Annotated in this window: 54 protein-coding genes, 2 pseudogenes and 1 riboswitch (1 of these 57 only partly in view); of the genes and pseudogenes, 15 read left to right on the top strand and 41 right to left on the bottom strand. The window is 55.7% G+C overall.

The genetic code is table 11. From position 1 onward, the window contains the following. The 4 genes from AC0IXH_RS23995 to AC0IXH_RS23980 form a co-directional block, all read right to left on the bottom strand. Positions 1 to 149: the 5' portion of a hypothetical protein gene (locus AC0IXH_RS23995; protein ID WP_471721218.1), read on the bottom strand. 235 nt of this gene lie to the left of the window's left edge; 149 of the gene's 384 nt are visible here — the first part of the coding sequence; it begins with the start codon at positions 147 to 149; its stop codon lies off the left edge, out of view. A 102-nt stretch (positions 150 to 251) separates the two neighbouring features. Further along, complete coding sequence (locus tag AC0IXH_RS23990) at positions 252 to 488, bottom strand: XRE family transcriptional regulator (RefSeq protein WP_471721217.1); 237 nt, start codon at positions 486 to 488, stop codon at positions 252 to 254. 91 nt (positions 489 to 579) lie between these two features. Next, complete coding sequence (locus tag AC0IXH_RS23985) at positions 580 to 780, bottom strand: hypothetical protein (protein WP_471721216.1); 201 nt, start codon at positions 778 to 780, stop codon at positions 580 to 582. Positions 781 to 1002: 222 nt separating this feature from the next. Continuing rightward, positions 1003 to 1218 (bottom strand): hypothetical protein, encoded by a 216-nt coding sequence (locus tag AC0IXH_RS23980; protein WP_471721215.1) that lies wholly within the window; start codon positions 1216 to 1218, stop codon positions 1003 to 1005. 448 nt (positions 1219 to 1666) lie between these two features. On the opposite strand from AC0IXH_RS23980, the gene AC0IXH_RS23975 reads away from it, so the two are divergent. From AC0IXH_RS23975 to AC0IXH_RS23965, 3 genes are all read left to right on the top strand, one after another. Beyond that, positions 1667 to 2203, top strand: coding sequence for a LuxR C-terminal-related transcriptional regulator (locus tag AC0IXH_RS23975; RefSeq protein WP_471721214.1), 537 nt, complete (start codon positions 1667 to 1669; stop codon positions 2201 to 2203). A 231-nt stretch (positions 2204 to 2434) separates the two neighbouring features. Beyond that, entirely contained in the window at positions 2435 to 5176 is a 2742-nt protein-coding gene (locus AC0IXH_RS23970) for an autotransporter outer membrane beta-barrel domain-containing protein (protein WP_471721213.1), read from the top strand. An 821-nt stretch (positions 5177 to 5997) separates the two neighbouring features. Continuing rightward, a complete protein-coding gene (locus tag AC0IXH_RS23965) occupies positions 5998 to 8937 on the top strand; it encodes an autotransporter outer membrane beta-barrel domain-containing protein (RefSeq protein ID WP_471721212.1) in 2940 nt (979 codons plus the stop codon). Positions 8938 to 9364: 427 nt separating this feature from the next. Here AC0IXH_RS23965 and AC0IXH_RS23960 read toward each other — a convergent pair whose 3' ends face one another. Further along, on the bottom strand, positions 9365 to 9613 hold the full coding sequence (locus tag AC0IXH_RS23960; RefSeq protein WP_471721211.1) for a hypothetical protein: 249 nt from the start codon (positions 9611 to 9613) through the stop codon (positions 9365 to 9367). A 354-nt stretch (positions 9614 to 9967) separates the two neighbouring features. Between AC0IXH_RS23960 and AC0IXH_RS23955 the strand changes: the two genes are divergently transcribed. From AC0IXH_RS23955 to AC0IXH_RS23930, 6 genes and pseudogenes are all read left to right on the top strand, one after another. Beyond that, a complete protein-coding gene (locus tag AC0IXH_RS23955) occupies positions 9968 to 10222 on the top strand; it encodes a helix-turn-helix domain-containing protein (protein WP_471721210.1) in 255 nt (84 codons plus the stop codon). A gap of 181 nt (positions 10223 to 10403) precedes the next feature. Further along, entirely contained in the window at positions 10404 to 10853 is a 450-nt protein-coding gene (gene umuD, locus AC0IXH_RS23950; RefSeq protein ID WP_471721209.1) for a translesion error-prone DNA polymerase V autoproteolytic subunit, read from the top strand. A gap of 8 nt (positions 10854 to 10861) precedes the next feature. Then, positions 10862 to 11089, top strand: a pseudogene (locus AC0IXH_RS23945) (Y-family DNA polymerase); the annotation flags it as partial. Positions 11090 to 11162: 73 nt separating this feature from the next. After that, positions 11163 to 12146, top strand: coding sequence for a tyrosine-type recombinase/integrase (locus AC0IXH_RS23940; protein WP_010260799.1), 984 nt, complete (start codon positions 11163 to 11165; stop codon positions 12144 to 12146). Between the two features lies 1 nt (position 12147). Beyond that, positions 12148 to 14265, top strand: a complete 2118-nt coding sequence (locus AC0IXH_RS23935; RefSeq protein ID WP_013199813.1) for a tyrosine-type recombinase/integrase — start codon at positions 12148 to 12150, stop codon at positions 14263 to 14265. 125 nt (positions 14266 to 14390) lie between these two features. Next, on the top strand, positions 14391 to 14792 hold the full coding sequence (locus AC0IXH_RS23930) for a VOC family protein (RefSeq protein WP_010260801.1): 402 nt from the start codon (positions 14391 to 14393) through the stop codon (positions 14790 to 14792). A 133-nt stretch (positions 14793 to 14925) separates the two neighbouring features. On the opposite strand, the gene crcB is transcribed toward AC0IXH_RS23930, so the two are convergent. From crcB to AC0IXH_RS23890, 8 genes are all read right to left on the bottom strand, one after another. Then, entirely contained in the window at positions 14926 to 15300 is a 375-nt protein-coding gene (crcB, locus tag AC0IXH_RS23925; protein ID WP_010260804.1) for a fluoride efflux transporter CrcB, read from the bottom strand. Positions 15301 to 15311: 11 nt separating this feature from the next. After that, positions 15312 to 16013, bottom strand: a complete 702-nt coding sequence (locus tag AC0IXH_RS23920) for a 2,3-bisphosphoglycerate-dependent phosphoglycerate mutase (RefSeq protein ID WP_013199814.1) — start codon at positions 16011 to 16013, stop codon at positions 15312 to 15314. A 43-nt stretch (positions 16014 to 16056) separates the two neighbouring features. Next, positions 16057 to 17346 carry a phosphopyruvate hydratase gene (gene eno / locus AC0IXH_RS23915; protein WP_010260810.1) on the bottom strand — a complete coding sequence of 430 codons (1290 nt, stop codon included), beginning with the start codon at positions 17344 to 17346 and terminating at the stop codon, positions 16057 to 16059. Positions 17347 to 17361: 15 nt separating this feature from the next. Further along, positions 17362 to 17787: a universal stress protein gene (locus AC0IXH_RS23910; protein WP_010260813.1), complete on the bottom strand. Its 426-nt coding sequence runs from the start codon at positions 17785 to 17787 to the stop codon at positions 17362 to 17364. Continuing rightward, positions 17784 to 18692: a DHHA2 domain-containing protein gene (locus AC0IXH_RS23905; RefSeq protein ID WP_010260815.1), complete on the bottom strand. Its 909-nt coding sequence runs from the start codon at positions 18690 to 18692 to the stop codon at positions 17784 to 17786. Before AC0IXH_RS23905 ends, AC0IXH_RS23910 begins: the two co-directional genes overlap by 4 nt. A 78-nt stretch (positions 18693 to 18770) precedes the next feature. Further along, a riboswitch (Fluoride riboswitch) is annotated at positions 18771 to 18840 on the bottom strand. Positions 18841 to 18889: 49 nt separating this feature from the next. Further along, positions 18890 to 19489, bottom strand: coding sequence for a uracil-DNA glycosylase (locus tag AC0IXH_RS23900; protein WP_010260817.1), 600 nt, complete (start codon positions 19487 to 19489; stop codon positions 18890 to 18892). Beyond that, the gene (locus AC0IXH_RS23895; RefSeq protein WP_010260819.1) at positions 19486 to 20646 is read right to left on the bottom strand and encodes a TDT family transporter; all 1161 of its coding nucleotides are present in this window, start codon (positions 20644 to 20646) and stop codon (positions 19486 to 19488) included. Before AC0IXH_RS23895 ends, AC0IXH_RS23900 begins: the two co-directional genes overlap by 4 nt. 150 nt (positions 20647 to 20796) lie before the next feature. Further along, entirely contained in the window at positions 20797 to 21795 is a 999-nt protein-coding gene (locus AC0IXH_RS23890) for a YncE family protein (RefSeq protein WP_013199815.1), read from the bottom strand. A gap of 243 nt (positions 21796 to 22038) precedes the next feature. On the opposite strand from AC0IXH_RS23890, the pseudogene umuC reads away from it, so the two are divergent. From umuC to AC0IXH_RS23875, 3 genes and pseudogenes are all read left to right on the top strand, one after another. Then, a pseudogene (gene umuC, locus AC0IXH_RS23885) lies at positions 22039 to 23082 on the top strand (translesion error-prone DNA polymerase V subunit UmuC); the annotation flags it as partial. Between the two features lie 167 nt (positions 23083 to 23249). After that, positions 23250 to 23876 (top strand): ParA family plasmid-partitioning AAA ATPase, encoded by a 627-nt coding sequence (locus AC0IXH_RS23880; RefSeq protein ID WP_151038884.1) that lies wholly within the window; start codon positions 23250 to 23252, stop codon positions 23874 to 23876. After that, positions 23873 to 24169 (top strand): hypothetical protein, encoded by a 297-nt coding sequence (locus AC0IXH_RS23875; protein WP_151038885.1) that lies wholly within the window; start codon positions 23873 to 23875, stop codon positions 24167 to 24169. Before AC0IXH_RS23880 ends, AC0IXH_RS23875 begins: the two co-directional genes overlap by 4 nt. A gap of 142 nt (positions 24170 to 24311) precedes the next feature. Here AC0IXH_RS23875 and AC0IXH_RS23870 read toward each other — a convergent pair whose 3' ends face one another. The 4 genes from AC0IXH_RS23870 to AC0IXH_RS23855 all read right to left on the bottom strand — a co-directional run bounded on the left by AC0IXH_RS23870 (position 24312) and on the right by AC0IXH_RS23855 (position 26857). After that, positions 24312 to 25091, bottom strand: a complete 780-nt coding sequence (locus tag AC0IXH_RS23870; RefSeq protein ID WP_471721208.1) for a site-specific integrase — start codon at positions 25089 to 25091, stop codon at positions 24312 to 24314. Then, positions 25088 to 25855, bottom strand: a complete 768-nt coding sequence (locus AC0IXH_RS23865) for a hypothetical protein (RefSeq protein WP_471721207.1) — start codon at positions 25853 to 25855, stop codon at positions 25088 to 25090. The genes AC0IXH_RS23870 and AC0IXH_RS23865 overlap by 4 nt, the downstream gene beginning before the upstream one ends. 81 nt (positions 25856 to 25936) lie before the next feature. Continuing rightward, complete coding sequence (locus tag AC0IXH_RS23860; protein WP_471721206.1) at positions 25937 to 26248, bottom strand: hypothetical protein; 312 nt, start codon at positions 26246 to 26248, stop codon at positions 25937 to 25939. A 297-nt stretch (positions 26249 to 26545) separates the two neighbouring features. Next, positions 26546 to 26857 (bottom strand): hypothetical protein, encoded by a 312-nt coding sequence (locus AC0IXH_RS23855; RefSeq protein ID WP_471721205.1) that lies wholly within the window; start codon positions 26855 to 26857, stop codon positions 26546 to 26548. Positions 26858 to 27473: 616 nt separating this feature from the next. Between AC0IXH_RS23855 and AC0IXH_RS23850 the strand changes: the two genes are divergently transcribed. Continuing rightward, positions 27474 to 31601: an esterase/lipase family protein gene (locus tag AC0IXH_RS23850; RefSeq protein WP_471721204.1), complete on the top strand. Its 4128-nt coding sequence runs from the start codon at positions 27474 to 27476 to the stop codon at positions 31599 to 31601. Positions 31602 to 31899: 298 nt separating this feature from the next. On the opposite strand, the gene AC0IXH_RS23845 is transcribed toward AC0IXH_RS23850, so the two are convergent. After that, on the bottom strand, positions 31900 to 32640 hold the full coding sequence (locus tag AC0IXH_RS23845) for a hypothetical protein (protein WP_471721203.1): 741 nt from the start codon (positions 32638 to 32640) through the stop codon (positions 31900 to 31902). Positions 32641 to 32874: 234 nt separating this feature from the next. Continuing rightward, positions 32875 to 33120 carry a DNA polymerase III subunit theta gene (locus AC0IXH_RS23840; RefSeq protein ID WP_471721202.1) on the bottom strand — a complete coding sequence of 82 codons (246 nt, stop codon included), beginning with the start codon at positions 33118 to 33120 and terminating at the stop codon, positions 32875 to 32877. A gap of 54 nt (positions 33121 to 33174) precedes the next feature. Here AC0IXH_RS23840 and AC0IXH_RS23835 point away from each other — a divergent pair, with 54 nt between their 5' ends. After that, a complete protein-coding gene (locus AC0IXH_RS23835) occupies positions 33175 to 33855 on the top strand; it encodes an SOS response-associated peptidase family protein (protein ID WP_471721201.1) in 681 nt (226 codons plus the stop codon). A 169-nt stretch (positions 33856 to 34024) separates the two neighbouring features. Beyond that, positions 34025 to 34645: a hypothetical protein gene (locus AC0IXH_RS23830; RefSeq protein WP_471721200.1), complete on the top strand. Its 621-nt coding sequence runs from the start codon at positions 34025 to 34027 to the stop codon at positions 34643 to 34645. A 1176-nt stretch (positions 34646 to 35821) separates the two neighbouring features. Here the strand turns inward: AC0IXH_RS23830 and AC0IXH_RS23825 are convergent. The 22 genes from AC0IXH_RS23825 to AC0IXH_RS23720 all read right to left on the bottom strand — a co-directional run. After that, a complete protein-coding gene (locus AC0IXH_RS23825) occupies positions 35822 to 36889 on the bottom strand; it encodes a Replication protein (protein WP_471721199.1) in 1068 nt (355 codons plus the stop codon). A gap of 275 nt (positions 36890 to 37164) precedes the next feature. Further along, on the bottom strand, positions 37165 to 37419 hold the full coding sequence (locus AC0IXH_RS23820; protein WP_471721198.1) for a replication regulatory protein RepA: 255 nt from the start codon (positions 37417 to 37419) through the stop codon (positions 37165 to 37167). Positions 37420 to 37559: 140 nt separating this feature from the next. Further along, positions 37560 to 38093 carry a phospholipase D family nuclease gene (locus AC0IXH_RS23815; protein ID WP_471721197.1) on the bottom strand — a complete coding sequence of 178 codons (534 nt, stop codon included), beginning with the start codon at positions 38091 to 38093 and terminating at the stop codon, positions 37560 to 37562. 226 nt (positions 38094 to 38319) lie between these two features. Next, complete coding sequence (gene trbC / locus AC0IXH_RS23810) at positions 38320 to 40512, bottom strand: F-type conjugative transfer protein TrbC (RefSeq protein WP_471721196.1); 2193 nt, start codon at positions 40510 to 40512, stop codon at positions 38320 to 38322. Then, entirely contained in the window at positions 40499 to 41554 is a 1056-nt protein-coding gene (locus tag AC0IXH_RS23805) for a thioredoxin fold domain-containing protein (protein WP_471721195.1), read from the bottom strand. The genes trbC and AC0IXH_RS23805 overlap by 14 nt, the downstream gene beginning before the upstream one ends. Positions 41555 to 41565: 11 nt before the next feature. Then, a complete protein-coding gene (locus AC0IXH_RS23800) occupies positions 41566 to 42783 on the bottom strand; it encodes a secretion/conjugation apparatus DotM-related subunit (protein ID WP_471721194.1) in 1218 nt (405 codons plus the stop codon). Between the two features lie 111 nt (positions 42784 to 42894). Then, the gene (excA, locus tag AC0IXH_RS23795; RefSeq protein WP_471721193.1) at positions 42895 to 43560 is read right to left on the bottom strand and encodes a plasmid IncI1-type surface exclusion protein ExcA; all 666 of its coding nucleotides are present in this window, start codon (positions 43558 to 43560) and stop codon (positions 42895 to 42897) included. Positions 43561 to 43625: 65 nt separating this feature from the next. Next, positions 43626 to 45761: a DotA/TraY family protein gene (locus AC0IXH_RS23790; protein ID WP_471721192.1), complete on the bottom strand. Its 2136-nt coding sequence runs from the start codon at positions 45759 to 45761 to the stop codon at positions 43626 to 43628. Positions 45762 to 45833: 72 nt separating this feature from the next. After that, the gene (locus AC0IXH_RS23785) at positions 45834 to 46127 is read right to left on the bottom strand and encodes a hypothetical protein (protein ID WP_471721191.1); all 294 of its coding nucleotides are present in this window, start codon (positions 46125 to 46127) and stop codon (positions 45834 to 45836) included. A 142-nt stretch (positions 46128 to 46269) separates the two neighbouring features. Next, positions 46270 to 46473, bottom strand: a complete 204-nt coding sequence (locus AC0IXH_RS23780; protein ID WP_471721190.1) for an Hha/YmoA family nucleoid-associated regulatory protein — start codon at positions 46471 to 46473, stop codon at positions 46270 to 46272. Positions 46474 to 46551: 78 nt separating this feature from the next. Beyond that, positions 46552 to 46836 (bottom strand): hypothetical protein, encoded by a 285-nt coding sequence (locus tag AC0IXH_RS23775; protein WP_471721189.1) that lies wholly within the window; start codon positions 46834 to 46836, stop codon positions 46552 to 46554. A 179-nt stretch (positions 46837 to 47015) separates the two neighbouring features. After that, the gene (locus AC0IXH_RS23770; protein WP_471721188.1) at positions 47016 to 47420 is read right to left on the bottom strand and encodes a hypothetical protein; all 405 of its coding nucleotides are present in this window, start codon (positions 47418 to 47420) and stop codon (positions 47016 to 47018) included. 14 nt (positions 47421 to 47434) lie between these two features. Next, positions 47435 to 48007 carry a conjugal transfer protein TraX gene (traX, locus tag AC0IXH_RS23765; RefSeq protein WP_471721187.1) on the bottom strand — a complete coding sequence of 191 codons (573 nt, stop codon included), beginning with the start codon at positions 48005 to 48007 and terminating at the stop codon, positions 47435 to 47437. Further along, complete coding sequence (locus AC0IXH_RS23760) at positions 48004 to 48759, bottom strand: prepilin peptidase-dependent protein (RefSeq protein ID WP_471721186.1); 756 nt, start codon at positions 48757 to 48759, stop codon at positions 48004 to 48006. Before AC0IXH_RS23760 ends, traX begins: the two co-directional genes overlap by 4 nt. A 23-nt stretch (positions 48760 to 48782) precedes the next feature. Then, positions 48783 to 50006: a conjugal transfer protein TraW gene (gene traW, locus AC0IXH_RS23755; RefSeq protein WP_471721185.1), complete on the bottom strand. Its 1224-nt coding sequence runs from the start codon at positions 50004 to 50006 to the stop codon at positions 48783 to 48785. Positions 50007 to 50023: 17 nt separating this feature from the next. Next, positions 50024 to 53077 carry an ATP-binding protein gene (locus tag AC0IXH_RS23750; RefSeq protein WP_471721184.1) on the bottom strand — a complete coding sequence of 1018 codons (3054 nt, stop codon included), beginning with the start codon at positions 53075 to 53077 and terminating at the stop codon, positions 50024 to 50026. After that, positions 53049 to 53672: a conjugal transfer protein gene (locus tag AC0IXH_RS23745; protein ID WP_471721183.1), complete on the bottom strand. Its 624-nt coding sequence runs from the start codon at positions 53670 to 53672 to the stop codon at positions 53049 to 53051. The genes AC0IXH_RS23750 and AC0IXH_RS23745 overlap by 29 nt, the downstream gene beginning before the upstream one ends. Positions 53673 to 53804: 132 nt before the next feature. Next, a complete protein-coding gene (locus AC0IXH_RS23740) occupies positions 53805 to 54191 on the bottom strand; it encodes a DUF6750 family protein (RefSeq protein ID WP_471721182.1) in 387 nt (128 codons plus the stop codon). A gap of 76 nt (positions 54192 to 54267) precedes the next feature. Beyond that, positions 54268 to 54807: a conjugal transfer protein TraQ gene (gene traQ / locus AC0IXH_RS23735; protein WP_471721181.1), complete on the bottom strand. Its 540-nt coding sequence runs from the start codon at positions 54805 to 54807 to the stop codon at positions 54268 to 54270. 9 nt (positions 54808 to 54816) lie between these two features. After that, on the bottom strand, positions 54817 to 55620 hold the full coding sequence (gene traP / locus AC0IXH_RS23730; protein WP_471721180.1) for a conjugal transfer protein TraP: 804 nt from the start codon (positions 55618 to 55620) through the stop codon (positions 54817 to 54819). Continuing rightward, positions 55607 to 56920 carry a conjugal transfer protein TraO gene (traO, locus tag AC0IXH_RS23725; RefSeq protein ID WP_471721179.1) on the bottom strand — a complete coding sequence of 438 codons (1314 nt, stop codon included), beginning with the start codon at positions 56918 to 56920 and terminating at the stop codon, positions 55607 to 55609. Before traO ends, traP begins: the two co-directional genes overlap by 14 nt. Positions 56921 to 56922: 2 nt before the next feature. Then, positions 56923 to 57435: DotH/IcmK family type IV secretion protein (locus tag AC0IXH_RS23720; protein ID WP_471721178.1), on the bottom strand; the 513-nt coding region annotated here is incomplete at its 5' end.

The following is a 57435-nucleotide window of genomic DNA, read 5'->3' as shown; positions in this document are numbered from 1 at the left end:
GTGGCCTTTTTCCTGCATAACAAGGCAACGATCAGGCTGAACGCATAGCCGGCCCAGAATTGAAGAGTGCTGATTGATCCACTGGGCATCAGCGAACAAATCGCCACGTACAATCCGCTCAGTACGGTAGCCAAAACCCAAAGGCGCATATTTTCTCCGCTGAAAATGGATAACTTTACTGGGTAAATTTATTACCAAAAATCAGAAAGTTAAGTATGTAAATGCTGGCATATACTTTTGTATATTCAACGCTATAACTTTCCAGGTATGAGCATTTCGGCCTTCACATCGGCGCCAATTTTGCGCATTTCTTCCAGCACGCGGGCATATTCATCCTGTGATAGCGCAAGCTGCGCGGCCAGGTAGAACGCGGCGGGAATTGACATGGTGCGTGCAGGATTGATGCCAGTGTATTTGCGCCACTGATTTCCGTCTTTAACGCCGGAGAGCGCAGCCATCTGGCCATTCGTGCAGCCGAGCTGCTTCATCAGCAGCTCAAGCGAACCGGCAGAAGGGGGCGTGAAACTGGTTATTTTGTGCATGATTGAAGCGGGAGAGGTTTACCTCTCCCGTCAGTAATTAAGAGATGTATTTGATGATCAGGGCGGTCGCCGTTGCCACGGCACCCACCAGTCCGCTCGCCACCGCCAGCGGATACCACAGCGTTTCACGGTTAAACTTGTTCGCCTCAGCGTTCAGTTTCTGCGTTTCCGCCATGAGTTTTGCGATTTCAGCATTCGTTTTCAGTGCGTTAAGTTCATTCATATCAGTTGCAGACATCGGTCTCTTCCTTTACGGGGCCGGGACTCAGCCATTCTGAATCCCACGCAGTTATTATACTCCTGCACCGCCTGTTAAACCAGGTCCGTAGTTTATTATTTAATCGCTGGCAGCCAAAAACTGCTATCTGTCGGTTTTCATCTTTTGCGTATTCTAAGGCCAAAACTATCGACCCGGATCAACGGCCGGATGTTTCAGAGAGGCTTCCCTGCCCCTCTCTAATCAGCTATCGAGTGCTTTTCTGACCTGTGCGAGAGCCGCTGTTTCTGTCGGATACAGCCGGGCAGCCGCCCCCTCTCCGCCCTCGGTATCAGCCAGTCGCAAAAACTCGGCCGCTAGCCGGAGCGCTTTAGCCAGCGCGGCGGCCGGGACCGACGCGAGACGGGCCTGTTCCTGCTCAGCCCGCAGGTTTTCAGCCATTGCCTGAATGGTGGACATACCCACGCCGTAATAAAGAACATCATCGAGATGGGGGCCGCCTGGAAAACGGAAAATATCCAACGTAAAGCTTGTTTTTTAAGCAGTCATGTCAGGCAACTTTGAGCGATCAGCAGACGTTCGTAACTGAGTCACCAGCGATGTTGCTAACAATGCCGTGTGACAATTAACTGGGAACAGTTCATTCCCTATAACTCAGGACGTCTCCAGAAACCGATATGCAGCATGCCGTACCATGGGCTGGCAACCCAAGAAAAGTCTTAATGATGTTAAATTAATGTTTATTTTTCCTAAGTGGTAACTTTACACTGTAATTTTATATTTACATCACATGAATCAAATCACTGAATTTATTGACCTTTAAACCCCATCACTCAAAAATATTTACAAAGTGGACAGTAACGTAACGTTACCATGATAATGCACACCAACTGTAAGGGATTAAATCATGCTTAAAGTTCATTCATCATGTGTGTTCACTCAGAAAGCTATAAGTGAAATTTTTAAGGATTATATCGGGAAACTGAAAGCAAAATTTATCGTTCTCGACTCTGCCGCGTTCAATTCTGTAGGAGAGATGTTCCATCTCGCAAATTTTTATTCAATGTATAACAGGGACTGTAAAGTTGCAGTTATTCTGAATGACCGGTTTATCACTGCAGACCGCCACAAGTTGCACTGTGGCGTTCATGTAACCGATCCGCTGACAAGATGGTCATATGTTATAAAGAATATTTTAAACAATGAAGGTAGTCTTGATACCACCCTTAAATGCCTTGCGAAATACTCCGGTGAGGTTCAGCTTTCACGTCGTATTGAATCCGTGATGGACCTTATATCCCGGGGGCACTCTGTGGATAACATCGCCCAGATACTGAATGTATCCCCAAAGACAGTATATTCCTGCATTTCTAAGTTGAAAGAAATTTTCCATCAGCCAAATATTAATTATCTTTATTGTTTCTTAAATCGCTGTTTGCTCTAGTTATTAACTTTAGTAACCCCCGGATATGTGCCGCTCTGATTTAACAAAACAACCGGGAACTACAAGTTAATTCCCACACCAGGTTATCAACCAACTACAATACGAAAAATCATGAAAATAAAAAAATTTAAATTAAGCCTCCTTGTTATTTCTTTACTGGCAGCGCGTGGTGCCATCTCTTCCGCGACGTTCGCCGGAGACACAAACCAGTCCAGCACCAGCGATCCTGTCATGACTATTACGGGTGACATGTTTGTTGGCAACACCGTTGCCGGTGATATTCATAGTCCCAGTGGTACGTTGCTCCTGAACGGAGGGACCAAAGTCAACGTCAGTATCGGTGCTACCATCGGGCGACTGCCGGGTACCGCCGGGCGTATTGACATCACCGGGGCGGGCACAGAACTGAATGTCAGCCGTGCTCTGTATGTGGGTAATCAGGGGTCAGGCACGCTTAATATCACTGATGGTGCAAAGGTTATCAGTCATTCCTGGGGGGGGAACTCCGGCTACATTGGCACCCGTGCGGGCACCCTGGGCATGGCAAACGTATCAGGAGCCGGGAGTAGCTGGATAACAGACGGTACGCTCGATGTTGGTACGGAAGGCGAAGGCTTGCTGACGATTTCAGACGGGGCAGTTGTGGATGTCGGACAGTCCTTATGGCTTGGCCGCAACGCGGGCAGCAAAGGTACCCTGTTGGTCACCGACGGCGGTATTCTGAATATTGGTGCAAACTTTCTTGTTGGAATAAACGGCGACGGCTCGGCAGAGATCAGCAACGGCGGTAAGGTTAACGCCAGGGTGGCGAATATCGGAGAATCGCAGGAAGGCAGCGAGCTGCTTGTTACGGGAACTGGATCCGAGCTTAATACAGGAGAATACCTGAACGTTGGCCAGCAGAACGGAACCGCCGGTATGGTTGTTGCCGGCGGCGCCAGGGTAACCACCTCGCTTGACGGCACGACGCCCGGGTCAACAAACGGGCTTGATATCGGGTTTAAGGTGGGCGACTCGGGTACCGTGCTCGTCACGGGTAAGAACTCCGTTATCAACACGTTCGGCAGAACGGGACTGAGTGATCCTAACAGCACCAATTCATCATCAATTGGGAAAGACGGTTCAGGCGCGCTTACGCTTCAGAACGGAGGAACACTTGATACCTACAACGTGTGGCTTGCGGGTAGTGCCGGTTCCTCCGGGATATTGAATATTGGCGCAGCAAGGGGCGATGCCTCCGCCGCCGCCGGCAATCTGATCACGGATGATAACGGTGCGGTTATCGTCGGGCTGGGTACGGCTGAAATTAACTTTAATCATACTGACGCGGATTACATTTTCAATTCTGCTATCACCGGAGGAAGCTCGTTATTGACCGTGAACGTCGATTCCGGCACAACGATCCTCACCGGCAAAAACTCCTACACGGGCACTACCAGCATCAGCGGCGGGGAATTGCGTGCCGGTGCGGAAAACACCTTCAGCAGCCGCTCGGATTTCAGCGTAAAAAAAGACGCTATCATGGCGCTCAGTGACTATAACCAGACGGTACAGAGTCTGGCCAACGCAGGGGTTGTGTCACTCGGCAACACATCTTCCGGAGCAGTGCTGACCGTAAGTGAAAATTACTCAGGTGAGAATGGCGTGATGGTCTTTAACTCCGTGCTGGGTGGGGATGATTCCGCTACCGACCGCCTGGTTGTACAAGGCGATACCAGTGGTACCACGCGCGTTGCGGTTAATAATCTGGGCGGCAGTGGCAGCAAGACCGTAAACGGGATTGAGTTGATCACTGTCGGGGGAAATTCTGCCGGTGACTTTACACAAGACGGGCGAATTGTTGCCGGTGCCTATGACTATCATCTGACACGGGGCGAAGGTGAAAATGCCGGAAACTGGTATCTGAATAATCAGGAAATTGACCCTGGTCCTGGTCCTGGTCCTGGTCCTGGTCCTGGTCCTGGTCCTGGTCCTGGTCCTGGTCCTGGTCCTGAGCCGATGGTGCTGCGTCCTGAAGCGGGCGCATATGCCGCGAACTTTGCCGCAGCGGCAAACTTATTCGAAACGACGCTTGATGACCGCATGGGTGAAACGGCGTATACGGATGCCGTTACCGGTGAGCGCCGCCTGACAAGCCTGTGGATGAAGAATACCGGTGGTCATACACGCTCACGCGACGTCAGCGGTCAGCTGAAAACGCAGGCCAACCGCGTTTCCGTGATGCTCGGTGGCGACCTTGCGGCAGGCGGCTCATCACGTGGCGATACCTGGCGCCTTGGCGCGCTGGCCGGTTATGGCAACAGCCACGGTAAAACCCGGTCGGGTATTACTGGTGCAAATGCAAAAGGCGACGTTAACGGCTACACGGCAGGCCTCTACGGCACCTGGTTTGCAGACGGCAGCAGCGAGCGCGGGCTGTATGTGGATACCGTTGTGCAGTACAGCTGGTTTGACAATACGGTCAAAGGAGACGACCTGCAGGGAGAGAAGTACCGATCGGATGGCATCAGCACCGCGCTTGAAACCGGCTACGTGTTACCGGTGGGCGGCGAAATTAACAGCCGGTGGTTTATTGAGCCCAAAGCCAGCCTTGGGTGGTCCGGCGTGAAGGCTGGTGAGCACCGGGAAGCCAATGGCACCCGCGTGAAGGGGACGGGTGATAACAATCTTTCCTCGAGCGTCGGGGTGAAAACCTTTATGAAAGGTTACAGTAAGCAGGATGCCGGAAAAGGCCGGTTCTTCAAACCCTTCGCTGAAGTTAACTGGATCCACAATACGGAAAGCTATGGAGTGGATATGGATGGCGTGAACGTCAGTCAGGCCGGAACACGTAATGCCGGTGAAGTGAAGCTGGGGGTTGAAGGCCGACTGACGCCGCAGCTGAACCTGACCGGCTATGTTGGACGCCGGTTTGGCAGCAATGATTATGCCGACACCAGCGCCGTACTGGGCGTTAAGTACACCTTCCGTTAATCCCCCGTCCGGGCGGGCCTGCTGCATCAGCAACGCCCGGCCGGACTTTATACGTGATCGCGCTCACTTCGCCAGCCTTAAAACAACGCGATAACTCACTGCTGCCGGCCAGATTTTGTTCCGGGTTGTCATCCCCCCTTGTCCGGTCTGTAATCACTCTCATGCTGCCTGGGTTCCTGCATTTATGTGAGTGGCATCACATTTCACTATTATGATCCGGTATTATTAAATCAAGTTTTGTTTTTTTTATTTCCTGTATTGAAGTCAATAAAACTCAATTGAGCAGTATTTAAGTGCCGTTTAGTAAAATCGATGATGGCAGCATCCTGTTTCTGCAAGAAGTGCAACTGCCTTCTGAACAGGGTCAGTTATCATCGCGATGCTTCGGCGTGAAGGGAGGTTGTCATGATTCAAGCGTGCCCCCGCTCTGCTTCTTATCTTAAGATGACGGAGTTTATGATGTGACTTCCTTCAGGATCCTCTTTAGCTCATGGTTAGCGGCCCTCATTTATCTGATGTAAAGGGCTCGACATATTCAGCTTTCCGGGTCGGGCCACAGGAACGTGAAAAGTGACTAACCGAAAATGGACTTTATAGCCGAAGATATTCCGTTTATTTTTTTGTCTTTTAATGAAAAAAAAACCTAAAAACCTAAAAACATCTAAACTAGAAAAAACACCGTACTTTCTGGGGCCCGCCCTGAAATTTCAGATACAAAAAAAATATCGACCTTACTATAGCTTTCATTTAGTCAGTGTTTTTTTATTTTTAACCTGATTTTTATTATTTTATCCATCCTTTAACTCCAGGTACGACTGCCAATGAAAAACACATTAAGAGTCAGCCGGATCCACCTGCTTGTTCTGACCGCCCTCAGCTCTGCTGCCTATGGAAACGCAACGTTTGATGGTGATGTTAACCAGGTGAGCAGCAATTCCCCTTCGCCGGCTTATACTGGCAACATTATTGTCGGGAATACCGTGAGCGGTGGGTCCCCCCTGAATCCGGCAGGAACATTAGTGGTTGACGGTGCTTCTCAGGTTTCCGGCAATCAGGGTCTTTATATTGGTAACCTTCAGAACAGTAGCGGCCGCGCCACTGTAACCGGGGCAGGCTCATCATTGAACATGGCCCGTAATATCATTCTCGGCAGTGGCGCCGGCGCTTATGGTGAACTTGATATTCTGGACGGTGGTCTGGTTGGCGCAGCCTCGTTCAGTTCTGCCGCCGCGAGGATAGGCGCGGCGACGGGATCGGTCGGCATTGTTAACGTGTCGGGAACGGGTTCCGTCTGGAACAGTCAGGGCACCACGGTAATCGGCAGCAGTGGCGAAGGAACGGTTAATATCGGCCCGGGAGGGGCCGTTAACGCACTGACCCTGAGGATCGGTGACGGAACGGGCTCCGATGGCGTCGTCAATGTCAATGGCGGAACTCTTAATGTGAACGGCTCCCGCTCCATCGGCTATGCCCTTGTAGGTAACAACGGAACCGGTACGGTCAACGTAACCAACGGGGGCATTCTGACCAACAGCTATACCATCATCGGAGGGGCGGCGGGTGACGGTACCCTTTTCATTTCGGGTGCCGGCTCACTTTTCAGCAGCAATCAGAACATCCAGGCCGGGATCGGGGCAGCAGGAACCGGCCGGATTATCGTGGAAGACGGTGGCACGCTGAATACCGCGCTGAGCGGCACGCCTTCGAACGGTGAATCTCTGGTATTGGGTAACGTCTCCGGCGGAACGGGTACTGCGCTTGTAACAGGGAATAACTCCCTCATCAACGCTACTCGGGGGACAACCGTTATTGGTCGGGCAGGCGCAGGGAGTCTGACGCTGCAGGATGGTGGGGTGCTCAACACGGATGCCCTATCCATTGCCTCACAGACGACGTCCAGCGGGGTGCTTAACATTGGCGCCGCGGCCGGTACGCCCGCAACTGCTGCAGGCACTCTGTCGCAGGGGGCTGTGGTGACCTTTGGTGATGGAAACGGCACTGTTAACTTCAACCATACGGATACCGGGTATGTCTTCGCCAACCTCATTCAGGGAACCGGAGACGTTGAGGTCAGCAACGGAACGACCATTCTGACGGCCGCGAATACCTGGGAAGGAAATACCGAGGTAAATGGCGGAGCCCTTGTGGCAGGAGGCGAAAATACGCTCAGCCCGAATGCTGACTACACCATTTCTGATGACGCAGCACTTGAACTGACCGGCTTCAGCCAGACAACCGGCAGCGTGACAAATGGCGGGGTGATTAACCTCAGGGGCAGTTCCCCGGGAACCGTGCTGACGATTAACGGCGATTATACCGGCAACAGCGGGCTTCTTGAGCTGAATACGGTTCTGGGTGATGACGCCTCGCCCACCGACCGCCTTGTCGTCACCGGAAATACCGCCGGTAACACGAACGTAACCTTTGACAATCTCGGTGGCTCGGGCGCACAGACGCTTAATGGCATCGAAATCGTCAGCGTGGGGGGCATCTCTGACGGCATCTTCAGCCAGTCAGGACGTCTTGTTGCCGGTGCTTATGACTACCGCCTCGTTCGGGGTGCGGGAGGTAACAGCGGCAACTGGTATCTGAGCAGCTCGGTGGAAGATACGGGCGGTGGCGGTGGCGGCGATAGTGGTGGTGGTGGCGGTGGCGGTGGCGGCGATAGTGGTGGCGGTGGCGGTGGTGGCGGTGGCGGCGATAGTGGCGGTGGCGGTGGCGGTGGCGGTGGCGGCGATAGTGGCGGTGGCGGCGGTGAAGTCGTCAATCCGGGTATAACTCCTGCCGTGCCGGTTATCCGTGCTGAGGCCGGTGCATACGGCGCAAACTTCGCTTCGGCCAGCACCATGTTTAATTCGACGTTGTCCGACAGGCTGGGCGAAACGGAGTACACGGATGCCATCACCGGGGAGCAGAAGCTGACAAGTCTCTGGATGAAAAATACCGGTGGCCACACCCGCAGTGACGATGATTCTGGCCAACTGCATACCCAGACTAACCGGTACGTGCTGATGCTGGGTGGTGACCTGGCGACGGGTGAATCCAGTGGAGGCAGCGCATGGCGGCTGGGTGCCCTCGGAGGTTATGGGCACAGCAGGAGTAATACCCACTCCAACGAGACCGGTTACCGGGCAACGGGTGAAGTTGACGGATACACTGCTGGACTTTACGGCACGTGGTATGCAGAAGGCACGGATGAGAAAGGTCTTTATCTGGACAGCGTTCTTCAGTACAGCTGGTTTGATAACAATGTGACCGGTGAAGGGCTTCCCGAAGAGTCATATCGTTCAAACGGACTGTCTGCGGCCGTTGAGAGCGGTTATGTCTGGCAGGTACTCCAGCGTGAACGCCTGGGATGGTACGTTCAGCCTAAACTTCGCGTGGGTTGGTCAGGTATCAAAAACGATGAGCACCGGGAGGATAACGGCACCCTCATCAGCTCCTCAGGCAATGACAACGTCAGTACTTCACTTGGGGTGAAGACATTCCTGAAGGGTCACAGCGCAATTGATGAAGGTAAGGAGCGGGACTTCAAGCCATTCATTGAGGCCAACTGGATCCACAACACTGAAAAATACGGTGTGAACATGAACGACGTATCCATTGCCCAGACCGGCACCCGTAACATTGGCGAATTGAAGACTGGTGTTGAGGGCCGTATCACCCCACAGCTGAACGTAACGGGTGCCATTGGCCAGCAGATTGGGGGCGATGGCTACTCCGACACACAGGCTATGCTTGGCGTTAAGTACAGTTTCTGAAAACACACCGGGTATTACGGCTCAGTACCCGGTTTCACTTCATAAGCTTGCTGTCTGATTTCCACTCTAAGTTGCCTGTTATATACATATAAATCAGGATTCATCCAGAATATTTTCCTCTGTCCAAGCTGGTCTGTAATTAAAGCGCGTTTTTATATCATTCCAGCCTGCCAGGAAGGACATACCAGCACAGTAAATGGGGTCAGTTTGGATATCGAAAATTATTGTACGTTAAGGTGGGTTTTTTGTACCTCTGAGCGGTGGTAGAGCTTGACCACTTTGACAGGCAGCTTTGAGCGAGGAGCGAATGCCGCAGAACCATAATATAGCTGTCGACTAAATCTCTGACCGAACCGAAAAGACTGCATTCAAAACCAGGCCATCATCAATGGCTGAGGCTGCTTCATAAATTGCTTGGGTTGCTGACTCAATTGAATCCTCTCTCCCGGCGCAAGCGAGAGCTGATACTCAAATGCAAAGCTTGAGGATTTAATTCCTTCTCTTCGTTCTGACTATCATGCAGGTTAAAATATTCTTCATCTAACTGTGCGGCCAGCCATTCCAGTTTTGAAACCTGCTCGATCGATAGCTTATATCCTGATAGTAGTTGCCTGAGTGATTCGTCCACTACAGGCAGGTCTACCGGACAGATTTGAAAAGCGAGTTCACACGCCATTCTGATTGCACTTCTTCGTTTTTCTTAACTCACTACCTTCATTTTTTGTGCCAGGTGTTTCTCTGATATTTCTAAACGCTTCATTCTTTCCCTCTGGTATCGGCTTTCATACGTAATGCCAGGCATGTGACCTGCTCTCCATAAATGAATATATCGTAATGTAAGCAACGTCCGCTCCTGGCACAAAGCGGCCCGTCATACCTGCTTAAGACGCAGGCCTAGCGTAGGATAGTTTCCGTTTTCCAAGCGGCCCCCAGAGAGTGAAATATGGAAAATTAATTAATCGTGAAAAAGTGCAATTTCTGCACTTTTATTGAGATAATGGAATAAAGTTGATGGGTAAGGAGAAAGTATATGGCAGGTTGGCAACTGAGGCTCTGGCGCCGGGGCCTGCTCTGGAGCCGCGACAGGGCTGCCGAAGAGCTCGGGGTAAGCCTTCGCACGTACAAAGACTACGAGAATGCAGAACGCGTGAAGCGGGCGATTGCGCTGGCCACGGTGACGCTCACGCTGAGCAACATGCTGCCGGCACTGCAGTCTGAGCATGTCAGCAAGGCTCACATGGTGGATCTGCTGCAAAAAATGACGGCTGACGCGACCGGAAAATAAAAAAACACAGCCCTTCAGGTACCTGCCCCCAATTTCAGGGGGTCCGGCTTTCCTCCTCTTGCCATAAAATCCGCTCTCACCGATACTGTATATATAAACAGTGTTATTGGAGGGGGATTTTTATGCAGTCAGTTCAGTCAAAACGGCAAAGCTCACATCAGTTAATGTCGGGTGGCAGGTCATGAAGACGTTCATCCATTCTGAAGGCCTGACCCTGCTCTGGCCACCGGTGTTCATGCCGCAGGTGAAAGTCCCCCTCTTTGCTGAACCCTGCGCGGCTGGCTTCCCCTCCCCTGCCCAGGATTACGTCGAAAAGGAGCTCGACCTTAACGAACTGTGCATTCGCCGGCGGGCATCAACGTTCTTCGTTCGTGCAAGCGGCAGCAGCATGGAGGACCTCGGATTGTTTGACGGCGACGTCATGGTGGTCGATCGCGCTGAGGAGGCCTCACATGGGGATATCGTCATCGCTGAGGTGAACGGGGAGTTTACGGTCAAGCGCCTGCAGCTGCAGCCCCGCCTGGCCCTGCTGCCCATGAATAAGGCATACGAAACGATTTATCCTGAGGAGCTGCAGCTGCTCGGCGTCGTCACCTGGTTCTTTAACAGCACGCGCGCGCGCCGGAGGTAATCATGGCCATGTTCGGACTGGCTGACGTGAACTCGTTTTACGCCAGCTGTGAGGCACTTTTCCGCCCTGACCTCCGCGGTAAGCCGGTGATCGTTTTGTCCAACAATGACGGGTGCGTCATTGCACGCTCAGCCGGCGCAAAAAAGCTTGGAATTAAAATGGGGGCCCCCTGGTTCCAGATAAAAAGCCAGGAGTACGCAGAACGCGTGAATGTGTTCAGTTCAAATTACGCGCTTTAGTAAGTTACGTGGAATGCAACATTGATTGAGTAAACTTTGAACAGCAAAGCTGTTGTCAGAGGAGAATGCAATGCTGATTCCACCGAGTGAACACGTTCTGTTGCTGGCAGAGCGCTGGCTGCAACTGTTATCCGATCTGGGGCGGGCGCAGGCCACGCTAACAGCCTACCGCAATGCCCTCCGTCATTACTTTGCGTTCTGCAGCCAGAACGGAATTAAACCTGAAAAGGCGCGGTTTGAAGACCTGGCTGCCTATATTAGTCCTCAGTTACCCGGGATGCCTTTTTCCGCGGCCAGCGCCACGCTCCAGCTTCGCCTGTCGGCGATCCGCCTCTGGTATGACTTTCTCATGTACCTGGATCTTTGCACGGTCAATCCGCTGCCCCGATCCGGCACGCCCGGCATGCTGAGTTCCGGCCGGGGACTGGTTCCCCGCGTTGTAAAGCTGCCGCGCATTCCTGACGATGCGCAGTGGCAGTGTTTTCTTTATCATGCCGCCGCTTCCCCACTGCGTGACCGCCTGATGCTGGCATTAACCTATTACGGCGCGCTGCGTCGGTCTGAAATTACCTCGCTAAGTATTGACGACTTCGACTTTGCTCACCGGCTCATCCGCATCCGGGCAGAAACCACCAAGAGCCGGCGTGAACGAATTGTCTGTTACAGCCCGGCAGTAGTGCCAGTGCTGGCCGCGCACCTTATGCAGATGAAGCGGACCGGAATCGTAAGAGGTGCCCTGTTCCGTTCTGAGTCCGATCGTAATCAGGGCGGGCCGCTTTCATTCTGGACCTGGAGCAAAACGGTACGGAAATGGGCGCTTGAGTCTGGGATGCCGGACATCTCAACCCATACCTTCCGGCACCTGCGACTCACACACCTTGCCCGCGCGGGCTGGAAGTTGCACGAACTTGCCACCTATGCAGGACACCGCGACCTGACCACAACACAGATTTATATTCATCTTTCTGGCAGGGACCTGGCTGCCCGGATGGCTGGCGCGATTGAAACGGCAGATATCAGGATGGCGAACCTCATTTTCAGAACAGAGAAATAACATGAGCCCACACACACCGATTGAAAACAGCCGGCATCCGTTCGACATGACTGAATACCGGCTTGAGGCGTCACTGACCCTCGCTGAACGGACGGCACTGAGCAGCGCTCACAGCCGGTCCCGTATGCTGCGAACGAAGCCGGTGCCGGACCTCATCAGGCCGCTGATGGACATTGCCGCCGGAAGCGGATGCGGCAGCAAAATCACGGGGCTGGTGATAGCCGGATTGCTGCGCGAAATGCATGCAGACGGCATGCCCTGCTGGTGCTGGCCGCAGGAACGCTGGCTGACGCTGTGCCGGGAAGTCAGGGAGGGCCGTCCGTTAATGGCCGCTTTTGCCTGGCATCTGGCTGATTTGCATGACCCGCTCAGCCTGCCTGATATACGTAAACCCGCGCTCTATGCTTCTGCCATCTTCGGCCAGGCTTTTTATCACCAGGAGCTGGACCGGCTGACTGATACGCTGACGTCGCTGGGTTATGCCCCGACCAGCCAGAAAAATCATGTCTCGGGTATACTGGCAACACTGATGATCATGAACAGGGATCCCCGGCTTGAAACGTTTACGCCTGAACTCCTCTGGCGCGCCCAGAGCGGGACAGACAAGGGAATATCCCGTTACGTCGGCCGCGTTTCACATGCACTTGCCGCACTGGGGATTATCAGCGCCCCGGTGAGGATGCGAAACTATAAAAAATGGTACGAAAAGCCGGTCGAAGGCGTCGATCCGGCCTGGGTGCACTGGTGCCGGCGCTGGCGGGAAACGTCGGTGCTCAGGCCGCGCACCCGTGAAAGCCAGTACAGCTTTATTCTGCGCTGCGGCCTCTGGCTGAAAAAGGAGCATCCGGAGGTTCGGGAACCGGCAGACTGGACAATGGAAACCTGCGCCAGCTTCATTGCGGCGGTAGGCCGGATGAACGTGGATGAGCTTCAGCTGGGCACGGAAAGGGGCACCCGCAAATCGGTGCGCTCCGGCGAGCCCATGATGCCGCATTCCAGGGCGCATTTTATCTATTCTCTGCGCCGTTTTATGATTGATTACGAAAACTGGGGCTGGGGGCGCCTGCACTTCAGCCCTGCCCGCCATCTTTCCACACCGGATACGCCGCTGTTCCGTCGCGGCGTCAATCCCCGTGTTATTGACGATCCGGTCTGGCTGAAGCTCATCTGGGCCAGCCTCAATCTGCGTCAGGAAGATCTGCTCACTGAAATACATTATCCACTGGCCATGCTGCAGGCAATGGCCGTCATCTGGACCCATGCGGGGGTAAGAAAGAACGAACTGCTCCGCCTGACAACCGGGTGCATCGCGCCGCAGGCGGACGATATCGTGAAGGACGACGGAAGTATCATCCCGGCAGGAACCCTGTGTTACCTGCATATCCCTGCCGGAAAAACCTCAAAAGCCTTTGTTAAACCGGTGGCGGCCGTGGTGAAAAAATACGTCGACATATGGCTGGATGAGCGTCCGGCAGAACAGGCTTTGCTCGCTGACGAGCGAACCGGTGAGAAAGTCCGGCTTCTGTTTCAGTACCGGGGTAAGCCTGCCGGCAGCGCTATCCTCAACCGCACCGTGATACCGATGCTATGCGCAAGAGCGGGCGTGCCTTGTGAAGACAGTGGCGGAATGATAACCAGCCACCGGGGGCGGGCCTCAGCCGTGACCGCGCTGGCGAGCGTACCGCAGGGCATGTCGCTGTACGAACTGATGCAGTGGACGGGCCATTCAACGCCCCAGTCTACAATGCACTATCTTCGCATCCGCCCGACTCAGCTGGCTGCCTCGTTCGTCAAAGCCGACAGGGTCGCTCATATGATAAGCGTGCTGGTTGACCACGATCCTGAAGCCGCCAGCCTGTCCGGGCCCGCGACCTACTACGATCTGGGCGACTCATACTGTACGAACCCCTTCTGGAGCAGTTGCCCGCACCGGATGGCCTGCATCGGCTGCGATTTTAACCTGCTGAAGGATAGCGCGCGCGGGCTGATACTGGAGAGTAAAGCATCCATCCGGCGTTACCTCGAAGAGGTCCCGCTCACTCCCGATGAGAGAGCCATACTGGAGCAGGATGCTGAAAAGGTTGAGCAGGCTCTTACAAGATTGGGCCCACAATCCTGACTGCTCAGATGCTTACAATGTCAGGTCTGAGGGTATCAGTGCAGAATCAGTACAGATAACTGAACGCCGTATTTGATATAAAGCTGATTATAACGGGCGTAATGCCGTAACTGATGGAGCAGCAGATGAGAAAACAGAAGCGATGTATGGGATACGTGGCGGTCGTGGTCGATGACTACGATCGTGCAATTGAGTACTACACCGATAAGCTGGGCTTTACCCTCATTGAAGACACGCCGCAGCCGGGTAAGCGCTGGGTCGTGGTGACGCCGGCCCCTGACAGCGACTGTGCTATTCTTCTTGCCCGCGCGTCGAACGACCGGCAGGAAGGCTTTATCGGCAATCAGTGCGGCGGACGGGTTTTTCTGTTCCTGCAGACCGACGACTTCTGGCGCGACTACAATGCTATGAAGGCAAAAGGCGTCCACTTCTTTCAGGAGCCACGGGAGGAAGAATACGGAATGGTTGTCGTATTTGAGGACATCTACGGCAATCGCTGGGACCTTTACCAGAACAGGCAGGCCTGAAATTCTTTCACAGCAGCGCCTCAGGTGTACGGGAAGCATTACAAGCGTAAACCCTGTCAGGTCTGGCCTGCAGAGAGCGCTTCTGAACAATATACCTCAGTGCAGCGGTCACTGCACTAAGGTCTCCCTCGGGTTAACCACACAGCGTCATGATATAAAATCCGGCCGCCGTCATGGCCAGCGAACCCAGCACGTGTATCAGCACCGAGGCGGCTGCCCAGGCATAGCTGCCGGACTGCAGCAGGGCAAAAACCTCAGCCGAGAACGTGGAGAAGGTCGTCATTCCGCCACACAGCCCGGTGGTAATGAGCAGCCGCCAGGCCGGATCGAGGCCGGGATGGCGCAGAAAATACGCCAGCGCCGCTCCGATGATAAACCCTCCCAGCAGGTTGACCAGCAGCGTCCCCGGCGGCAGGTCCGGAAAAAGCGCGTTCAGGCGCGCGCCCAGCTGCCAGCGGATAACACACCCTAAAGCACCGCCGGTGATGACAGCAAAAAGCTGATTCACGTTCACTCCTTTTATTTTTTTATATTCAGAACATAACGGGAAACGACCTGTGCGGCCGCATCCATCTGGTATACGGCCGGCACGCCGGTCGGGATATGCAACTGTGCCAAGCTGTCGTGTGGCATGCCGTCCAGGAAGGCGGCCAGGGCGCGCAGCGTGTTGCCGTGCGCCACGACCAGAACGGTACTTCCGCAGAGTATCTGCGGCATCACGGCGTGCTGCCAGTAGGGCATGACGCGACGCAGCGTCATTTCCAGGCTTTCCGTCGCAGGCAGGTCGGCCAGCGCAACGCGGCTGTAGCGCGGGTCCCGACGCAGCTGCGCCGGAGCCCCTGCGTCCGCGGGGGGAATGCCGCTGAAGCTTTTGCGCCAGAGCCGGACGGTCTCTGCACCCATCATCCGGGCAGCCGCTTCCTTGTTCAGCCCCTGCAGCGCACCGTAGTGCCGCTCGTTCAGCCGCCAGTGTTTGTCCACGGGCGTCCAGCTGCGGCCAAGACGGTCCAGCACCCGCCAGACCGTGTGAACACAGCGCGTCATCACCGAGGTGAAGACCCGATCGGGCAGCAGGCCCGCGTCCCGCAGCACGTCACCGGCCCGGTCAGCCTCCTGCCGCCCCCGGTCCGTCAGCGGCACGTCTGTCCATCCGGTAAAACGGTTTTCCCGGTTCCACTGGCTTTCGCCATGGCGCAGGAGAATCAGCGTTGAAGGTGCCAAAGACTGTGCTCCTGTGCCGGCCGCTGGCCGTCCGGTGGATCTGTTACGTGCGGCGCACAAACGCATGAAGCCCCGCATAGTGAGCGTCCTCACCCAGCGCCTGCTCAATGCGCATCAGCTGGTTGTACTTTTCCACGCGTTCGCCGCGGCACGGCGCACCGGTTTTCAGGTGTCCCGCGCGCAGGGCTACCGTGAGGTCGGCAAGAAATGTGTCCGTCGTTTCCCCACTGCGGTGGGACATGAACGCGCCCCACCCGTGCCGCTGGCAGAGCGCCACGGCGTCCAGCGTTTCGCTAAGCGAGCCTATCTGATTGAGTTTAATCAATGCGGCGCTGGCGAGGTTTTCGTCAATGCCGCGCTGGATGTACTTCACGTTGGTGACAAACAGGTCGTCACCAACCAGCTCGGCCCTGCCCGCAAGCTGCTGGTGCAGATGCTTCCAGCCCGACCAGTCATCTTCTGCCAGGCCGTCTTCCAGCAGAATGACGGGAAACTGGTCCATCAGCTCGCCGTAGTACGCCGTCATTTCCGCCGCGCTCAGCGCACTGCCCTCCGTGCGCAGATGATATTTTCCGTCTGCGAAAAACTCACTTGAGGCAGGGTCCATGCAGATGCTGATGTCTTCTCCGGGCCTGTACCCCGCCTTCTCAATGGCCTGCACGATAAACGCCAGCGGGTCGCGGTTCGACGATACGGCGGGCGCAAAACCGCCTTCGTCGCCGACTGCCGCGGACAGGTTCTTGTCCAGCAGGATCTGGCGCAGCGCCTGGTAGACCTCGCTGCCCTGACGCACGGCCTCGCGCAGCGTGGGTGCCCCGTGTGGCGCTATCATGAACTCCTGAAAGTCCGCGCCCTGACCGCGGGCGTGCACGCCGCCGTTGATAATGTTCATGCACGGTACGGGCAGCAGGTTCGCCTGCAGGCCCCCCAGGTAGCGCCAGAGCGGCTCGTGCGAGGCCTGTGCCGCCAGCCGGGCAACCGCCAGCGACACGCCCAGAATGGCATTGGCACCCAGCCGACTCTTGCTCTGCGTACCGTCCAGCGCCAGCATGATGTTATCCAGCTGACGCTGCTCGCGCACGTCCCTGCCGCGCAAGGCTTCGCAGATTTCCGTATTAACCGTCCTGACAGCATCCAGTACGCCTTTACCGCCAAAACGGTGTACGTCGCCGTCGCGGCGCTCAGCGGCCTCGCGCGAGCCGGTGCTGGCCCCGGAAGGCACCGAGGCCCGCGCCATCATTCCGTCCACGGTCCGGGCTTCGACTTCAACGGTGGGGTTGCCGCGAGAGTCAAGAATTTCACGGGCGGTCACGTTATCCAGTGTAAAGCGCATAGAGTTTCTCCCGGTTCAGTCATTCAGGTGAGTGATAAGCACATCCACCGTGAGGTGGTTAATGTATTCCGCCGAGCGGGACGTCAGCATTCCCATAAAGCGGTTTCGGTGCCCGGCAAGCACGAGGTCCACGCCCAGCTCAGCGATGCACTTCTCCACGTCCTCAAAGCGGCGCATGGTCACCAGCTCCCGCATGTCTACCGTCTCAGGCACGGAGGCCGCCAGCTCGCTCATAAACGCTTTGGATTTCAGCACCTCTTCCGACACGACGTCGTCCATCAGGCTGTCGGACACGTAGTTCATTTCCCGGTAGTCGTCGCTGATGTGGGCCAGGGTGATTTTCATGCCGAGCGGCTGCGCCAGCGCGACCGCCCGCTTCAGCAGGAGGGTGCCGTCGTCTTTATCGTTCACAAGTATCAATGCATGGGTGTAGCAGGTCATAATGAACTCCCGTTCTGGTTGAGGCGGGACTCAAGCCACGGCAGAAGCTGTTTTTTGCGGCTGAGCATACCCGGTACGGAGCAGGAGGCCGCGTTAACGCTCTCCCGCCCGGCGAAATAAAGCGTTGAAAACCCGGCCCGGATGTCGGTCAGCATCAGCACCGCCAAACCAGCACCCGACTGGTCTGCCAGATACGCCAGGGCAGCGAGCAGGTCGTCCATCACGGTGGCAACCTGTGACGGGGAGCTGACCTCAATCTGGGCGATGCGCACGTCAGTGCCGGCAATGACGAAGGCCTTGAGGTCCCTGTCCAGCAGCAGCTGTGCGCTGAGGCCGCTGACGTCAGTTTTTGCCGTAAGGAGGTCACGGGCGAAGGCTCTGCGGTTTACGCCGGACAGTACGCCCAGCTCGGTAGCCGAACGGATATCGTCTTCGGTCGTGGTGGGCGAGCGAAGATTCACGGTGTCGCTCAGGAGTGCACCCAGCAGAAGAATGGCAAGCGTCGGGGGCAGCGTGCGTCGCGCTTCAGCGTTCATAAGCAGCCACAGCAGCGTGGCGCTGCTGCCAAGCGGGCGTATGTGTACCTCCGGCGGCAGTTGCGTTATCAGTCCGCCCAGCCGGTGGTGGTCAGTGATCCCCACGATGTTGCTCCGGAGCAGGTCGTCAGGTCCCTGCGCCGGCTCGGTGAAATCGACCAGCCAGACCCGTTCATCCTGTAGCGGAATATCAAGCCGTGGCGGCAGCGTGAGTCCGGCGGTGTCAAAGATAAAATGGGTTTCGCGGTTAGCTTCGCCAAGACGCCATGCGCGGGCGTCCATGCCGCGCCCGGTCAGCCAGTGCGCGGTGACGAAGGCCGTGCAGATGGCGTCGCTGTCAGGATTGATGTGGCCAAAAACGTGTATCACAGGTCTCTCCCCGAAGAGGGAAGTACGCAGGCCGGGAAGAAAGTAAGGACGGCCTGACGCACCTCCTGAAAATCAAGAGTCGCATCAGGCGTCATCAGCTCCGGAACGGAGCGGTTGGGAAAGGTGGAACGCCATCACCTTGTCATATGAGTATAGAGCCGGTTGCAAAACCTGTCAGTATTATTCTGCTGGCGCCCTCAGCCTGCCAGCGCAGCCCGTGCCTCGCAGAGTACCCGGCGAATGTTTTCCGTCACCGCCGGACTCGTGCAGAGCGAAAGCGGACTGGGGTGCGGCATCGTCAACACGGGGACGCCGGGGTACAGATGATTGACCGTCCCGCGGGCCTGAGCCGCTACGGCACCGGCCAGCACCACCACGCGCAGCGCGGGCAGATACGCCAGCACGTCCTCAAGCAAGGCGCAGCCTCTGCGGATGTCCGCCGCTGACGGCCGTTTCTGCAGCCCGTGACTGACCCAGGGCACCGTATTCCACAGCACGCTGTCCTGACGCGAAATACCGGCTTCCGCCAGAAACCGCCCAAGGTTCTGCTGGGCCGGCCCCGGGTTATCACGCGACACAAACCGCGGTGACGGGCTGCTGCGCGCCGGCGACTGCAGCAGGACGAGCAGTCCGGCCCTAACCCCGCCGTCAGCCGGATCAAACCACGGCAGTTCTGCACCGGCCTGACGCTGGCCGCTGACCCAGCGATTCAGCGCGGCCACATGCGGCGCGGTGACTGCCGCGAGGCATTCCTCGCGTAAAAACGAGTCCTGCATCGATGTGCTGGTTTCACTCACGGCTTCCGATCCAGGCCTGCCAGACAGGGAGAAACAAACAGTTTACCGCTCCATGCCCCACGCACTGTTTTCACCGCGACAAGCAGCCACATGGCCGCCAGTATGACGACAAGAAGCGCACCGAAGCCTTTAAAGAATGCGAGGTCAATCAGGGTAGACAGCTTGAGCGTGGCCACGGTGTACACGCCCAGCGGGAAGGTAAAGCCCCACCATCCAAGGTTGAACGGGATGCCTTCACGGAAGTATCGCACGGTTATCAGCGTGGCCAGCAGCATCCACCACAGGCCGCAGCCCCAGAAGAGAATGCCGGCAACGAACCCCACGCCCTGCGCGATGTGACCGATTTCCGGCATGCCCGCCGCGGCAAACACCCCGGGCGCATCTCCGCCGATGACCAGCATGCCGAGCGAGCCGGTGCCAATCGGACCCAGCGCCAGCCAGCTTGAGGCCGCCATGCTTTCGTGCGGTAGCTTGTGCAGCGCCATACGCAGCAGCAGAATGGCGAGGATGCTCAGCGCCACCGGCACGGAGTACGCCCACAGCACGTAGCTGGTAATAATGATGCCGAGCTGCGCGTGTGGGGCAGCAATGTGCGGCGCCAGCAGGCCGCCGCTGACCGCCGCGACCTCGGCTGCCACGACCGGCAGTAACCAGACGGCAGTCATCTGGTCAATACTGTGCTGCTGCCGGGTAAACATCATGTAGGGAATGCACACGCCGCACAGCAGCGACATCGCCACGTCCAGCCACCACAGGGCGTGTGCCACCTGAATAACGTCTGCGCCCCAGCGCGGAAGACCGAACGCCAGCAGGCCATTGATGATGGTCGCCATGCCCATCGGGATGGTGCCGAAGAACATGGACACGGTTGAATGGCCGAAAATGCGCTTTGCCTCTCCGAAGTACATCACCCAGCGGGCCAGATACATCACGGCAAAGACGCTGAACAGGAGGATGTTAAACATCCAGAGCCCCTCGGCGACAAGGCGCAATCCCGGAACCTGCCAGGGGAACTGCGCCAGAGACAGCGACAGGATGCCGGTCCCCATGGTCGCGGCGAACCAGTTAGGCGTGAACTGTCGTATGGCCTCTTTCGGGCTGCTCAGCGCGCTCAGCGGACGCGCACCGTTATGCAGGGTGAATATTTTATCGTTCATGCCGGAATCTCCTGAGTAGACAGAAAGATTATAGGCATGTCAGAGTAAATCTTTAAAACAGGTTATTTAGCTAAAATAAATCTATAAAAGTGATTAACCACCCCACTTTGCGAAGGATCGTCACTGCGCTGGAGTAAGGGAGGTTTCGCGTCAGGTCTGCGGCGGGCTTTTAATCGTGGCCATGACACGGTTCTTTTTCAGGTCAACCACCGCAATGCTGAGGTCTTTATTCAGCACCCACGCGCGGGTACCGTCCTTGTTGAAGACAATCGCCTGACGGGGCGCATCCAGTCCGGTGACGGTGGACACCACCTTACCGGCGGCGGTATCAATAACGGAGAGGCTGTTGTCGCCAAGGTTGCCGCTGTAAACATAGCGGTTATCCGGCGTCAGCGCGGCACCGTAAGGGTCCTGACCCACGGGAATGGTTGCCGTAATGACGTGCTTTTGCGTGTCAACCACGGCGATTGTGTTGCTGCCGCTGTTAGCCGCGTACAGTGTGCGGCCGTCTGCGCTGACAGAAATGGCGCGCAGCTTGCTGAAGCCGGTTATCTCGCCGCGAATGTCGCCCGTCACGGCATCAACCAGGGTAATTTTATCGCCCTTAAAGTTGGTGACGTAGACGGTTTTGCCGTCCGGGCTGATTTTAATGCCCTGACGGGGCTGGGCAAAACCCGTCACAACTGCAATGGGCCGGTCATGTGTAAGGTCATACACCGAGAGCGTGCTGGCGGCCTCGTTATTCACATACAGTCGCTGACCGTCACGACTTATGGCCGTGCCGAATGCCCCGGGCCCCAGCGGCAGCGTGGCCGCCACGTCAAGCGTCCCGGTGCTGATTTTTTTGACTACGCCGAGACTGCTGTCAGAAAGAAATATGGCCTTACCGTCCGGAGAGAAAAGTGCATTACGGGGGGTGACGTAGCCCTTCATCACCTTTCTGACTTTCCCGGCAGCCAGATCATAGACCACCACGTCTGAGCGCTCACTGTAGGACGCCACCGCCGTTTTTTCATCGGGACTGACAGCAAGGGAATTGTTGTGGATATCGCCGTCAAACGTCCAGCGCGCTTCTGCAGCACCTGCGATGGTACTTATGAGGAGAAATGCCACCGCGGTCAGTCCCGGGATTCTGTAATTTTTTATCATTATTTCTTCCTGCATAAAGTGAAAGATAAAAGCGCATTGCCCGATTGAGGGCTTCAGAATAAGCGTGGCAGATTAAATCCCGGCGGGGAAATCGATTTTCCGGCTATGTCTTACCACCCGTCAACTTTCCTCCCTGCCAGTAAGCATACCGAAGTGGTTCAAGGCTGAATAATTCCTGTTCAGAAAATAAACTTCAGAGGAATGGTAACTTATTTTTTTGTTTAAATTGCATTCCACATAAACCATAGTATGTCGCAACGTGTGATGACTGCTTTGGAAGAAATGACGCCGCGGGTCGAGCAATACTCGATCGACGAAATGTTCCTGGACCTGACCGGCATTGATGGCTGTGAAGACTTTGAGCACTTTGGCCGGCGCCTGCGTTTGCACGTGCTGGCCACAACCGGGCTGACCGTGGGCGTCGGCATGGGGCCGACAAAAACTCTTGCAAAATCAGCCCAGTGGGCAAGTAAGGAATGGAAACAGTTCCGTGGTGTACTAGCCTTAATTCCGGGTAATCAAAAGCGTACGTCCACCCTGCTGCAAAATCAACCGGTGCAGGAAATCTGGGGCGTGGGCAGACGCATCGGCAAGCGCCTGAACCTGATGGGCATTGAAAATGCGCTTCAGCTGGCCAACGCATCCCCTGCCCTCATCCGTAAAAACTTCAGCGTCGTTCTGGAACGCACCGTCCGTGAGCTCAACGGCGAATCGTGTATCCCCCTGGAGGAGATGCCACCGACAAAGCAGCAAATCGTCTCCAGCCGCTCCTTTGGCGAGCGCATTACCTCAAAAACAGCGATGCAGGAGGCGTTATGCCAGTACGCCACGCGCGCGGCTGAAAAGCTCAGGAAAGAACGCCAGTTCTGCCGGCACATCGGCGTGTTTATCCGCACCTCCCCGCATGCTCAGGGCGAAGTGTTTTACGGCAACAGCGCCGGCGAAAAGCTCTCGCTGCCCACCCAGGACACCCGTGACATCATCGGGGTGGCCATGCGTTCGCTTGACCGCATCTGGCTGGAAGGGCGCCGTTACATGACGGCCGGTATCATGCTCGATGACTTCACCCCGAACGGCGTCAGCCAGCTCAACCTGTTTGATGACGGTCAGCCCCGGGCGAACAGTGCCCAGCTGATGAAGGTGCTGGACGGTATCAATCAGTCCGGGCTGGGGAACCTGTGGTTTGCGCGTCAGGGTGTGGATAATGAATGGAAAATGAAGAGAGCGATGCTTTCGCCAGCCTGGACAACCCGCTGGGACGATATTCCAGTAGCAAGGGTGCTCTGAACAAGCGGGAAAGAGTTTCTAAAAAATGATGATGAAAATCATATCTTATTAAGATGTTATTTTATTAAAGACATTAAAATCAGATGGTAAAGCTGATTAAATTATCTTGTTAAGATAACAATATAATTATATGATAAGAGCATATCTTATTATCATGTGAGGTTATTATGATTATCGTTTTGGGAAGCCAGAAGGGCGGTGTTGGAAAAAGTACTTTAGCTGTGTCGATTGCATCATGCCTTAAGTCGCATGGTAAGTCGGTCATTATCGTCGATGCAGATGATCAGAAGTCGGTATTGACTTGGTACAACAACCGCCCAGAATCACTCCCTCATATTCCGGTTACCGGCGGGACTGGAAATATCAAGGCTATGCTGAAAGAACATGCTAAATCATATGATTATGTGATAGCTGACTGTGCAGGTCGTGACAGCGCAGAGATGCGCAGCGGATTGATGTCTGCTGATGTTTTTATCTCGCCACTAAGACCTTCTCAGATGGATTTGGATGTCGTACCACATACTTGTGAAGTCTTCGCCGCAGCTAAGGACTTTAATGAAAATGTTAGGGGGTTCTTGGTCCTCAATATGGCGCCGACAAACATGTTCGTGAATGAGGCTCACCAGGCAGCTGAAGTGTTGGCTGATTATCCTCAGATGCAGTTAGCTCAGTCACGTATATGCGACCGTAAGGCTCACCGAGATGCCTGGGCAGAATCCTTAACGATTTATGAAACACAAAATGATAAAGCTCAGGAAGAAATTTCTGCGCTGGTTAAGGAGTTGATCCTGTGAGAAATAGAGCAAATACCCCGCCAAAGGATGACAGTGCATTCATAAATGGAGGCACTGCCGGACTAACAGTGATGGCTGATAAAATCACTAAACCTAAAAGTAAAGCGAAGCCAGTCAGCATTTCCTTTGCTGACGAGAATTTGAGATCGATTGATAACACTATACGTGAAGAGATGAATAACTCTGGACTCCGTGTAAATCGTTCTGACGTGGTCAGAGCGGCTGTTATGGCTTTCGAAAGTCTCAGTCTGGATGAGCGTTCAAGTCTGATTCAAAAAGCAAAAATGCAATAAGCTAATATCTTGCTATCTTGCTATCTTGCTATCTTGCTATCTTGCTATCTTGCTATCTTGCTATCTTGCTATCTTGCTATCTTGCTATCTTGCTATCTTGCTATCTTATGAAGATATTAAGATGGCAAGATAATGTATTAAGCTATATCTCGTTCCGCTTCAGCAAAGCCACGGCATCAGGTCCGGACATCTGAAACTGCACCCTATGCCGGGCTGCCACGTCCAGTGCAAACACCTTCGTGTAGACCTCGGTAGACTTCATGCTTTTGTGCCCCATCAGGCTCTGCAGCGCCTTCAGCGGAATTCCCGCATAAAGCATGTGCATAGCGTAGCTGTGCCGGAAGGTGTGCGGGGTCACCGGCACGGAGAAGGTGACCCCGTCACTGGCAGCAGCCTCAACCGCCTCATTCAGCCAGGTGCGCACCGTCCGGTCGGCTACGGTCCAGAGCCTGACCTTTTCCGTGCGGCCGGTATCCGGATTGCGCCGCTCAAGCGGTATCTTCAGGGTGGCGGTCATCATCTCCAGCTGGGCCACGTACTGCGGATCGGACAGCGGTACCAGGCGGTGCGGCACGGTGCCTGATGGTGTCCGGCCCGGCCCGCGTCCGGCCTTTTCAGCCCGCTGTTTCAGCGTGGCCAGCTGCACGTAAGGGTAGGGCGGTGCCAGGCTGAAATCCCCCCTTGTCAGCGCCAGCGCTTCGTTGATACGCGCGCCGGTATTCCACAGCGTAGTGAACAGCAGTTTGCGGTGCAGATCCGGCACGTAATGGAGCAGGGCGCTGACCTCCGGTGCCAGCAGGTACTGCGGGTACTCGCCGTGCTGTGCAGCCATCTGACGTAACGCCAGCGCGGTGGGATAATCGATGGCAACGGGAAGCTGCGCAGGCGGCGTGGCGTACCCATATGAAATGAGACCGGTCATGATGAAACACCTTCTTTACCGTCCGGAAGTGTCGCATCCGCCGGACCGGCGTGGGGAACCAGCTGGCGAATTGAGATCATAGTTTTGTGGTGGCTACGGGCATGCCGCAGTTCAGCATCAATGACCCATGCACGCCTTGTTGCGAGAGCCCGCCAGGCAGACCAGGGATGAGCGGAAAGATTGTCGTCCGGCATGGCGCAGAGGCGCCTCAGATCTCGCGTAATGCGTATGGTACGCAGGCCAAGCCGGCAGGACTGCCTGTTTAGCTCGTGCAGGCCCTCATCGCCGTCATAAGGGTTGTCATTGTCAAATGCTGAAGCAATCGACTTGCGTGCTTCCTCCTGCAGAACAGGGACCTGACTCAGTCGGTACATAAGTTGGGGAGGAAGTGAGCGCCAGTCGCCGGTGATGCGGGAGTAGTCTATTTCAGGAAGAGAGTAGTCAGTCCGGATATGGCCATCTTCTTCATCGTTATATCCTGACTCCCATGCAGAAAGCACGCACCGTTGTGAAAACCGTTCCAGAAGAAAAACCAGCTCCGTGGCGATGAAATACCGTTCCCGCTGCAGCTTATCTTCTGACGCCTGTCTCTCCCGTTTCAGGGTAAACCGGTGCGTAAGCATCACCGCCGCAATCGCTGCTCCGGCAGTAATCAGACCTGTTGCCACGTTCCCCCAGATCCCCGGGCCCTGGTTAATCACCTGAACGGTGACCGGGTGCGATAAAGCTGCCGCCACGCCGTCAGCTGTCTGCCCTGCCTGCATCAGTGGTTCCTCTGCTGAAACGTCAGCTCATTAAAATCAAATCTGTTCATAGTTCTGTTCAGTGCCTGATGACAAATCCCGTCAGCCCTGTTCTGCCATAAAACGTTCAGGCTCAAACGGCCAGCGCTTGTCGCCCTGGGAACATACCTCGATGCATTCCAGCTGCCCCTGATTAAAGTACAGGTGATAGCACTGACGGGCACACACGGTGATGCCCCCGTCAAATCCTGTCTCGGTAAGTTCACCGGCGTCATCCGTCCATCGGAGCAGGCGGCCCCCGGCGGAGATCTCGTAAAACGCACACTCACAGTCCAGATCTTTGGTCTGGTATTCCGGTTCTGTTTCACCATCCGGCATCCGGTAGCGGAACGTGACCGTATCAAACATTCCCATATTCATCTTCCCTTAAATCGTTGAGAAATACCGCCAGCATATTATTGAGCCTGAGGAGCAGATCCCTTCACCGCAAACCAGCTCCTGTGCCTGTCAAGACATGCCGTGGCGTTAATCATCCGGCCACCGTTAGCGGTGATCATGATCTGCCCGGTGGCCACGATGCCCCAGCTCCCGGGATCCTGATTAATCACATGTATGGCCAATGGGTGCCAAACAGCGCCCATCGTAGCAGTGACAAGGTTATCTGACTGAGTCATCATCCATCACTCCATTTCTACTTAATCCCGGCGACAATCATTTGCCCAGACCGATCAGATTGAACCGCCAATCGGCCCCTAAGAATTCAGCATCGTAAGGTGCCGCTGCGCCGGGTCGACAATGGATGTTTTGCCAGTCACCGGAAAGCAGCCAGTCATTAGGATGCATTTCTCTGTGCGCTACTGTTCGTCCATCGCGAGTGATGATGTTCGGCAGGTACCATTGGCTCTGAGCCAGTGGATTTACCTCGAAACAATTTTTTCCTCGTGGAGACGCCATCCACAGTTCTGTATGGCCGACATTTTCCAGTTCTAACAAGACGTCATGTAAAGGGATCAGAGTACTCATGAATTTCCTAATATGTGAGTAGTTAAAATGAAATAGTCCCGCCCCGAAATCACCCGTTTCACGAACCTGACTGTCTCTCATGATGATCTAACCGTGAGAAAATAATAACCTGACTGATAATGAGCAACGATATAGAAATCTTATGCAATTACCGTAACCCCACCCCAGCCAGATCCGCTTTATTCCATATTAGGCAGTTTCCGGAAGCATGGCACGCGGTTTCGCCCGCTCAGGGCGCCCGTTTCCGTCCGGCCTTTCCCTGACGTATCCCTCATGTAGTGCCTTAACCAGCTGACCAACCCACTACATGTAGCACCCTGCGCAAAAAGCCGCCACTGACCAGTCAAGATCCGCTTCTTCCACTTTCCGGATCCTGTAAAAAAAGGTGAGAAAAAAAACTTTGCGGGCTAGCATGGTATTACTGCAGTAACAAAAGAAAACATCTGGTGGCTTTTTGGGGCATTTCCCGTCAGAGGAAGCGTGCTGACGTTTGTCGCCGCCTGTAATGTTCTGTACGAAATCCTAAGGCATATATGAATATGCCGCCTTCATCGGGTGACTGATGCAGACAAAATCATTCGGATGCAACTAAATGTGGCAACTGAGAGGGAACTGAATGTCAAAAATTCATCATATGGCCGGGAATAAATCGGCTGGTAAGCATGTCATCTTTATTCACGGGTTAGGCGGAAACTTCAGAACAACCTGGATGGGCGGGGGGCAGGATAAAGTATTCTGGCCGCAGTGGCTGACAGATAATGAAGAGGACTTATGCATCTGGTCTGTTGAATATGAATCGAATGTCACTTTTTTCATTAATGACACAATGGCCTTTAAGGACCGCGCAGCAAATATTTCCGAAAGCATATTTATAAAGAAAGAGATTAATGATGGCCAAATAATCTTTATTGGCCACAGCATGGGGGGGCTGATAATCAAACAGCTAATCAGGCTGGCAGAAGACCAGAAACATATCATTAGAGCTGCTGATAATCTGATATCAAGAATAACAGGCGTTGGATTCATCGGCACTCCGCACCTGGGTTCAGACCTGTCCACGATGGGTAATTGGCTGCCGGTTAGGCTGGCAATGGGCTTGCTTAAATGGAGCCCGTCTGCTGCAACACAATATCTTTACCGGAACAACCCTGATTTAAGAGAGCTTAACGCGTGGTTCCGGGAATGGGAACGTCAAACTTGTGTTTCAAGTCTGAGCCTGGGAGAAGGAAAAAAAACAGGTTTCAAAGGCTGGATCGTTAAACCTGACAGTGCTGATGCTGGCCTCAGTACTCGCTTAAAAATGGTAGATAAAGATCATCGCAGTATCTGTAAACCTGATGACCGTGAGGATGAGGTCTATGAACAGATCGCGCATTTTGTTCTTGAGCAAAAAGCTGATCCTCAGACATTGTGGCTGAGGGCGAACGCGGGAAAGTTTAACAGCGGCTGGACAGGCTATGGTAAGTGGACGAGCCTTAATGGCGACGGCACCTATATCATCGATGAAAAGATAAAATTTTCAGATGGGAGTATGAAGTCCGGCGAAAAAAAAGGCGCCACGGAGATAATTGACTCAGTGAGAAACCGGCTCGCTGTCGCGCGCACTTCAGTAAGGCTGGTCGGGCTGTCGGGCGTCGGAAAAACGCGGTTTGCGCAGGCACTTTTTGAGGCAGGTACAGGACACAATCCGCTTTCTCAGGACTCTGTTTTTTACACCGATACCGCATTTTCTCCTACCCCAACTCCCTCAGCCCTTATGGAAAAGCTAATCAGCACTGATACGAGGGCAATCCTCATAATTGATAACTGTGCTTGGGAACTGCACAAAACGCTCACCGATCAGTTAAGCAAAGGTTCCGGGCGTGTCAGCCTGCTGACTATTGAATACGATATCCGGGAAGACGTTACAAATAATACTGACATCATCACAATGGAAGCAAGTTCACAGGAACTTATTACTGCGCTAATTAAAATCAATTACCCGGAAATTGGATTAAACAGCGTCGATAAAATCGCAGGCTTTTCCGGCGGAAATGCAAGAGTTGCAATAGCCCTGGCGTCTGCAGTGGGCAGAGATGACGATATTTCACGCCTCAAAGATACGGAACTTTTCAGTAGGCTTTTCAACCAGAGGCATGCAACAGATGCACGACTTCAGGAAAGTGCAGAGGTCCTTTCTCTTATCTACTCTTTTCAGCTAGAAGGTGAAGAAGGTGATAGCGAAGAGCTCGAATGCCTGAGCAGGATATCCGGGCTGAGCTTTGAGGAGCTACATCGCGACGCGAAGGAACTTAAACGCAGGGGACTGGCTCAGACCCGAAGTATATGGATGGCTATTCTTCCGCATCCGGTGGCTAACTGGCTAGCCCATCGGGCATTAGAAAATATTCCCACCGGGAAAATAGCTGCTCAAATTAATCCACGGATGACACCGCGCATGTTCAGCTCATTAACGCGTCGACTGGGATTCTTAAGCGACTCAGAGGAAGCGCGTTCATATGTGGCAAGCCTTTTAGCACCTGGTGGGGTCTTTGAGTTGTATATTTCAGAATCGGCGCTTGTAAAGCCTTCCGATTACTCCCATAGCTTTACTCTAATATCGAATATAGCTCCGATTGGCCCATCAGAAACTTTATCCTTACTCTTCCGAATGGCTGAAAAAGACGTTAAGTTCTGTACAAGAGATAATCCGGCATTTATCACCATTACCCGCCTGCTTCGTTCTCTGGCTTATGAAAGTAAATATTTTTACGATTGTGCATCCTTACTTTTTTTATTCGCGCTGAGCGAAAAAGAGGGGGAGAAAACTAACTCCATACTAAGCATACTTAGCAGCCTATTTTTTATTCACCTTTCTGGAACTCATGCAACAATTGATCAAAGAATAAAGTTTATAAATGATCATATTGAAAATGAACGGCGTGACATAACTAGCAGTATGATTAGAAACATTCTCAAGAGTGGGCATTTTACATCTTTGTTAGGTTTTGACTTTGGTAATAAAATCAGGGATTACGGTTATCGACCACAGTCTCATGAGGATTATGAAACGTGGTATTGCACCGTATTAGACAATCTCAAAAAAATCATTCAGGCACGTCCTGACTGGCAATTAGACATTGTCACCCTCTTAACTTCCAGCCTGCGCGGATTATGGATGCTTAAGATTGATTCAGTTAGGCAGGATCTATTCGATATATTAAAATATCATCTAAATAACAAGACGTCGGCCACTATATGGAATGCGGCCTCAACAGCTTTGAGATATGACTCTGAACGCCTGCCTCTTGAGGCTTTAGAAAAACTTAAAGAACTGGAAGCTGCAGCCAGACCTGATACATTTGAAAGAAAAATTGAGTTGTTTTTATTTTCTAACGAACATGGATTTCATGGGCTGAATGAAAAAAATGAACAAGGACAGACCATAAAGCACGGTTCCGAGGTTGCATCGGAAGCCGTTATAAGATTAGCTGACGAACTGTTAACGGAGCAGCAAGATCTTATAGATCCAATTATTAAAAGATGTCTGACCGAATCTGGGAATACCGGGCGAATGGAGGTTTTTGCAGAAAAAATTGGAAGTACAATTGTAGACAAAAAAGGTTTTACTGAAAAAATTAATGGAATAATTAATACTTACGGCGTAAACAGAAAAACAACACCATTTATGCTTGGAGCCCTCAAAGGAATATCAAAAACGGATAAACCTTTAGTTAATCGTTTGCTTGATGATTATTTACGGAGCCCCCTAACTATCGATATATTTCCTACATTACAACTCTCTATTCCTCTGGACAAAAAAGCGACTGACCGAATTATAGAGCATTTACATAACGACTCTATAGACGCATCAGACTATTCAAGATTGCAATATAGTCTATGTAATAACTCAATAAATGACAACATTATTATTGAAATATTAACTGCATTGCAAGCCCGTAAGAATGGATATGAATGCGTGCTTGACGTGCTTGATATGAGAATAAATTACAATTCAAATACAGAATATCTTCCCTCAGAAGAAATCATGAATTACTCACGGCAAATAATCAACTTGTTGTTGCGTCAAGAAATAAATCCCATGGCCGATTACATGTCGTATCATCTCAAATCTCTTGCCGAAAGAGTTTTTCATAACGCCTCAGATCAGGAGTTTACCGATTTAATAGAAACTATATTATTCTGCCATGACTATTACGGATCATATCATTTCGAATTGCATGGCATTCTTAGAATAGTCGTTGCTAGAAAATTATACTTCTTGTTAAATTTACTTTCACCCGAAGCAGGAAAAATTGATAATAATATATTTCAGGCTATCCATTTTATATTTTACAGTAATCAGTTACAGGCTAATGAATTAGACATTAATACCGTTTTAGCCTGGGGTATAACTGATGCAGATATGCGATTCAAATGCCTTGCAGAACTTTTGGTACCTTGGATTCTAACTGACGGGAAATACTCCTGGTCGGAGCTATCTATTGCGATGCTTGATAAATGCAACAACGTTGAGGCAGTTCTGGAAGAAATGGTGCATAATTTTGGCCCGAAAATGTTGTCCGAGTATGGGTCTGTAACGATGGAAGAACAACGCCCACTGCTGGTTGAGTTACAGTCTTCAAAACGTCCAAAAATTTCCCTAGCAGCCAATCGCTTACTGGCTCAGTTTGACATAAGAATTTCACGAGAAAAAGAAAGTGAACGGGAAAGATTTCGTAAAAAAGATGAACGGTTTGAATAATAAGAAAACCCATTGCCTTTATAGGGGGCAGCTAGAAATAGGGGGGGAATCCTACGTTAAGCATTCTAAGCTTAACGGGTGATTTTGTTCCAATGAGCGCACCCCTGACCGGAACGGATGTAAAGAATGGGCAAGGTGTCCGATAATGGATTTGCATACTTTCGGACACCTTGTCTAAATACTGTGAGTAATCGTTCGGTTTCGGACTCAGAAGTGCCTCAGCGTCAGCAGTACAGGCGATTACTCATACCTTATCGAGGGGTGAGGTCCAATGGGACGAAAGCCTACGCTGCGTTTATTACGAACGCGTGAAGCGTTTTAGCCTATTGGCGAACCATTGTGGCTGAATGCCTTTGTCCGACTCTTTGGTAAATTCAGGGAAGTTTTGCCAGAAGTCTGTTATTGCATCTGCAATTTCGACAAACTGCGCTTCACTTATCTTCAGCTCCTCAGGTCTCGGGCCAGTATGCCCTCTTAATTTTGGATATGCTGATGGGTAATACTCGGGGAATTTACTCACCAAATCGTTATGAGACCTGCCTTTCCCATGCTTATAAACATTTACCAACAACTGGCATGCATTCAACTTTCCATAAAATGGTTTATCCGTGATTTGTACTCCAGCCCATTCCAGTAGTTCAATCAGCAGCGGAAACTCAACATTCCAGATCAAGCTGTCTATTGCAGCCGGTTGCCAGTGACTAAACTCTCTTACCATCTTTTGACGCAAGGCTTTATCAAACTGATGGAACATGCCAGCGGTCAAGGCCAATGTTATGGTGTTATGCATATCATGCAGGGCTATATAATGTGAGATGCCTTCATTAAATGCAGCTTCCGCCGAATCAGCCGGGTCATCTCGCTCTGGGTCAAAATACTGGCCCAACATTACATAATGTGCCTGTTCCGCCTCATCAGCCTCGCGCGTGATATCATTAAATTGAGAGAGTAGTCGCTGGCGTGCCTGTAAGACATAGAACTTGTGAGGTTCAAGAATTGCGCGGTTATCTAATTTATCAAACCAAAATGTATATCCCATAATTATTTCTCTAAAAAATTAAATATCTATTATACAGTACAATACACAACACAGGATTGAAAGGAACCAGCTAACCGAAGCTTTAGGCACAACTGCCACGATAGCTTTCTTTACCATCGGCGTCTTCATGTTCGGCACCGTACTGGAATCATTTACCTCATCAAAAAAGAAATAAAAAAATGGTCTTACACAGGCACATTCATCACATCCTGACAGAAAGTCCTGTTTAGCCAGTTAGTTGCTTTTTCGCTCTTTCTGGTAAACAGGATCGCTCCCCCGGGGAAACTGGCTGGACATGTTCCTGTAATACTGCAGACGTTCCCGATAATAGCTACGCAGCGCTTCGGGCTGCTGCATTTCAATTTGCTGCGGAATTACAGGCTGATTTAACCGCTCCTTGTTTGCAACTCCTGAGGCGGCCAGATGAACATTAATCCTGTCACGTTCTTCTCTACTTCTGGCTGCTAAATTTTGACACATGTGAAATCCTCCTGACTTAAGTATACCCCGCTATGCTTATAGCAGGAGGAGTCTATGTGCGGACGTTTTGCGCAGTACAGCAGCCGTGATGACTATTTTGAATCAATCGGCCTGAAAACAGATGAAATTACATTCGATCCGGAACCTGTCGGGCGGTACAACGTTGCCCCCGGTACCAGGGTGCTGTTACTCAACCAACGCGATGATGAATTTCGCCTCGATCCGGTTTACTGGGGGTATGGTCCGGAATGGTGGGACAAGCAGCCGCTAATCAATGCCCGCGGGGAAACAGCCGCGAGCGGGCGCATGTTTAAACCGCTCTGGAACCATGGCCGAGCAATCGTGCCGGCTGATGGGTGGTTTGAATGGAAAAAGGACGACGGTAAAAAACAGCCTTATTACATCTATCACCGTGAAAAGCAGCCTTTGTTCTTTGCTGCGATCGGTAAGCAGCCGTTCGGTCAGGACCACGATAAAGAAGGCTTTGTCATCGTTACCTCATCGAGTAACCAGGGCATGGTGGATATCCACGATCGACGTCCGCTAGTCATTACGGCTGACGCCGTTCGTGAATGGCTCAGCGCAGGTACCACGCATCAGCGTGCTGAAGAAATTGCTCATGACGCAGCTGTTCCGGACAAGGACTTTTCCTGGCATCCGGTCAGCAAAAAAGTGGGTAATATACACAATCAGGGTAAAGAGCTGATTCTGCCGGTTGACGATGATGATAATTGAATGTTTTGCTGCTGATATGCAGATGCTGTATGGAGTAAATGTTTTCTTTCACGCCCGATTGCTTAAGTTTATATACTTCCGCAAAATATGACGCCTTATAAGATTTGATATGAGTCTGTTCACATCTCACGGGTAGCGTTCCGATCGGTTGATAACAGCAAAGGTGACTATGAATCCTGATCTCCCTACTAACCGGTTCTGGTTCCATGGTGCCGAACGCCGGCTGGCCAATAAACTTCCCTTTTTTCGGTCCGCAGATCCCTCTCGCCTGTTGAAATCTGCTGACGCTCTGTTTCTTTATGACACCCCGGCGGCAGCTGCACGCAGTGGATCAGTCATCACCCCTGTGTATATCAAAAGGGATGGAGATATTCTGGATGCTGCTAATGACTGGGCATCGTCAGAGAGGCTGAGGCTGGAAGTGGCCAGTCATCACCTCCTTAAACATTCAAATAACTGTAATCAGGAGTTCTGGCATAAAGGCTGGAATACAGGCGAAATTCTCCGTATTTCGGTGTCTGCACCTGCCTTTGAACACAAAATTCATCAGCAGGTAAGCCGCGAGGCTGAAGAAGTTAATAAACCGGTTAAACAGGTGTATGACGACTTTATCCTTAATCTTTCCCGTGAAGTAACCGGCCATATACTTAAAACGGCAGCAACTATGGGTTATAACGGATTATCAGGCTACGCGCCTGATGAAAGCGGGGGGTTTAAACGATGTCGTTTCCTGGCTGTATTCTCACCGCACATAATAAAAGGCAGTAGCAGGATCACTATTGAAGTTTAGAAATATTGTGCCCCCCATCACTGCTCCGTCAAGGTTGGGTATAAGGGTTTAACGGCTAAAATATCCGATATGAAAAAAGCCCAACCGGTGGGGCTCAATCGGGATCACTCGCTGGCTATCCTACGAAAAGAATTTAAAGTCGATTAACACCCACACTAAACCCCCGCCAAACATCACCGTGGCAAACATGAGCCATAGGTACCTGTGTAGAACAGGATTAATCATTTGTAATTCCTTTCTGACAACGACAGGTGAAACAATAGGCAAGCATAGTCATGCTTGCAAGCACTGGTTTGGATCTTATGCGCGTAGCGCATGAAGGCGACAAACAATGTTATTCATGGTGCTTAAGTTAAGGGTCGCCGGTAGCGCGGCGCAGCCGCCCTGCCTTGATAGGTTCCACCAATCCACCCCCCTGCCCTACAAAGCTAGACCCGCTATCAGCGACTAAGAAGCCTTTTGTACGCTGTCGGAGTGGTCCGGTCGCAGACCGGGCGTATCTCCGCGTTAGCGCCTATGGCGCTTACGTGCGTGTACACAGAAGTCCCAGCATTACGTCTGAAGCGATTTAGTTGTTTAGTTACCACACCCATTATAAAGCCAATCTGTTCCGGGCTCCTGGCCCGGGGCGGGGCGGCTTTTCAGTGGGGCTGAGCGTTATCTGAAGCTGCATCCGGCTTTTGCTCTGGGTCCCTGAGACGCGTTTGCCGGGTACGTGAGGTGAGTTCTGCCACGGCTTGGCCGTGGTGCTACTTTTTCTTTTTACGGCGTATGGTTTTGCTGATGAAGCAGCTGCAGGATTTGCCCTGAGCAAAGCGAAGGGAGCTATCCAGATGCCCTGCGTAGCGGGCTCCGGATACTCTTTCTTTAGAAAGCATGTTTTGTTCAGAAGTAACGTTCGAAATTAACAGAATCAAAGAGATAGGTTTCGAAGTTAACTGGCAGTATTTGTGCCGTAACACAGAGGTTTCGAAGTTAACTGATACCTGAAGGGATCTGGCGGGGTATTTTGCTGCACGGGCGGAGGGAATTAACTGCAGATGAGGGCTGCGGGGCGGGTTTTGGCCATATTGCGCGCAGGGGTCATCCTGCCGGGCACCCGGAGACCGGAAAGTGCCAGCATAAGACGCGCGAAAATCGCGGAGGTGTGAAGGGTAAGTCAGGGGGCAGAGTTGATCAGGACAGCGGTACGCCGGCACGCTCAAGCAGCAGCCGGAAATACTTCTCGGCGTCGGTCACCTGCAGCTGCGGGAATTCAGCCCTGACGTCCTTTTCAAGCTTCATCTGCATAACCATCGTCAGTTCTCCGCCGGCAGTATAACGACGCCAGGCATTCTGATAACGATCGGAGCCGGTGCGCGGGCGCAAGTGTCTCAGCTTGTCAGCGTGTCCGTCGAGCGCGCGCTCGATGTCGGAGGTAACGCGCTGTTTCTCTGCACGCAGGTCAGGGCTGACCACCCAGCGCTTTATCTGCTTGAGGCGGTTCTTCAGGGAGTGGTGGCTGTCGATATTTATACCCATACGGGCCATCTTGAGCTGGTGACGGGCGTACTTGTCTCGCATCGATTCGGCCACGCCTGAAGCGACCGCCCACTGGCGGTATTTGTGCAGCCACTCGCGGATATTCTCCACGGACATGCCGCGGGAGGTAAAGAAGGTTTCAGTCAGGAAGATACGCATCGGCTTGTTCTGGCCAGAATCGGTGTCCCGATCGCGGTGGACAACAACATAGTCCAGCTGCTCAAGAACTCTCAGAGCATTAAGCGCCACGTCATAGGCCTTACGGCCGCTTTCGTAGACGTGAAGTACCCCCATACGACGGGCGATATCTTCGGCCGGGAGCATGATTTCAAACATGTATTCGCTGTCAGGGCTGTAGTCACAGTTTGCAGCCAGCACCAGCGACAGTGCGCTCAGAGCCTCACGGCTTTCTGAACGGGCCGTAACGCGCATAGGCTTAGGCTTAAAGGTGCGGTCGAACATACGGGAATACGGGGTGTAGCCGGTCTTACGCAGCTCAATCAGATCGGTATTGCGGCACCAGTCATGATTACGGATGCAGGCGACAACTTTGGATGCCATGCCGCGCGGCGTTTTCCCCTGGAATTCAGGCTGATGATTGCGATGTGTTTTCGCCTGACCTTTGCGCTGACTGTTAGCTAAGCCGCGACGGGAAGGACGGTATACACCGGCGGATGCTGTAGCAGCTCCGCGCGGAGAAATCGGAATGATGTGCTCAGACACAGCTCGCTGCGCGTATGTTGCACAGTAGGAGTTGACCTTTTAAAGGCATAAATCTATACTCCCCGCATAGAGCAACAGCTTCTATGCAGATTCAGTGGGCCCCGTTAATCTTCTCCAGTCGCCAAACTTAGCGAAGATTCTCGGGGTTTTCTTTTTTCTGGCCTTCAGTAACCTGTCAGTACCAGTCTCCTGCCACCTTGCGGCGTGGCCCGCCAAAATTCTTTACGGTTTGCAATCTATCACTTCATTCGGCATACGACAAGAAAGTAATACCATTACTTATCGCTGCATTCAAACGCTTGTTCTAAAAGACGTTCAATATATTCAGCCTGCGTCATGCCTTCTTTATCACACTCAACCAAAAGCCTGTCTTTGATCGGGTTGCGTACAAAAATTTTAACTTCTTTATGAGTTAACTTTTTTCTGGCCACAGCAGCCTGTTGTTTTTCAGACGCGCTTAGCGGATTACCTCTACGATAAGGGCGCTTGGGCCTTGTTGAGGAAGTGACTGCGTTAGCTGATTGCGACATCTCTGCCTCCTCCACTAAATTCAGAACGAATTTTTCAGAGAATACTACAGATCTATCAAATCAGCGACTTAACTTTATACAGGTGTGTGATCTGCGTTGGCGCGCGAACCACACCCACATTGAGAATTTTGAAGAACAGGTCAGTAAGACGATCGCCAGTCAGAACCACCATCCCAGCGTGACTGCCAGTGCGCCAGATAGGTCTGCGCCAGCGCCGGCACGCCACGAACGACCAGCGCGTTCTCGGAGTTCGACTCTGCTGCGCTGCGCGAGTAGTTAAACGAGCCGGCCTCAACGTTCTGGCCGTCCGTGATGATCACCTTGTCGTGCATGATTTTGTACTGACCGTTAGTGCGCAGCGGGATGCCGGCGTTCACCACCACGTTCATCGCGGCCTGGCTGGCTTTGTTACGGTTGCCCTTTTCATCCACCACCACCATGACGTCCACGCCCCGCCGCTTCGCTGCGACCAGCGACTTTACGACTTCGGGTGAGGTGAAGCTGTAACCCATCAGCCGGATACTCTCGTGCGCGTTGTCCAGGGTCTGGATGACCAGTTGCTCCGCACTGCCTTCAGGCGAAAATCCGACGTCAATGGAAGGCGTTGCGGATGATGCGCACACGCTGAAGCTCAGCGAGGCCGCCATGGCGATCGCTGCAAAGGTTAATTTCATGTTGTGTTCCTGGATTGAACCGGTCGTGGCCGGCCTCAAGTGAGAGATGTGTTTCGCAGAGGAAAAAGAGAGGGCCGGCTTGGCCCTCAAGGTCATTATTGACGGGAAAGAACGAGAGGTATTAGGGCGTAACTGAGTGGCATACGTTAAAGCAGTCATAATCATACTATCGACATGATAAGACTGAACTTTAGTACGGATGGCTCCCTTATCTTCCGTACACGCGTCAGCGGAACGCGGAGGCCTTTTCAGGCATCAGCGTCACGTGGTTCTGTGTCGCTTTATCGATAGCTTCGCGACCTGCGCCCATCAGGCGCGGCACGCGTAGCCTGGAGCGGTAACCCCGCCCCCGCGCCGGCAGACTTTGCAGCACCATGTGCCACAGCACCGCCGAGCGCACGGCCGCTGAAGGCGAACGCTTCCAGCTGAACTCACATTCGAGGCTGAACTCACAAACTGCTGCAAGTGCCGGATCGGTTAGTACCAGCTTGCTGGTATCCTGTGCGCCAGGCGCTTCATCCAGCACCTGCAGGATGCGTTGTACCCGATCGGCGCGAACGTAACTGCGGCGCTTCCTGAAAGGTGTCGCGGCCAGCAAACGGGCCTCTGAAGGCGGCATCACCTCAACAAAACGGTTGATCCGCACTTCTTCTTTGGTGAACTTGTCCGCGTCGCTGATATACAGCGAGCTGCCGCGCACAACCTTCCCCCCGAACAGGGTGACGTTCTCACCCTCCATCAGGGACTGGACTTCCTCGACATCCACCTTCTTCTGCTCGCGTACCTGCACGCGGGAGTCGTCACTCCACCCACCGCCCAGAAGTCCGCCCTGCTGCACCATCGCACTCATCTCAGCACGGTACTCATTGCCGGCCATCAGTTGCAGGATTTCCAGCGTATCCTTCGGGTCCATAATTTTGCCGGTGATGCGTGTGCCCATGTTCGCAATCAGCGTCCAGACCGCGTCACCCGCAGCCGTCTTAAGGCGCTGCACCTCCTGACCGGCCAGCAGCAGGCAGATGCCCAGCGACCGCACCTGTGTGGCCAGCTCGCCCACTTTCTCCGTATAGCCCGCCCCGATTTCATCATTGATCCACAGGAACGGGAAACGGTCCTTAAATTTACGTACCTTCATGTTGTCCTGCGGACGCCCTTCCAGCTTCTCGCCGAGATCCTGGCTGATAATCATGGCCAGCTGGGACTGGTAAAGACGCCCGAGAGTCGACGCCTCGTTGCCGGATATTTCCAGCGCCGGCACCAGCACAACCAGGATGCGGTCGTTATGCACCACGTCGCGCAGATCGATATCGCCGGCATCCTTCGCAAACACATGCCCATAAGTGTCGTTGAACAGACTCAGCATGCGCGTGAACTGCTGCATCAGGTAGCCATGCTGGCGGTTGGCCTCCGGGTCCCATTCAGACGGGGTGGCCACCTTGTCCATGTCAAAGCCGGCCAGCGTGCTGAGGTAGTTCTCCAGCACGAAACGTATATCTTCATGCCACTGCTCCTCGACCGCCTGTACATAAAGGCCGGCGATTTTGCGCAGCGGCAGGTGCGACTGGATGGTGCGCTGCGACATCACGGTGCCCTCGCGCCGGCATTTGTAAACCAGTGCGGCAATCAGCGCCTGGTTCATCGATCGCGCCTTCTCCTGCCAGTCCCCGCCGGAGCTGCCGGTTTTGGGCAGCATGGAATCCATCAGATTGGTGATGTAGGACTCCTGCGCAAGACTGAAAGCGTTGGTGGTGTTGGTCTGCGGCCGCCCCTTAACGTCTTCCAGCAGCTCCTGCGCACGCGACCGGCCCCCGTTGATGAAGTTCATGATGCGCAGATCGTCTTCGCGCCCAAACCGCCGGACCAGCGAAGCCACGGCAAGTGCCACGTCGTTCTGGGCTTTAAAGTCGGAGTAGATGAGCCCTTTACCCCAGCACAGCGCGTTGAACACCCAGCCCAGCAGCGTTTCTGTTTTACCCGCACCGGTGGTACCGAACATCAGCACGTGGCGGCACAGGTCATCCATCGACAGCCATAGCTCACGTCCCGCATCCTTTCCGCGCAGGTAGCCGGCATACAGAATACCTGCAGCCCGTCCCGTGTGAATGCGCACGGTGGCCACAGGCAGGAAGCCCAGCACCTTTGCGGGTACTTGACGGTCGGTAGACGGGTCGTCGCGGTTCATATCGGCCGGCATGCGCATTGGCATCTTCCAGCGTCCGGCGGGCGCCACAATGAGTGACCAGAACAGCAGCACGGGCAGGCTCAGCAGCAGTGTGGAGGGCCACACAATGCCAGCCGTAACGGCCGCCACCATCCCCATGGCCAGCGTGCCGGTTTCAGCCAGCGTATCCGCCAGCCACGAGCGGCCTACATGCCGGCTGACGCGCGTGCGATCGATGGCGTTGTTACTGTCCGTCATGGCGTTCTCCGTTCAGAAAGGCCATCAGCGCGGCCGGCGAACTCAGCACGGCCTGCGGTACATAGCGGCCGTCATCAGAAATGGTCCAGGGGGTGCCGGGCAGACGGTAGGCACGGAAAGCAACTTCGTTGACGCCAATGGCTCCACGGGCCGTTTCGGCCAGCGTTTCATCTGTCACGACCGGCACCGGCTGTCCGCCCGGAACACTGATGCCGGCATCGGCGGCAAACAGCTGTTTCCAGGCTGAGGCACGAACTGACTCATCCAGTGCCATCACCGGCGTCAGCGCCTTCAGTGACGCATCTCCGCCCTCGATGGTGACCGGGAAAATGACCACGTTCACCAGGCCCGCCGCGGATTCAAAGTGACGTTCCATGCGCTGGCAGTTGGGGCAGTCCGGATCGGCGAAAACATACAGCGTGCGGGCGTGCCCGGATGAAAGCGGCACGGTAAAGAGCCCGCGTGAGGCGGCCTTCTGCAGTCTGGCCGGCAATCCTTCCCGGGCACTTAACGGCAGGCTCCAGCCATCTGCGGGTTGGGCCGCCGGCCTGTTTTCCTGAACCGCCGGTGTCACCTCAGGAACGGGTGAGGCGGGAGCCAGGTGAACGGCCGGCGGACGGAGTGCGGGCTGAAGAGAAGGGTCCTGAAGCAGACGCGCATGTCCGTCGGGGCTCGTCACATCGCCGGCAAAAGGCACGGCAGGTGCGCGCACAAGCAGCATGATGCTCAGCAGCAACATCCCGGCAGGCAGCCCCCACGTCATCACCTGACTTTTTAATGTCCGTTTTTTCTCCGCCTCAGAAGCATGCTCAGTCAGGACCCCGGTAATGCAGCGGAGCAGCTCTCCGGCGTCTTCGCCCCGGTACAGTGGCGTCAGGGCATCGTGCGCGTTCTGCGCGTACAGGCCGTCGCTGTGCACCACAAACCAGGGCTGTGCTGACGTGCGGCAGGTGAAAAGTGGCAGGTTGGCCCGGCGGACACTCAGTAGTCCGGCGGTAACTTCGGCCTCAAACAGGCCATTATTGCTTGAAATATTCATCATTTTGTCCTGTATCAGGCGGCCTGGGGGCCATCGGAGGAGAAATCGTCTGTGCCCTGGGCGGGCAGGTAAAGTGCGTCAGGGAACGGCATATCGCGGATGCGTTTTGCGGCCGGCGGCCTAACATCGCGGGGATAAACCAGCCCCAGAGATTCAAGCTCAAGCTGCAGTCCGGCCACCGCTTCATCGGTCATCAGCGGAGGGAGCGGGAGCCCCAGTCGGGCGGCCATCTTCTCCGCGCGCGCTTGCGCAACAATGCCTGCGCCTTCAACGTAAACTTTGGCCGTATCGGCGGTCTGGAGCCCGTACCACAGCGTGCGGTCGCAGCCTTTGAGCCAGCGGAACCGTGCCGGTGCCAGACGCAGGTCACGTCCGTACAGGCCGGCAAGTGCTGAGCGCACCGTGCCGTGCGTGGCCAGCCATTCACTGACGCCCGGGCTCGCCAGTACGCGCCCGACCTGCCTCTCAGCAACGCGCCAGTCAGGCGTACTGCCAAACACCGGGGCACGTAATACCCGGCGTGTCATGCATGAACGGTTCAGGTCATCAAGCAGGGTGGTAGCTGCGTTTCGGTCACCGGTGAACACCTGCAGACCGAAGACAGCAAGCAGCGCGCGTTCATGGGGCTGCCACTGGTCAGGCGCTGTCATGGCCGGTCCGGTCTGTGCGTCAAACAGGGCCCGTGCTGCTTCGCGGTCAAGCACACGGCGTTTAACAAGCCCGTGCTCTTCCGCAAATTCTTCAGGTTTCTGTGCCCAGGCATTTTCCGGTGTGGTGTCGCTCATCAGGCCGTCAGCCGAATGATTGGCCAGCACCGGGATAACGGTCGGTGCAAAGGTGGCCATCACGCGGGGTAAAGAGTGAATGTCAATCGCCCGGCGGCTGCGAAAGCCCAGTGCCGGGTGACGCGCCAGCGCCCAGCTGGTAACAGCCAGCAGCGGAGTCAGCGGCACGAAAAGAATACCTGCGGATGTGTTCATCACGTCGCGCCATTCGCTCAGTCCCACTGACTCGGCACCGTTGCCGGTGGCAGCCAGCAGATTGATGCGTTCGGCTGCATAACGGTGAATTAGCGGAAAGTCAGCGATGCGCCACAGCCAGTAAAGAAACCAGCAGCTCCAGCGCACGAAATCACTGAAGAACAGCCAGCACAGCAGCGCCGTCAGGCAAAGGGTGGCCATCGCCACGGCCGGCTCATTATTGCCGGCGGCGTTAGGATTATGGGTATGCATGGGGATATTCCGGAAAAGGAGCGGACGCGAACGGCCCGCCTGACTACAGATATAAAAACACCGGCGCGTGGCCGGTGTCAGAGGAAAAGCATTGGGGATGTCAGGACTGCATCACACGACCTGTGGAACCACCACATCGTGCTCAAACTCAACAAAGCGGCTCTGACGACCGACATACTCCGGCCATGGTTCCTGCGGGAACGGCTCTGAATAACTGTTATGACTCATAGCACCCAGCGTGTCGAAGAGGGGAGTCGCCACAGTGGGATGCGCATATATGCTCAACACCGGCACGTCAGGCATACGGGTATAGAGACGCAGTGCGCTGCCTTCAAGCTCGCGATTTGCCCAGTCGCTATTGGTAAGGCCAACCACGTCAACCACACCCTTTTTCACCATATGGATATACAGGATGGTACCTCGCTGAATATCAATGCCGAGGTATTTGCCACGACCGGCATCGAACACCTGATGCTGCTTTTGAGGGCTGAAGCGCTCTGCGCTACTCAGCATTGCTACCATTTTTTTCAGTTTGCTAAGCCGTGATACCTTTCCATATCGACGAAACCCCAATGGAACAATCAGGGCTATCCATACCAATATGAAAAAACTAGCCATGGTAGGATCATCATGGCCGCCTGGTTGATTGCCGGAATAAATTATCAGACTAGCTGCCGCGAAGAATAACAAGCACGGTAGTGCCAAAAAATAATACAGGAACCTTGTAACGGTCCAGAAATTATCAATCTTTGAATCATGACGTTGCACAGTTTTCATGGCATCCTCCTGCGGAATTCCCTCTGATTAAATTATACCCTTACCTGTAGATAAAGCCAGGTATATTACTTAACTCCGTCTTCACCAGGAGTACCATTATTCGGTACATTTTTCAGACCCGGCATCCTTCGGGAACCGCCGCCAGCTGCTGCAAACATCCCTTTGACGTCATCCACCAGACCTCCCATGATACCGGCCATACCTGCGCCCCCCAGGAACGTGATGACATAATCCGCCAGTGTTGCCTGCAGGCCAAAAACACGCGTCACACCAAAAGTCGCTATACGGGCATAAATCAGCAACCATCCAATCATTTTTACCAGACCAATTATCGAGTCTGCATTGGCATTGGCCAGCGCCGGACCGAACAACATATTCAGCAACGTTCCGCCTGCCATCACGGCAACAGACGCAAAGAAGAAGCCCAGCACCATCAGTGAAGGGCGCAGCATCATGTCAATCAGGAAGATGTAGCCATAGGCACTGCGACTCCCCTTATCCTCCTCAGCCCCAAGGTGGGTAGCCGACCACATCGGCCCCGCCGCACAACCTACCATGACGCTCACTATCCAGTTAAACACCCCCACCATCCAGTACAGGAATGGTACAGCTGGCAGAAATACCGCCAGCGAGAACCCCACAGCGAAAAGCAAAAGCATCATGAAGTAGAACGGCGGTGCGAGCTCGTTCAGGACGTCCTTAACAACGGCACCGGGATTAATAAACAGCAGACCACCGATTTTACCCAGCACTGAATTATCTGCCGTAGATGCCGCCGCCAGTGTGAGTGTATAGGCAGCAAGAGCAGTTTCAGTGGCACCGAGAGTGTAATCTCCGATTGTCTGCATCTTAATTAGAGGGTTAACCTGGTGTGAAAAGTCGGCCTCAGTACCAAATTCATTTGTGGCTATCAAAGTAGTAATTTTCTGCATAGGACTTCGGTAAAAGCTAATTAATACTGAATTCGAATCAGTAGCATTTAGCGCAGCTCCATCATCCTTGGCCGTCTGCGAGCCCAGCGGGGGGGTGTAGGTGCTGTTTTGTAACTGTGACCGGTAGGCGGTAAAAACCTGATGATACAAATCACCGGTGCCGGTTTCGCCATGCAGACTTGAGCCTGATGTGATCGGCGCTGCGTTGGCCACTTCACTCGTTTTACTGTTGGCCGTCGCAAAGGTGTTGTACCAGGCGCCCAGTGAAATCCAGCCGTAGGTCTTGAGCTGTGCAGTTAGCTGACTCTGCAGCGAGTCTTTGTAGTTGAGCTGGTTCAGCGCGTTGTTCACCGTGGTTTCATACGCGGCCGCCGCGTTCTGAATAATCGTCTCGGCGTCAGCCATGGTTCCGGTATCCTGGTCGCGGCGGCTCATATATGCATCCACGTACGCCTGCGCCGCTGCATCAAGTGTTGACTGCATGGTATCCAGCGCTCCCCGGGATGCTGTCGTGACGCTGGCAGTATTAACCGGCGAGCCAAAGAGGCTGTCCATCACGCCCTTTGACGGTTCAGAGATCCGGGCGCTGCCGCACAACGCACTGCCGTTACCGGTGGTGTAGTCACCATTGCCACCCTTCGTTTCCATCAGACTCGTACGCGCCTGACCGTCCTGGTACAGAGAGGACAGCTCATGGTTGGTGGCGTACTTACACAGGTTCATCTCAAACACCGCCCGCGCCGCAGAGCGCGTGGAGGGCGCCGTGGGTTGCACGACAAGGGACATGCCGCTGCTTATCATGTCTGCAGCTTTGTCGGTCAGCAGGTTAGCACTGCCGATCCCCATGGTGGAGGCCGCCCACAGCATCACCAGCTGCGACAGCGACCAGCCCGAGGCGGTCGGAATTAATGTGATAAAACCGGCAAAGCTCATAACCGGATGCAGCATCGAGCGCCCTGCGCTGAAGACCTTGCCATCCTGGCCGCCTTTGTACAGGGTTTTCAGCGTCACGATAAGGAACCACGCCAGCGCCACCGCACACAGCACGCCGTTCAGCAGCGCAAACAGTGAACCGATAAGCGTTTGCTGGCCAGGCTGAAAAGGCGAAATTACCACATCGCCGAAAATCATCACCAGAGCCTGTCGTGACAGGTCACCCGTTTTCTGTGCGGCATCGCTGATGGTCTGGTAATCAACGCCGTCGGCAAACGCCGGGCAGGACGCGGCGCACAGCAGAGCCGCCGCCTGAATTTTTGTCAGTAGCTTCATGAATTACCTGCGGGTCAGGAGCTGACCAGATGGAATAAGTGAGGGCCGCAGTGCGGCGGTATTAAGGCGTTTTCAGCGACCGCCGGGCAGCGAGGCGGCATCGCGCAGGATGAGGGCGAGCTGATGTCTCAGCATATGGCTGCCAGCGGAAAGCCAGCTGAACGCAACGATCATCACGACAGCAACCAGCGCCAGCGCAAAGGCGGCGGCGAGGAGCAGAAAATAAATCAGCATCCCCCACTCCACCGGTGTCATGTTCCCCGACTGTGCGTGGTCCCGAAGGGTAATGATGTGTGGCCACAATGCGTGAATAAATAATACGGCCACGCCCACCCGGGCGATGACGCTCAGTGCTTTATCGGTCATTCAGGGAATTCCTCAGTGGGCCGGCAGTCAGCCGGCAAAGTGATCTACAACAGAATGAGGGTGGAGGCAGGGTGCGGCGACAGAGTAGTTAATGGTTCAGCGGCTGGCGACAGTGGTCCCGGGACGCTTCATAAGAGGCGCGTTACTTCACGTACTGCCAGACATGCTTCGGCACGCGGTCAAACAACCGGCCGGCGGCAAGCTCCGCCTTGCGGTGGTCCCACGCCTGCGTCATGGCAGGCTCGTCAGCGGGATCGACGGTATAACTCAGGAGTTCGTAAACCTTTTCAAGGGTTTCAGGCTTATGGCAACGGCGGAACTTAAGCAGCCATTCATTTCGGGTCATGGTGGTCTCTCCATTCAGTGCGTGGCGCGAATGCGTGTTCGTGGCGCCGAAAAATAATGTGCGTGGCTAAAGTCAGGTTCATTCAGCGTTATCCTCCGCCTGGCGCAGGGCGCTGACAAACCGGTGAACCGCCGCCGGCTCAAACAGCAGCTGCCCTTCAGACCTGACGGGGACGGGCAGCGTGATGCCGCCCAGGCGCTTACGACGGCTGACTGCCTGCCAGAGAGCCAGTGGCGCAATGCCCGCCTTTTTCGCAAACGCGTCGAGCGGCATCAGTGGTTCATCTGAAGGGACTGCGGCTGAATCAGGGAGCCGGGCATGCCAGCGTTCCGCAAAACTGATCGCTTCAGCCTGGTCAAACATAAGGGTCGCCCCACGTATCTGCCGGCTGGGGGGGAGCTGTATGCCGTCAAACATGCCGCCCGTCCGGGCAGCATGCAGCAGTTCGCCCGGCCGTACCCTGAGCAGGCTGGCAAAAACATCAAGTCGGATATACATAACAAACGTCTCTCAGTTCTTATATTCAGTGAGCGTCATGCCGCTCACCGGATAAAAATGTACAGTTGCGATACTCCAAACATCAGTGCGGTAAAACATACGGGGACGAGGATCAGGACAAAAAGGCACCGCGTGAACAGCAATTCAACCCGGCGAATGACATCTGTCCGGGGAGCCTCAAAGACCATGGACAGCATTGCAATGGCGGATTCAACCGGACCAGTATCATCCGGGCCCGCGCCCGCAGCCCGCAAACTGTGGCGGACTTTACGCAACTGGTGTCGCGCATCCGAGCAGAGCGCTGCAGCTGTCCGCCGCTGTCCTGCACGGCTTGCCCGTCGGGCGCTGTGCAGCAGATGCATAATGGTTTCTCGCCGTTCACCCAGGGCAGCATCATCCATCAGGGTGCAGAGGCGGATAAGCTGCAGCTCGCATTCTTCATCCTTCATTATAATGTGTCCCCTCAGAACAGGCCGCCGCTCAGTACCTGCCGGCACCAGCGAGTCTCCTGCAAAAATGCCTGAAAACTGCCTTCCTCTGACGCCGACACCCGTTTTTCCTGCAGCTGCCACAGGCGGTATGCCGAGGCCAGCGCCTGCACAAAGCCGGTCGCAGCCAGAAGCGCCAGCACCAACAGTACGCAGCCCACGCGCAACCAGCCGGTGCCACTCACGCTGCCGCCGGCGGCGAGAAGCATCAGCAGAAAACCTGCTGCCGGCAGACCGGTGAGCCACATCAGCCCCCACCAGAACCAGCGGCTGATACGGTAATTACGCGCAAGGCGTTCCGGTGACAGACCGCTGTCTGCCACCGCGTGTGACCAGTCAGCTGGCCGGTAATCACCCGCCCCCCGCCCGGCCGTAACGTCCCGGATACGCTGCCAGAGGCGGGACACGTTTCGCCCGGCATGACGCGTCACGCTCGACACTTCCCACGCCGGGATGAACACGTTCAGTGCAATCCAGCCCACGCGCTTCGGGGTGATTTTTGATTTACGGGCCCCGGATGACGGATCCTGCGACTCAGGTGTTGTCATGCTGCGTCCCCTTTTGCGGTCAGAGTGGGTTCAAGAAGTGTGAACGTTACGTAGTGCAGCGCGCCGATGGTGCACAGCGCGTTCATCAGAAAGGCATAAACGGACGTTAACGCCGGCGTTTCCATGCAGCGAATATCCGGCGTCAGAAAGATAATCTGTCCCGGGCGCTGCCGGAGCGTGCTGAGATTCAGTCCGGCGCAGCCCGCGAAGCTCTCCGCCACATGCGGATGATGGTAAATGGCCATGCGGTCACGGATGGCCTGTACCGACTCGCCCGCCCCGTTTTGGGTGAGCAGTGAACGGGCCGTCTGCAGCGCAGGATGATAGGGGTATTTCCGGCTCCAGCGCGCAAGCGCCGTCCAGAGATCGTCCGCCCACAGCTGCCCGGCCAGCCCGCCGAGCCCGGATGACTGTCCGGAAAAATGGCCAGAGTCATCGGCAAACGCGAGTACGCAGGCCATCAGCTGACGGGTCAGTTCACTGTGTTCGCCGGCGGGAAAGAGCGCCGCGGCAATCGACGTGCAGCCCTCGGGGGCGCTGACACCTTTTAGCGCGTCCAGCACGTTCCAGACGTCGCCCTCCTGCGTCTGCCCGGGCGCCAGGCGCCACGCCTGCCACAGCGTTTTCCAGCGCGGCGCGTGCCAGAAGGCCTCCCACATCGCGCCGCAGGGATCCAACACCAGAACCGGGCCGGCGCCCGCGTCCAGTAGGGAGAAAAGCGCGCCGGCATCCGGCGCAAAGGTACCGCTCATTGTCATTGTTATCTCCGTTACGGTTACTGTGCGCTCACGCCCGCGCTCAGCTGAGAGGAAAGCGCCTGCAGCTGAGGCGCGTATTCCGCCTTCGCCGCCAGTGCCAGCTGCTGGCCGGCAATAATATTTGCCTGACGCAGCTCGTTTTTAATGCCGTATGCCAGCCAGTTTGCCAGGCTCTGCTGGCGCGCCATCTCGCGCGTCAGATTGTCACCGTCCATGCCCTGCAGATCGGTAACCCACGCCGTATTCGCGTAGCGGCGGCCGACCTCGAATGACTCCAGCTCACGTTCGCTCATTGTGCCGGTGGACTTCGCCTGTGAAGATGCGGTCTGCTGTAAGTAGCTTTCCGCCGACGGTGACTGGCGGGCCTCTGTGATGACGTCCCGGGTCGCCTCCAGCGGCTGGCTGGCCGCGACCATATCCAGCTGTGGCTGCATCGCGGCGCTCTGAATCGCCTTGTACTGTGTGAGCAGCCCCTGATATTCCTGCCCGGTGGCCGTCTGAATCTCGCCTTTACCCGGGGTGCGCCCGGCATCAAGCTTCGCGGTGTTATTCACGTAGCCCATGGCGGCGTCCGTCTGCGCCTGTGTGAAGGTCAGTTCCGCATCCTTCCCGGGCTGACCCGCCCCGTCGAACAGCGATCGCACCTCGGTATCGCCGCCCGGGAGCTGTGAGACGCCCGGACACAGGCCGGTGCCACCGTAAAGCTTTGCTTCATCCGCCGTGCAGTAGGCCGCGTGGATAAGCGCGCTGCGGTAGCCTCCCTGCCGCGGTGAGGTGGGCAGGCTCGCCAGCGTTTCACGCACGGCCGCACTCGACACGCCACTGCCACCGGCAAGCTTTGACGCCGCCGCGCGTGTTGCCTGACTCACCTGGCTGGCCGATCCCGAGGCCGACTCGCTGCAGATGCTGTCCGGCACCGTGTAGGCTGCCCGGGCCTTCTCCAGCCGGTCGGTCTGGCGGTTGAAATTATCCGCCTCGCGCTGGGTGCGTGCTGCCTCGGTGATGGCCGTGGTGGTTTTATCCGAGGACTGCACCACCGCCGTACCGGTTTCCTGCTCGGCCGACAGGATTTCAGCGAGCGTGGCCTGCATGGTCTGCAGCGACGGCATCACCTGCGTGGTGATCGGGATGCTGCTGAGCACCTCGGCCGGGTAAGCCATCGCTTTCGGCGCCAGTGCCGCCAGCATGCAGACGGCAAGCAGCCGGCGCCCCGTAAGGTGCCTTTTGAGACGGTTGTTCATGTGATAACTCCAGAAAGTCAGAGGTCGTAGCCCTGTTGAGAGATGAGTTCATCCGCCAGCGCCCGGATGACGTTGTCACCGCGATCCTCACCCGCGGTGCGCCGGCGATGCTCAATAACCTTTTCCGCCGTGCCGCCCGGGAAGAACCGCCCGAGGATGCGGCGGGCCGTTGCGGCGCCGACGTCTTTTTCAAGCATTCGTCGCAGCGACATATCCACCGGCGTGGTGCTGTGCCCCCATAGTTCCTGCGGTCCCACCGTGTTCTTCATGATGTGAGCAATGGTGCTTCCACCCTTGATGCGGAAGATACCCAGGAACGGCACGCCGCTCCCGTCAGCCGACGGTCCGCTGCCCATGCGGGCGAACTGGTCGAGCGTGGTGTCAGGAACCTTGAACCGCTCCTTCAGCAGCGCACGGTCCTCCGGATCGACGCCGACCATGTACACCGAGTTGGCAGACTGGCGGAGCGCCTCGGGCATGTCGCGGAAATACTGCGAGGAGAGCACCGTGCGCACGCCAAACTTGCGCTGCTCACGGTCGGCGGTTTCCAGCATCGGGAAGATAAAGGGCGCGCCCTTGGCGTTGTGTAACTCGTCGTACTGTTTCGTTTTGACTTCCTGGTCGAGCTGCTCCACGCGGGCACGGTGCATTGCGTGCCAGCGGGGGTGCAGGCCAACGAAAAGTTCGTCCTGATACTGCGGCAGCACGAAGTCACCGCCCGATATATGGCCACCGAACAGGAACATGATGCCGGTCTGCAGATACCCCGCCTTTGACTTGTCGCCGGCCACATACTGCAGGTCAACCGTGATGACCCGCGCCTTCGGGCTTATCATAAAGCGCGTCCGCCCGGCGAACATACGGTACTGGCCGCAGGCGTCGCGCAGGCAGCGGGCAAGGTACTGGATCAGCGCTTCGTTACTGCCGTCACGCTGAATGTCGCCGAAGATGCTGACAAACTCTTCGCTGAGCAGGCGCGGGGACATATCGGCGAGTTCCGGTACCGCCTGAAACTGCGCCCGCTGCGCTGCGTCCGTCTGGCCGGCATCCTGCAGAAGGTCCCTGACCTCATACCACGTGGCGTTATCCCGAAACTCCGGGTGCGCCGCCCAGATGCCCGCCGCCTCCAGCGCGGCGTCAACGTCGGTCACCAGCCCGTGTTGATAGCGCCGCGGATCCTCACGGTTGATTTTGAATGACTCGCTCACCAGACGACGAAGAATAACCGGCGTGTCACGGCCGTTAGGCGGCTCACCGGTGCCAGGGTCAATGCACAGTGCCGTCAGCGAGTTCTCAATAAACCCCGCCTCGTAGCCCAGCGGCATCGTCCTGCCCAGCTGAATATCGAACAGGTTGCGGCACGACGCCTGATCGTTGCGCAGAATGATGCTCAGCACCTCATCCTGACGCTCCGGTGGCAGCGCCGCCCGCAGTATCGATACCATGCCCTGCGAGCTGAAGCCTTTGTCTATCCCCGCAAAAAAGGGCAGGAACTGCTGTGCGCTGGCCGCCTGAATGATGGGCTGGCGGTTAATAAACACCGACTTACCGCCGCCGGACTCGCCGGCGACGATATTGGTCAGTTTGGTCTGCTTCGGCGTGGCCAGTCCCACCGGCATGAGCTTACCGTCGGGCGTGACGTAAAGGGCGTTGCCATCCTCATTCCAGGCCGATGCCGGTCGCGTCAGCGGCATCAGGTTCAGCGCCTCGGAGAGCGGAGGATACATCAGGCAGGGACCGCCTGCCGCCGATGAGGCGGTCAGCGTGGCCACCCACGCACGCACCGGATCGCCAAAGGTATCCGTGACGCCACACACTCCCCAGGAGTTCAGCGCCTGCTTCAGCAGAGTAAGGTTACGCGTGACGTCCTCGGGCGAAGCGCCCCAGGTGGCGGCGGTAATGGTCATCACGGTCACCGGTTCGTGCTGCTCGCGCGCGGCCAGCAGCGAGATCGACCGGAAGATGGGTTTCAGGCCCGGGACCCATTCGGCCACGCTCAGCACGCCCTGCTTGCCGGTGAGGCGTTTCATGCCGCCAGGCATCAGGTCATGACGGATGCGAAACGGCACGCTGCGGGGGATGAGCTTGCGCAGGCGCGCAAAGCTCTGCGGCGTCTGCGGCCCGAGATTGACCGCCAGCGTACCGTGCCAGACCCCGTTAATTTTCAGCAGGTTGTTGCGCATTTCCTGCACGCCGGCACTCATTACCTGAAAGTTCAGCCACGGTGCCAGCAGCGCCGTCGCATCGTCTCCCTGACGCACGCCCCGGGGTATCACGCGATCGTCAGGCAGCAGAGGCTGCCAGTTTTCACCGGTGCCCTGCGGGTCGGTCTGGGCGCGCAGTACGCGCCCCATTTCGTGTACGTCAATCCGCCGTAACAGCACCCCCTTCCCGCTGTCGCCGAGCGCTCGTTCAACCTGCGTAAGAAACGCGTCATGGCGTATTTTGAGCCCCGCCAGCTCGGTCAGCAGCGGGTTCTGGCCAAAGGCCGCAGGGGGACTGGCCTTGACCAGATCGCTCAGACGGGCGTTTTCATCACGCAGTTCGTGCCCGGCCAGTACGCCCCGGCCGGTATAACAGACAAGCCAGGTGCGTTCGCGGTTCACCCAGGGCGCGAGCTTCTCCACCTGCTCGTCCAGCAGATAGTTCAGATCCAGCCCGGTGCGCTTCAGTGAGCGGTACTGAGGCGCAAGCATGCGTCTGACTTCTGCAGCACCGCCCTCCGGATCGCACTCATGCACTGTGCTGATTTTATGGCCGCTGTAGCGGTAGTGCGCGTTAAGGGTGGCGGTCATGCGGTCAAGACGTCCCTGCCAGGAGTCATCATGTGAAGCTGGCAGCTCGTCATCCGACTCACGATAGCTGCCTGCAATTTCATACACCGTCAGATAATCACCGTTTTGCGTGACGGCAATAAAGGGCGCGCTCATCTCGGGATGGCGCACGCGGTCATCTTCATTGAGACGCACCACGGTCTGCAGGTCGCAGTAATCAGGCAGGTCACGCGAGACGGCAAAGCGCGTCACGGCAGTGATAACCTCTTCAGTCCAGCGGATGAGGCGGTTTTGCATACAGGTCGCTCCGTGTGTAAGTACTCCAGGCGGGCGTGTGCAACGCGTTATCTGCGGTGCGGCCCAGCGGAAGCAGCAGGGTCAGGTCACTGAAAACATCAGGGGGAAGGATGAGCACGCAGCCTTCAAGCCGCTGCTGCACACGGGCGCGCTTCACCGGTGCAAGCCGGCGCATGGCCGCGGCGAACTCCGGAGCACGGGAGGTGCCCCACATGCTCTCGACCTCACGGGCGTGGCGGGCAAGCCAGTTCCACACTTTCCGCCCTTCTTTACGTACCGCCTTGCTGTCACTTCTGAGGCCCAGCAGGGCGCGGCGCTGCAGGTTGATGATGTCGGCAGCCGGTGCATCAGGCAGCCAGGCAAGATGCCCGTGCGCGGCGGTCTGGCTGTCGAGATTGAAGGTCATCCAGCAGAGCGTGCAGAGTGGCTGCGCCTCCGGTCCCTGCCACTGGCGCTGGGCGTGCGTACCACAACAGCGACAGGCTGGACCAAGATTGACCGGTACCGGACGTGGCGGGACATCCTCACCGCTGATGTCCGGCACGAGCGGCAGCAAGGCATCCGCTGCCGGGCCCGGCGCGAGATAAGCAGTCATGGTTACTTCCTTTTTGAAGAAAAAATAAAAGGGAGAGTCAGGAGAAAGAAGTGATTCAGACGGGCAGAGAAGCCCAGTACGCGCCAGAAATGGCAGCGATAACGCCGCCCCGTGGTGGGGCGGCAAAGCTGATCAGCCCACGCTGACCGGCGTCATGTTCATCTGGGTCTGACCACGCTTGATGATTTCCGGAATGGCAATCAGCACCAGGCTGCCCACAAAGCCCAGGGCAACCATCCACGGCTTGACCTGCGGATTGTTCTTCATAGACTTGAGCGCGAAAACGCTGCCGACCACCCCGGCCACACCCAAAAACTGAGCAATATTCAGCACGCTCTTTGTGCCTGATGTTGCCCCCGTTGAGACCGAATTCAGCATATCCGCAATGTCGCCGTCGGCCATCGCCATCGGCGAGATAAAAGCTAACCAGGCACAAAGGGCACGCAGGGTCAGCTTACGCAGGTCTTCAGACAGCATCAGGGCGCGCGCGAGCGCGGCGCGGTAAAGGCGAGTAAACATGGTTTTTTCCTTAAACAGAATGTGGCCGGATGGCCGGTTAAATGTGTCCTTAAGGACGGAGAGTGCAGGCCCGCAGTCAGTGCAGGCCAAGTGATTTCTGAATGGCATCGAGCAGATAGGGACTGCAGATCATCATGATGCCGATAATAAACTTCACGGTGCCGCTGCTGACGTCATTGCCCGCCGTCAGGCCGGAGTGTCCGTCCTTTTGCGATCGGCGCCACAGCATGACTCCGGATAATGCGAACCACACGCCCGCCATGCGCAGCAGGGTCAGCAGGGCATTGGCGGCGACGGCCCCCTGCCCGAACGTCCCCGTATCGACATAGCTGATGGCGTCAAACGACACCTGCCAGCCCATCTGCTGCCCGGCGGCACTGATAAGCTGGCCAAGCCCGGCCAGACATCCGCACAGCAGCACCATGGCCACCATGCTTCCGCCGCTGGCAGCCTGTCCGGGCGCCTTGCGTGCAAGCCAGGACTGACGGGCGAGATACCCACCTAGCCCCGCCACCGCAAAGAGGATCCCGAGCGTCAGCGCAAGGTTGATACCCGCGCTGAGAAGCCCGGAGGCCAGATTGGACAGCATGGTTATACCGTCGAGCGAACCTCCCATGACGCCTCCTTAACGCAGCACGCCGGCGCTGGTAGTCACGCTGCGCTCCGTGACATTAACGCCGCTCACGGTCACCGCCCCGAGACGGTCGCCGGGCTGTACTGCCCAGGTCTGTCCCTGCCAGCTTACCCACGCCATACCGTCCTGCACGCTTTCGAGGCGCATACCGGAAAGCAGGGTCCGTCTCGCCGTTTTACCGACCGTTTCCCGCGCCGTGGAAGGGAGTGCCTGACGCGCGCCCAGAGCGGCCAGCCGGTCAGCCAGACCTCTGTTCTCAGAGGCGATGCCGTCGAGACTCACCTGCATCGTGGCAAGTGCCGCACTCTGCGCCCGCACCGTGTCGGACAGACGCATGATGGCTTCGCGGTTGGCCGTTTCGAACGCACGCCCTTCGTGAATAAGCTTCACGACGTCCTCCGGCACGCTGCCACTGCCTTCACTGACCGTCAGTCCGGCAGCGGGCACCGTCAGTCCGCCCGTCTGCACAGGCGCCGGTTCGGACACCTGCACCGGCTGAAGCGGCGCAGCCCCTGGCTGTGCAGAGGCAGGAGGCGATCCGGACTGGACGGCACCAAATCCCTGCTCCTGCCCGAACGCCAGCTGCCCGGCATCCGGTGCGGAAGAGGACGGCATGAACAGGTACCAGCCTGCAAATGCAAGGCCCAGCACGCCGCCCGCCAGCCAGGGCAGAGACTGGCCCATCAGCAGAGGCCGGGTCAGCAGGCTTTGTTTTTTGGGTGGCGGAGGGGGAGCCTGCTGCGGAGAGGCGTGGACGCTGTCCGCCGGTATCGGATCAAACTCATTCAGGGTCACGGGGATTTCCTCTCAGTTCGGCGGCGCGGATGCGCGCCTGCGTGTCCGCCCGCAGCTCGGCGGCGGACGGGGTCGGGTTGCTGCTGAACGCAGCCGGCGTCACGGAAGTGCCGGTCAGCGGTGATGCCCCTTGCGGGCTCTCCGCGTCAGTGCTGTACACTCCGCGCATAAACTGAATGGCCACCACTTCGCCGTTTTTCACGGTGACCGTGCGGTCAGGCAGTCGGGCGGCGTCGTTCGTCAGAACCTGTGCGGCCTGACTGGCCGTACCGCCGGCAATCACGCCCGCCACCGCCGTGCCATCTGGCGTGGACGGCCGCGTGGTGACGGTGTTAAAACCGTTGCTCAGCAGCTGCGTGTTGGCCTGCGCGTAAAGCTCGCCCACTCCGCCAATGCCTTTCAAAATGGAAGGCAGGACGATGCGGCGCATATAATGATGCTCAACATCGGTCGCGATGTTGGCCACGAGCGTGTCGTCCTGAAGCGCATAGGCATCCACCTTGTACTCCTGCCCGCGCAGCGCCATCGTAGTGAAGTGAATGATGACGCCATCACCCGAAAGCTTTGCCCCTTCGGGCGCCTTCAGCACCGCGCCAGCGTAGGTGCCGGTAGTGATCCGTCCCAGCACCGGTGTGGTGCCGTTGTCGGAGTTCACGCCGGTATATATTTCACCCGGCCCGCGCCAGTAGGGTGCCACCACTTCCACCGCTGGCTGTGCGTTCTGCGCATCCTGACGACTGCGAAAAGACGCCTGCTGCACTGCGCTGCCCGGCAGCGAGTCGCGCCAGCTGGCCCAACCGCTCTCCTTGCCGCCCAGCAGCTGCGCCGCCGGTAGATCGCCGGTCATTGGCGCGGCCTGCATCTTAGCCAGCAATCCGGCCAGCGCCTTCTGACGCGCCTCGTTCAGGGTTTTTTCCTGCTCGGCGGTACGCCCGTTGCCCTGCTGGCGGGGAGGTACGGGCGGTGGTGTTGTAACAGTCACCTTTGGCGGCGCTTTCGGCGTGATGACGTCCTGCTGTAGCGGGATACTGGCGATAAAGCTGGTGTTAGCCGTCGTCGCGTCCTGTGCGCCGCGCGCGTTATTTTCGCGCAGCAGCTCACGGTAGGCCGGTTGCTCCTGCGCGCCGGTCTGCGTGGTACCGGTGACCCGGTTCAGGTCCATGCGTGACGGGGCGGGCGGCGGAGCGGCATACCAGGTCCAGAGCGCGTAGCCGCCGCCGGCCACCGCCACGACTCCGGCGATAATGAGGCCTATCATCAGGCGGACGTTGTGGCCGCCGGTATTCTGTTGATCGCTCATGATTACTCCAGGGCAATGCTGAGGGCTTCGGTACGCCCGTCAACGGAGAAGGCGACGCGCGGCGTCACCGGCAGCTTCCACAGATGCGTGCCGTCAGCAGACGACAGCGTGGTGTCAAACTCGTCGCGGATATCCGCACGTGAACGGATGTACAAATCATCGCCCTGCTGCCACACAGCCGTATCCGGCACGCTGCCGGTGGTCTTCAGGCGTCTGGCGCCTGAAGGCGGTACGCCGTCCAGAAACGCCTGCAGCACATCATCATGCAGCCCGATGCGCGAAGGAGAAGGCGCGTCGGCCGCCGCACCCGGCCCCCGCTTTGGTACGCGCAGGTCGAGACGCGCGTCCACGACCCAGGTCTTTTTCGCCGTATCCGGCTCGCCGCTCATCACGCTTATCTGCAGCGGCACCGCCAGCCCGTCCAGCCCCACCGTCACCAGCGTGTTTACAAAGTCGCGCTTTGCCGTGATGACCATAAAGGACGCGCCGGGCATCCAGGAAACGGTGATGTCCGC

It is taken from the genome of Erwinia sp. AC075, from assembly GCF_979253995.1.
The sequence above is the reverse complement of the archived record's forward strand: the minus strand, read 5'-3'. Positions and strand labels throughout refer to the sequence as shown.

Bases quoted from the DNA above. Each gene is read 5' to 3' on its own strand.
- AC0IXH_RS23990 (WP_471721217.1), bottom strand. From the start codon at position 488: ATGAAGCAGCTCGGCTGCACGAATGGCCAGATGGCTGCGCTCTCCGGC.
- AC0IXH_RS23985 (WP_471721216.1), bottom strand. From the start codon at position 780: ATGTCTGCAACTGATATGAATGAACTTAACGCACTGAAAACGAATGCT.
- AC0IXH_RS23980 (WP_471721215.1), bottom strand. From the start codon at position 1,218: ATGTCCACCATTCAGGCAATGGCTGAAAACCTGCGGGCTGAGCAGGAA.
- AC0IXH_RS23975 (WP_471721214.1), top strand. From the start codon at position 1,667: ATGCTTAAAGTTCATTCATCATGTGTGTTCACTCAGAAAGCTATAAGT.
- AC0IXH_RS23970 (WP_471721213.1), top strand. From the start codon at position 2,435: ATGACTATTACGGGTGACATGTTTGTTGGCAACACCGTTGCCGGTGAT.
- AC0IXH_RS23965 (WP_471721212.1), top strand. From the start codon at position 5,998: ATGAAAAACACATTAAGAGTCAGCCGGATCCACCTGCTTGTTCTGACC.
- AC0IXH_RS23960 (WP_471721211.1), bottom strand. From the start codon at position 9,613: ATGGCGTGTGAACTCGCTTTTCAAATCTGTCCGGTAGACCTGCCTGTA.
- AC0IXH_RS23955 (WP_471721210.1), top strand. From the start codon at position 9,968: ATGGCAGGTTGGCAACTGAGGCTCTGGCGCCGGGGCCTGCTCTGGAGC.
- umuD (WP_471721209.1), top strand. From the start codon at position 10,404: ATGAAGACGTTCATCCATTCTGAAGGCCTGACCCTGCTCTGGCCACCG.
- AC0IXH_RS23940 (WP_010260799.1), top strand. From the start codon at position 11,163: ATGCTGATTCCACCGAGTGAACACGTTCTGTTGCTGGCAGAGCGCTGG.
- AC0IXH_RS23935 (WP_013199813.1), top strand. From the start codon at position 12,148: ATGAGCCCACACACACCGATTGAAAACAGCCGGCATCCGTTCGACATG.
- AC0IXH_RS23930 (WP_010260801.1), top strand. From the start codon at position 14,391: ATGAGAAAACAGAAGCGATGTATGGGATACGTGGCGGTCGTGGTCGAT.
- eno (WP_010260810.1), bottom strand. From the start codon at position 17,346: ATGCGCTTTACACTGGATAACGTGACCGCCCGTGAAATTCTTGACTCT.
- AC0IXH_RS23910 (WP_010260813.1), bottom strand. From the start codon at position 17,787: ATGACCTGCTACACCCATGCATTGATACTTGTGAACGATAAAGACGAC.
- AC0IXH_RS23895 (WP_010260819.1), bottom strand. From the start codon at position 20,646: ATGAACGATAAAATATTCACCCTGCATAACGGTGCGCGTCCGCTGAGC.
- AC0IXH_RS23890 (WP_013199815.1), bottom strand. From the start codon at position 21,795: ATGATAAAAAATTACAGAATCCCGGGACTGACCGCGGTGGCATTTCTC.
- AC0IXH_RS23880 (WP_151038884.1), top strand. From the start codon at position 23,250: ATGATTATCGTTTTGGGAAGCCAGAAGGGCGGTGTTGGAAAAAGTACT.
- AC0IXH_RS23870 (WP_471721208.1), bottom strand. From the start codon at position 25,091: ATGACCGGTCTCATTTCATATGGGTACGCCACGCCGCCTGCGCAGCTT.
- AC0IXH_RS23865 (WP_471721207.1), bottom strand. From the start codon at position 25,855: ATGCAGGCAGGGCAGACAGCTGACGGCGTGGCGGCAGCTTTATCGCAC.
- AC0IXH_RS23860 (WP_471721206.1), bottom strand. From the start codon at position 26,248: ATGGGAATGTTTGATACGGTCACGTTCCGCTACCGGATGCCGGATGGT.
- AC0IXH_RS23855 (WP_471721205.1), bottom strand. From the start codon at position 26,857: ATGAGTACTCTGATCCCTTTACATGACGTCTTGTTAGAACTGGAAAAT.
- AC0IXH_RS23850 (WP_471721204.1), top strand. From the start codon at position 27,474: ATGTCAAAAATTCATCATATGGCCGGGAATAAATCGGCTGGTAAGCAT.
- AC0IXH_RS23845 (WP_471721203.1), bottom strand. From the start codon at position 32,640: ATGGGATATACATTTTGGTTTGATAAATTAGATAACCGCGCAATTCTT.
- AC0IXH_RS23840 (WP_471721202.1), bottom strand. From the start codon at position 33,120: ATGTGTCAAAATTTAGCAGCCAGAAGTAGAGAAGAACGTGACAGGATT.
- AC0IXH_RS23835 (WP_471721201.1), top strand. From the start codon at position 33,175: ATGTGCGGACGTTTTGCGCAGTACAGCAGCCGTGATGACTATTTTGAA.
- AC0IXH_RS23830 (WP_471721200.1), top strand. From the start codon at position 34,025: ATGAATCCTGATCTCCCTACTAACCGGTTCTGGTTCCATGGTGCCGAA.
- AC0IXH_RS23820 (WP_471721198.1), bottom strand. From the start codon at position 37,419: ATGTCGCAATCAGCTAACGCAGTCACTTCCTCAACAAGGCCCAAGCGC.
- AC0IXH_RS23815 (WP_471721197.1), bottom strand. From the start codon at position 38,093: ATGAAATTAACCTTTGCAGCGATCGCCATGGCGGCCTCGCTGAGCTTC.
- trbC (WP_471721196.1), bottom strand. From the start codon at position 40,512: ATGACGGACAGTAACAACGCCATCGATCGCACGCGCGTCAGCCGGCAT.
- AC0IXH_RS23805 (WP_471721195.1), bottom strand. From the start codon at position 41,554: ATGATGAATATTTCAAGCAATAATGGCCTGTTTGAGGCCGAAGTTACC.
- AC0IXH_RS23800 (WP_471721194.1), bottom strand. From the start codon at position 42,783: ATGCATACCCATAATCCTAACGCCGCCGGCAATAATGAGCCGGCCGTG.
- excA (WP_471721193.1), bottom strand. From the start codon at position 43,560: ATGAAAACTGTGCAACGTCATGATTCAAAGATTGATAATTTCTGGACC.
- AC0IXH_RS23790 (WP_471721192.1), bottom strand. From the start codon at position 45,761: ATGAAGCTACTGACAAAAATTCAGGCGGCGGCTCTGCTGTGCGCCGCG.
- AC0IXH_RS23785 (WP_471721191.1), bottom strand. From the start codon at position 46,127: ATGACCGATAAAGCACTGAGCGTCATCGCCCGGGTGGGCGTGGCCGTA.
- AC0IXH_RS23780 (WP_471721190.1), bottom strand. From the start codon at position 46,473: ATGACCCGAAATGAATGGCTGCTTAAGTTCCGCCGTTGCCATAAGCCT.
- AC0IXH_RS23775 (WP_471721189.1), bottom strand. From the start codon at position 46,836: ATGTTTGACCAGGCTGAAGCGATCAGTTTTGCGGAACGCTGGCATGCC.
- AC0IXH_RS23770 (WP_471721188.1), bottom strand. From the start codon at position 47,420: ATGAAGGATGAAGAATGCGAGCTGCAGCTTATCCGCCTCTGCACCCTG.
- traX (WP_471721187.1), bottom strand. From the start codon at position 48,007: ATGACAACACCTGAGTCGCAGGATCCGTCATCCGGGGCCCGTAAATCA.
- AC0IXH_RS23760 (WP_471721186.1), bottom strand. From the start codon at position 48,759: ATGAGCGGTACCTTTGCGCCGGATGCCGGCGCGCTTTTCTCCCTACTG.
- traW (WP_471721185.1), bottom strand. From the start codon at position 50,006: ATGAACAACCGTCTCAAAAGGCACCTTACGGGGCGCCGGCTGCTTGCC.
- AC0IXH_RS23750 (WP_471721184.1), bottom strand. From the start codon at position 53,077: ATGCAAAACCGCCTCATCCGCTGGACTGAAGAGGTTATCACTGCCGTG.
- AC0IXH_RS23745 (WP_471721183.1), bottom strand. From the start codon at position 53,672: ATGACTGCTTATCTCGCGCCGGGCCCGGCAGCGGATGCCTTGCTGCCG.
- AC0IXH_RS23740 (WP_471721182.1), bottom strand. From the start codon at position 54,191: ATGTTTACTCGCCTTTACCGCGCCGCGCTCGCGCGCGCCCTGATGCTG.
- traQ (WP_471721181.1), bottom strand. From the start codon at position 54,807: ATGGGAGGTTCGCTCGACGGTATAACCATGCTGTCCAATCTGGCCTCC.
- traO (WP_471721179.1), bottom strand. From the start codon at position 56,920: ATGAGCGATCAACAGAATACCGGCGGCCACAACGTCCGCCTGATGATA.